The organism is Azospirillum formosense (assembly GCF_040500525.1).
Taxonomy (GTDB): domain Bacteria; phylum Pseudomonadota; class Alphaproteobacteria; order Azospirillales; family Azospirillaceae; genus Azospirillum; species Azospirillum formosense_A.
Genome location: NZ_CP159404.1, coordinates 728,221 through 785,891, shown reverse-complemented (window position 1 = coordinate 785,891; position 57,671 = coordinate 728,221). Strand labels below are relative to the sequence as shown.

Sequence of the window (57,671 nt, the reverse complement as noted above, 5' to 3'; positions counted from 1 at the left end):
TCGCGTTCGACCGCGTGTCGCAGATCTACGCGGCCCGCGACGGGTCGCCGGTCTGGGCGCTGCGCGACGTGTCGCTGACGGTGGAGGCCGGCGAGTTCGTCTGCCTGATCGGCCCCTCCGGCTGCGGCAAGTCCACGCTGATCCACCTGCTCGCCGGCTTCCTGACGCCGACCTCGGGGGATGTGCGCTTCCGCGGCCGGCCGCTGGCCGGGCCGGGACCGGAGCGCGGCGTGGTGTTCCAGGAATACGCCCTGTTCGCCTGGATGACCGCGCGGCAGAACGTCGAGTTCGGCCTGCGCATGCAGCGCGTCTCCGCCCCCATCCGGCGCCGCCGGGCGCTGGAGGCGCTGGACCGGGTCGGGCTGCGCCACGCCGCCGACCGCTACCCGCACGAACTGTCGGGCGGCATGCGCCAGCGCGTCGCCGTCGCCCGCGCCCTGGTGGTGGAGCCGGAGGTGGTGCTGATGGACGAGCCCTTCGCCGCCGTCGACGCCATGACCCGCACCACCCTGCAGGAGGACCTGCTGCGGCTGTGGCGGGAAACCGGGGTGTCGGTCCTGTTCGTCACCCACAACATCGACGAGGCGGTCTTCCTCGCCCAGCGGGTGGTGGTGATGGGGGCCGGGCCGGGTGTCATCCGCGAGGATCTGACGGTGGATCTGCCCTATCCGCGCGACCGCGGGTCGGCGGACTTCGGCCGGGAATACGCCCGCATCGCCGCGGCGCTGGCCCGCGGCAGCCAGATGGCCGGCGGGACCGATGATGAACGGAGGGCCGCGTGACCGCGACGACGGAAAGCCTGGCCGGCAATCGCCGCGCCACCCCCCGGCGCCCGGCGGCGGACGCGGCGACCGAAGGCGCCGCCTTCGCCGAGGAATTCCGCCGCGCCCACCGCCGCGGCCGGCGGCGGGCGGCGTGGCTGCGCGCCCTGCTGAACGTGACGGGCATCCTGCTGTTCCTGGCGGTCTGGGAGGCGGTGCCGCGGCTCGGCACCTGGGTCAACCCGGTGCTGCTGCCGCCGCCGTCGGCGGTGTTCGACACCTTCGTCCCGATGCTGCTGTCCGGCGAGATTCCGGCCAACATCCTGGTCAGCCTGCGCCGGTCGGCGCTCGGCTTCGCCATCGCGACGGCGACCGGCGTGACCGCCGGGCTGCTGACCGCGCGCATCGGCCTGCTGCACCATGTCAGCGAGCCCATCCTGCACGGCTTCCGCTCCGTCCCCTCCATCGCGCTGGTGCCGCTGTCGGTTCTGTGGTTCGGCATCGGCGAGGGGTCGAAGGTGGCGCTCGTCGCCTGGGGCAGCTTCTTCCCCATCTGGATCACCACCTTCATCGGCGTGCGCGACGTGCCGGCGGCCTATCTGCGCTCCGCCGCCTGCCTGGGGGCGGGGCGGCTGGCGACGCTGCTGCTGGTGGTTCTGCCGGCGGCGCTGCCGATGATCCTGGCCGGCCTGCGGCAGGGCATCGCCGTCTCGCTGATCCTGCTGGTCGCCGCGGAGCTGTCCGGCGCGCGGGAGGGCATCGCCTACATGATGTCCACCGGCCACCAGATGTTCCGGGTCGACATCATGCTGATCGGGCTGGTGCTGCTCGGCACCTTCGGCTTCATCGCCGACCGCCTGTTCGTGGCGCTGATCCGCCGCCTGTTCCCCTGGTACACCACCGCCTCCTGAGGCCGACGATGAGCGAACCGACCCTGATCCTGCGCAACGCGCGCGCCATCACCTTCGATCCGGCCGCGCCGCGCGCCAGCGCGGTGGCGCTCGCCGGCGACCGCATCCTCGCCGTCGGCGGGGAGGAGGTGGCCGGACTCGCCACCCCATCGACCGAAGTGATCGACCTCGGCGGGGCGACTCTGATCCCCGGCTTCAACGACGCCCACGCCCATATGGAGCGCGAGGGGCTGAAGCGCCTGCGCCCCTCGCTGGCCGGCGCGCGCAGCGTCGGCGACATCCTGGAGCGGGTGCGGGCGGCGGCGGCGGAAACGCCGCCCGGCCGGTGGATCGTCACCATGCCGATCGGCACGCCGCCCTTCTTCTTCGATGGCGCCGCCACCCTGGCCGAGGGGCGGCCGCCGGACCGGCACGAGCTGGACCGCGCCGCGCCGGACCACCCCGTCTACATCCCCGGCCTGTTCGGCAACTGGGGCAAGCCGCCGGGGCACAGCGTGCTGAACAGTCGGGCGCTGGCGCTGAACGGCATCACGGCGGCGACCGTGCCGACCTGTTCCGGCGTCGAGATCCTGAAGGACGCCGACGGTGAGCCGACCGGCGTCATCGTCGAGCGCAACAGCCGCCCGACCGTCGAGTTCGACCTGCTGCCGGCGGTTCCCCGCTTTGGCTTCGCGGAACGGCTGGAGGGCGTGCGGCTGTCCCAGCGGCTCTACAACGCCCAGGGCACCACCAGCGTCTACGAGGGGCACGGCTCGGCGCCGCAGACCATCTCGGTCTACCGCCGCCTGTGGGAGCTGGGGGAGCTGACGGTGCGGGTCGGGCTCGTGGTCAGCCCGAGCTGGGCCGACATCGCCGAGGCGCGCCGCGCCATGCGCGACTGGCTGGCCCACGCCCGGGGCGCCGGGCTGGGCGACCCCTGGCTGAAGCTGTCGGGGGTGCACATCGCCTATGGCGGCGATCCGGCGGTGGCCTGCTGCGCCCGCGCGAACCTGCCCGACACCGGCTGGTCGGGCTTCGTCGAACAGGCGCTGACCCCCGCCGACTTCCGCGAGGCCTGCTTTCTGGCCGCCGAGCACGATCTGCGCCTGCACACCATCGTCAGCGACAAGCTGCACGAGGTGGTGCCGGTGCTGGAGGCGGTCAACGAACGCCACGGGCTGGCCGGGCGGCGCTGGGTGATCGAGCACATCGGCCGCGCCCGGCTGGCCGATCTGGAGGCGCTGAAGCGGCTCGACGTGCTGGTGACGACGATCCCGACCTACTTTCTGTGGAAGGGCGGGGCCGCCTATCTGGACGAGCCGGATGGCGGCGATCTGGTGGTGCCGCACGCCCATCTGCTGCGGCTGGGCATCCCGACCGCCATCGCCACCGACAACATCCCTTACGACCCCTTCTTCACCCTGTGGACGGTCTGCAACCGGCGCGAACGGACCAGCGGCCGGGTGATCGGTCCCGACCAGCGGCTGGACGCCGAGACGGCTCTGCGCCTGTTCACCGTGGCCGGCGCCGCCCTGACCTTCGACGAGGGCTGGAAGGGGCCGCTGCGTCCCGGCTTTGCCGCCGACCTCGCCGTGCTGTCGGAGGACCCCACCGCCATCGCCCCGGACCGGCTGCGCGACCTGCGCTGCCGCCTGACCGTGGCCGGCGGGCGGATCGTCCATCGCGAGGGGGTATGAGCGCGCCGGCCCCCCTGCGGATCGTCATCGTCGGCGCCGGCGTGTCGGGCAGCGGCGTGGCGGCTGGGCTGGTGCGCGCCGGCGCCGCGGACGGCTTTTCCGCCCGGGTGGATCTCGTGGACCCGCGGCCGTCGCTCGGCGCCGGCCTGACCTACGCCCCGGGCGGCGATCCCCGCCATCGGGTCAACGTGCCCTCCATCCGCATGGCGGCGGCGATCGGCCGGACGGGGGAGGAGGGCGCGGAGGAGGATTTCCATCGCTGGTGCCTGGAGCGCGGCGTGCTGGAGGCCGATCCGGCGGGCTGGTCGGAGGGGCTTCACTACCCCGCGCGGTCGGAATTCGGGCGCTACCTCGACGAACGGCTGCGGCCGCTGTTCGCCGCGCCCGGACCGGTGCGGGTGACCCACCGCCGCGACCGGGCGGTCGCCGCCCATCGCCGCGGGACGGCCCACGGAACGAGGTTCGTGGTGGAGATGGCCGGCGGCACGGCGGTGGAGGCGGACGCGCTCGTCCTGTGCACCGGAAACCCGCCCCCCGAACCGCCGGCCGTGCTGGCGTCGCTGGGCGGGCACCCGCGGGTGGTCGCCGATCCCTGGGCGCCGGGTGCCCTCGACGGTGTTGCGCGGAGCGACCGCGTTCTCATCGTCGGCACCGGCCTGACCATGGGGGACGTGGTGGCGACGCTGCTCGGCCGCGGCCATCGTGGACCGCTGACCGCCCTGTCGCGCCACGGGCTGGTGCCGCGCCCGCGCCCGGCCTCGGCCACGTCCTGGACCGACTTCACCGCCGATCCGCCCACCCGTGTCGGCGATCTGCTGCGCCGCGTGCGCGCCGCGGTCGCCGCCGCCCGGCGGGCGGGACGGCCCTGGACCGACGTGCTGGAAAGCCTGCGCCTTCAGAACGGTGCGCTGTGGTCCGCCCTGCCGCTCGACGAGCGGCGGCGGTTCCAGCGCCATCTGCGGGTCTGGTGGGACGTCCACCGCTTCCAGGCGGCCCCCCAGATCGCCCGTCTGGTGGAGGCCGCCCAGGCGGACGGGCGCCTCGCCGTGCTGGTCGGCCGGCTGGTCGCGGCGAGCGCCGGAGAGTGCGCCTCGGGCGGTGACGGGCTGTGGGTCGTCCACCGGCCGCGCGGCGGCGATGGCTTGATCGGGCGGAGCTACGACGCCCTGGTGAACTGCACCGGCGCCGGGCACGGCACCGCCTTCGGCCGCAGCGCGCTGCTGGCCGGTTTGGCCGCCCAAGGGCTGATCCGGCCGGACCGGCTCGGCTTGGGTGTCGAGGTCGACGGGCGGGGCCGGGCGCTCGACGCCGCCGGGCTGCCGGTTCCCGGCCTGTTCGTCGTCGGGCCGCCGACCCGCGGCAGCCTGGGAGAGGTGGTCGGCGCGTCGGAAATCGTTCCTCATGCGCTGGGTGTCGCCGATTCCCTGGTCGCCGCATTGATCCCGACCGGCGCCCGTGGCCCGGGATCGGCGAAAAACCGCGCCCGGAACGAAGCGCGCTTGACGCCGCGCTTAAATCCTATTTTCCTATATGAAAGAAGGAAAATAACACGCTAAGAGAGTGTGAATACGGCGCGGTCATGGCATCGGACATGGCTCCCCGTCGTGCCCCAGTCAAACAGGAGACCCGGCATGAAGGCTTCGGATAACTTCCACTGGATGCTGATCGCGTCGCTCGGCCCATCCTGCGCCTTGCCTCTGCCGCCGGACCCTTCGGGCGGCGCGTCGGACCGGACGCGTTCCCCCGACCGGGCGCGTGCGGAAGCGCCGCCGCCCAGCCATCGGCTGGCCCTGGCGGCCGGCGTCGCCCTGGCCGTCCTTCCGGTGCTGGTGGCCACGCTGGCCTGACCCGCCGCCACGCGCGGCTCCGGCCGCATCCCAACTTGCCGGATGGACGGATGCCATGACCGATCCCACCCTTCCCAACCTGTCCCGCCTGCGCGGTTTCATCGGCGACCTCACCCGTCTGGTGGACCGGCGGGGCGACGACGAGGCCGCCATCCTTGACTCGGGACGCGCCCTGCTGGCCGGGCTCGTCGCCGTGGACGACTGGCTGCCCGACGCCTACGCGCAGCCCGATCCGGTCCATTACCGGCAGTATCTGCTGCATTGCGATCCCCATGAGCGCTTTTCGGTCGTCAGCTTCGTCTGGGGGCCGGGGCAGCGCACGCCGATCCACGACCACACCGTCTGGGGCCTCGTCGGCGTGCTGCGCGGAGCGGAGCATTCCCAACGCTACGAGCTGCGGGACGGCCCGCCCGTTCCCACCGCCGCCGACCTTCTGCCGGTCGGATCGGTGGAGGCCGTGTCGCCGCGCATCGGCGACGTCCACGCCATTTCCAACGCGCTGACCGACCGTCCCTCGATCAGCATCCACGTCTATGGCGGCAACATCGGCGCCATCCGGCGCTCGGTCTTCGATCCGCTGACCGGCGAGCGCAAGCCCTTCGTCTCCGGCTACGCCAACAGCGCCCTGCCCAACCTGTGGGACCGCTCGAAACCCGTTCCGCAAGCCGCATAACAGGTCCCGGAAAGCACACCATGCCCGAAACCGCCCCGCCCGACATCGCAACGCTGGCCACCCGCACCGCCGCGGACATCCGCCGCGACTGGATCGACCGCAGGGAGGTCGCCCTTCTCGACGCGCGGGAGGAGGGCCCCTATTCGCTGGCCCACCCGCTGTTCGCCGTGTCGGTGCCGCTCAGCCGGGTGGAATTGCTGGCCTACGACCTGCTGCCGCGGCGCGACGTGCCGATCACCGTCTACGACAACGGCGAGGGCTACGCCGAACCGGCGGCGCGGCGGCTGTTGGCGCTGGGCTATCGCGAGGTGACGCTGCTGGAAGGCGGGCTGGCCGGCTGGACCGCCGCCGGGTTCGAGCTTTACCGGGACGTCAACGTGCCGAGCAAGGCGTTCGGCGAGTGGGTGGAGCATCACCGCCACACCCCGTCGCTGTCCGCCGACGAGGTGAAGACGCTGATCGATTCCGGGACCGATCTGGTCGTCCTCGACGCCCGCCGCTACGAGGAGTTCCAGACCATGGCGATTCCCGGCGGCATCAGCGTGCCGGGGGCCGAGCTGGTCAAGCGCGTCCACGACATCGCGCCCGACCCGCGGACCCTGGTCATCGTCAACTGCGCCGGGCGGACCCGCTCGATCATCGGCACGCAGTCGCTGGTGAACGCCGGCATCCCCAACCGCGTGGCGGCGCTGCGCAACGGCACCATCGGCTGGACCCTGACCGGGCTGGAACTGGACCGCGGGCGTGCGGAGCGCTTTCCGGCGGTGTCGCCGGAGGGCGACGCCAGGGGGCGCGAGGCGGCCCGCGCGGTGGCCGACCGGGCCGGCGTCGGGCGCATCGGCGTCGCCGCGCTGGACGCCTTCCGTGGCGACGGGCGTCGCACCCTGCACCTGTTCGACGTGCGCACGCCGGAGGAGTACGAGGCCGGCCATCTGCCGGGCTTCCGCCACGCGGCGGGCGGGCAGCTCGTCCAGGCGACGGACGAGCATGTCGCGGTGCGCGGCGCCCGCATCGTGCTGGCCGACGACCCGGCGGGCGGCGGCGGGCCGCGCGCCGACATGACCGCCTCCTGGCTGGCGCAGCTCGGCTGGGAGGTGCATGTGCTGGAGGGCGACGTGGCCTCCCTGGGCCGCGAGAGCGGCCCCGACCGCCGCCGTCTGCCGCCCGTCCCGGACGCCGGGGCGGACACCGTGGCGCCGCGCGACCTGCTGGCGCTGCTGGACAACGGCGAGGCGGCGGTGATCGACATCGCCCGCAGCCCGCGCTACCGCGCCGGCCACATTCCGGGAGCGTATTTCGCGACCCGCGCGCGTCTGGGCGGCGCCATCGCCCGCCTGCCGAAGGGCGTGCGGCCGGTGCTGACCTGCTGGGACGGCACGCTGGCCCGTTACGCCGCCGCCGATTTCCCGTCGGGAGCGGTCCCGCTGCTGCTGGAAGGCGGCACGCAGGGCTGGGTGGCGGCCGGGCTGCCGCTCGGCACCGGGCTGGAGCGCCTGGGGCCGGAGCCGGACGACGTCTACAAGCGCCCCTACGAGGGCACCGACAACAGCGCCGCCGCCATGCAGGGCTACATCGACTGGGAGCTTGAGCTGGTCGACCAGCTGAAGCGCGACGGCGCCCACAATTTCCGCGTCATCTGACGAGCCTCACCACGGGACACGCCATGACCCTTTCCATGCGCTTCTCCGCTTCCACGCGCTTCTCCGGGGTGGGCCGCCGGGCGCTGCTCGGCACCGCGCTGCTGCTCGCCGCCGGCTTCGCCGGCCTGTCGCCGGCTCCCGCGCAGGCCGAGGCGACGCAGGTCCGCTTCGCCCGCAACCTCGGCCTCGGCTACCTGCCGCTCTACGTCATGGAGGACAAGGGGCTGGTGGAGAAGCACGCCCGCGCCGCCGGGCTGGGGGAGGTGACGGTCCACTACACCCCGCTCGGCAACCCGACAACGATCACCGAGGCCACCCTGTCCGGCAACGCCGACTTCGGGGCGGCGGGCGTGCCGGCCTTCATCATCGCCTGGGACAAGACGAAGTGGAACGCCAACCTGCGCGGGCTGGCCGCGCTGAACGCCCAGCCGGCCTACCTCAACACCAACCGGCCCGAGGTGAGGGGCCTGACGGACTTCACCGAGAAGGACCGCATCGTCGTGCCGTCGGTCCGCGCCTCCTATCAGGCCATCGTGCTCCAGATCGCCGCCGAGCAGGTCTTCGGCCCCGGCCAGCACGCGCGGCTGGACCCGCTGACCGTGTCGCTGGCCCATCCCGACGGCACCGCCGCCCTGCTGTCCGGCCGGACGGAGATCACCGCCCACTTCACCAGCCCGCCCTTCCAGGACCAGCAGCTCCGCGACCCGAAGATCCACAAGGTGCTGAGCAGCTACGACGTGCTGGGCGGGCCGGCCTCCTTCAGCGCGCTGTGGACCTCCGCCGCCTTCCGCGACGCCAACCCGGGGCTGACCAAGGCGGTGCTGGCGGCGCTGGAGGACGCGGTGGCCCTCATCAAGGCCGATCCCAGGGAGGCCGCCCGCTCCTACATCCGGATCGAAAAGTCCAAGCTGGGCGAGGAGGAGGTGGCGGCGATGATCGCCCATCCGGAGGTGTCCTACGACCTCGCCCCGCGCGGCATCGGCATCTTCACCGACTTCATGGCGCGCATCGGGTCGATCCGCAACCGGCCCGCCGACTGGCGCGACCTGTTCTTCGCCGACATCCACGACCGCGCCGGAAGCTGAGGGCGTTCCCATGAACCACCCCGCCTTCACCGCCCATCCGGTCTCCGCCACGCTGGGGGCCGAGATCCGTGGCATCGACCTGTCGCGGCCGCTGGACGGCGCCACCGCCGCCGCGCTGGCCGCGGCGCTGGATCGCCATCTGGTGCTGGTGTTCCGCGACCAGACGCTCTCCGACGCCGACCTCGTCCGGGTGTCCGGCCATTTCGGGCCGCTCGACAAGGCGCCGATCACCGAGCATGGCCGGCTGCACGCGCCGGGCTTCGAGGAGGTCTACGTCATCTCCAACGTCACGGAGCAGGGCCGTCCCATCGGCGCGCTGGGGGCGGGGGAGTCGGTCTGGCACGCCGACATGACCTATCTGGAGACCCCGCCCTACGCCAGCAGCCTCTACGCGCTGGAGGTGCCGGAGGAGGGCGGGGACACCGGATTCATCAGCATGTTCGCCGCCCACGACGCGCTGCCGGAGGAGCTGAAGCGGCGGATCGACGGGCTGTCGATCAAACACGACAGCACCACCAACAGCGGCGGCTATCTGCGGCGGGGCTTCGCACCCCCGACCGACCTCGCCACCTCGCCGGGCACGGTGCACCCGCTGGTCATCGCCCATCCGGCAACCGGGCGCAGGGCGTTGCTGCTGGGGCGCCGCCCGCACGCCTGCATTCCCGGCCTGCCGCCGGCCGAGAGCGAGGCGCTGCTCGATGCGGTCTGGGCGGCGGCGGTGCGTCCGGAACTGTCCTGGCACCACCAATGGCGGGTCGGCGACCTCGTGATGTGGGACAACCGCTGGACCATGCACCGCCGCGATCCCTTTCCCGAGCACCAGCGTCGGCGGATGCATCGGACCCAGATCGCCACTCCCGCCTGAGCACGGCGTCCTGAAGCGGCGGTGAGGAGTCCGTCGCCGCCCCGCGCCGTTGGCGCGGAAACCTTTCCCAGGTCCGGTGCGTCGGCCTAGACCCGGTGGTGAAAGGTTCTGCGGACGACCGCAACGCTGCGGTCGTCCGGCATTCGTTCAAGGTCACGGCAGCGGATCAGACCCCGGAGAGGCTGGCGCACCGCCCACGGGGATCGCCGCCGTAGGCGTCGTCTTCTGAACCGCCTTTTCCCATTGCCCATCGCCGTATTTCCCCTGCCGCCGAAGGGGCCGGGTGCCACGCCGCCACCGGCCGCCGGCAAACCTCGCGGCAGGGCCGAAGACCGTGCGTCGCCATGGGGCGCGCGCGCCCGGCACCCCACGCCAAGTTGCGGCTCCCCGTTCCGGAAGCACTCGTGACAGGGATGTGAATGTTACAAATTCCGACAAACTAAGGCTAACACCCACTCCGAAATCGCATGGTAGAAATGGCTACCTCCGATGGAGATCCGACGGGGTCTTCGTTAATAAAAAGTTAGCAACGACCATCGCGCGAAGGTATCGGCCCCATGAACGTGTCCACCAAAGCCGCCTCTTCAATCCTTGTCCGCAGTAAAGATATGGATAAGAAAAAAGCGTCTCGGTGGGCATGTGTTGCGGCAAGCGCCATTATCGCTGGACTTGCGGTTCCGGTATCCGCTCAACAGTTGCCGGCGCAACTCCCTTCGGGCGCGGAGCCTCGGCCGGAGGCGCCCCGCCCCGTGATGCCGCTGCCTTCCGTGCCGGGCGGCGCGGTGACCGTCCCGAAGGCGCCGGCGGCGGAAGCCCCGGCGGGTGCCGAGAACTACCGCCTGACGTTGCGGGACGTCACCATCGAGGGCGCCACCGCCTACAGCCAGGACAGCCTGAAGTCCGCCTATCAGGATCTGCTCGGCCGTGAGGTGTCGGTGGCGGACCTGTTCAAGATCGCCAACGACATCGAGTTCCGCTACCGCAACGACGGCTTCGTCACCAGCCGGGTCATCGTTCCGGCCCAGACGATCGAGGACGGCACCTTCCGCCTCCAGGTGGTCGAGGGCTTCGTCTCCGACATCACCTATCCCGACGACATCGGCCCCGCGCTGGCCGCGGTGAAGCGGCTGGTGGAGCCGCTGCGCGGCGTCAAGCCGATCAACGTCGCCGAGGTCGAGCGCCGCCTTCTCCTGGCGAACGACCTCGCCGGCCTGTCCGTGCGCGCAAGCCTGGAGCCGTCGCCGGACACGCTCGGCGCGTCGGTGGTGGTGGTGAAGACGGACCGCAAGGCGGTGGACGCCCTGGTGTCGGTCAGCAACCGCAACACCCCCTATCTCGGCACCGCCCAGACGACCGCGACGGCGGCGCTGAACTCCTTCGGGCCGAACGCCGACACGGTGAACATCAGCGGGCGCGTGTCCTCTCCGGCGTCGCGGGCCTGGTCGGTCGGCGCCGGCTACCAGGCGCTGGTGACCGGCGACGGGCTGACCTTCTCGGCCACCGGCTCCTACTCCAAGTCGCGGCCCGGCCTGACGCTGGACCCCCTGGACGTGGAAAGCTGGGTGGCGGCGGGCGTGGGCACGCTCAGCTATCCGGTGATCCGCTCGCGCCTGGAGAATCTCCGCGCCGTGGGCGAGTTCGAATACCGCGACGTGAACACCGACATTTCCGGCGACCGCTTCAACCGCGACCGCCTGCGCATCCTGCGCGGCGGCTTCAGCTACGACCGGACCGACAATTGGGACGGCATCACCGCGGTGCGCGGCCTCGTGCACCAGGGGCTGGACATCCTCGACGCGACGAAGCTGGGCTCCGCCTACGCGTCGCGCGAGCGCGGGCGCAGCGACTTCACCAAGCTCACCGCCGACATCACCCGCGTTCAGCAGCTGCCCGCCAACTTCAGCATCCTGGCGACGGCCACCATGCAGGCCGCCGGCACGCCGCTGCTGGCCAGCGAGCAGATCGCGCTGGGCGGACCGAGCTACGGCCGCGCCTTCGACGAGGGCGAGATCTCCGGCGACAGCGGCTGGGCCGGGTCGCTGGAACTGCGCTACACGCCGGTGGTGCCGGACAACGCCTTCGCGCAGGCCGTCCAGATCTACGGCTTCGTCGATGGCGGCGAGGTGTGGAACCGCTCCAGCCTGGAGCAGAACAGCCGCAATTCCCTGGTCTCCGTGGGCGGCGGCGTGCGCGCGAGCCTCGTCGAGAGGCTGTTCGCGACGCTTGAGATCGACAAGCCTCTGACCCGCCGCGTCGCGACCGAGGGCGACAAGGACATGCGGGTCTTCTTCAACATCACTGCGCAATACTGATAGGGCCGGGGGATACAGGACATGGGCAAGGGCAACGTCACCACCACCTCCGGCATCACCGAGATTCCCGGCGCGCGGCGCCACCGCCAGACGCTGCGCCAGCGGCTGCTGCTGTCGTCCGCGACGGAGGCGCCCCAGCGCGGCGTCGGCACCCGGCGCCAGCGCCGCGCGGCGAAGGCCAAGGGGGGCATCGACTTCGCGCGGCTGGCGCTGCGCAGCGTGATCGGCGTGGCGCTGTCCACCCTGTTCGCCGGTGCGGCCTACGCCAACCCGCTGGAGGGCACCGTCACCGCGGGCGCGGCGACCATCCAGTCGACGACCCCGAAGTCGATGGAGATCCTGCAGTCCACCGACAAGGCCATCATCAACTGGAAGTCCTTCAGCATCGACGCCGGTGAGAAGGTCACCTTCCAGCAGCCCTCGGCCTCCAGCGTCACGCTGAACCGGGTCACCGGCAACGACCCGTCCAAGATCATGGGCAGCCTGTCGGCCAACGGCACGGTCATGCTGGTCAACCCCAACGGCGTGGTGATCGGCGCCGGGGCGAAGGTGGACGTCGGCGGGCTGGTGGCGACCACCGCCAACATCTCCGACGCCAACTTCATGGCGGGCAAGTACCAGTTCGACCAGGCCTCCACCAAGCCCAACGCCATGGTGGTGAACGAGGGCGACATCACCGTCAAGGACAGCGGCCTGGCCGCCCTGGTGGCCCCGCACGTCCGCAACTCCGGCGTCATCCGGGCCAAGCTCGGCAAGGTCGCGCTGGGCGGTGCCGAGACCTTCACGCTCGACTTCCACGGCGACGGGCTGATCAGTTTCGACGCCAGCTCCGCCGTCAAGACGGTGGCGAAGGACGCGGACGGCAAGCCGGTCGCGGCGCTGGTCGTCAATTCCGGCGAGATCGCCGCCGAGGGCGGCAGCGTCACCCTGTCGGCGCGCGCCGTGAAGGGCGTGATCGACAACGTCATCAACACCGACGGCGTCATCAAGGCCACCTCGGTCGGCAGCGCCAACGGCAAGATCGTCCTGTCGGGCGGCGACACCGGCAAGGTCAACATCGGCGGCACCGTCGACGCCAGCGGGCGCGGAGAGGGGCAGACCGGCGGCACCGTCGTCGCCACCGGCGCCGAGATCGCCGTGAAGAAGAACGCCCGCGTCGACGCCTCCGGCAGCAAGGGCGGCGGCGAGGTCGCCATCGGCAGCAAGACGGGCCGCTCCGGCACCTGGTCGGACAAGGTGACGGTCGAGGCCGGCGCCACCCTGTCCGCCGACGCCGTGAAGTCCGGCAAGGGCGGCAGCGTGACGGTGCTGTCGCAGAAAAGCACAAAACACGCTGGTAAAATCTCGGCCCGCGGCGGCGCGGAGGGCGGCGACGGCGGCTTCGCCGAGGTCTCCAGCCACAAGGACATCTCGCTGACCGGCAGCGTCGACCTGACCGCGCCCAAGGGCGCGGCCGGCACCTTCCTGCTCGACCCGGAAAGCCTGCGCATCGTCAGCTCCGCCGGCGGCAGCCAGGACGGCGCCGCGGCGGACGGCACGATCGGCGTCAACGATCCCAACCTGGGCAGCGGCAACGCCGTCAACACGGTGTCGAAGCAGGTGCTGGAGAGCATCGCCGGCAACGCGAACATCGTGCTGGAGGCGTCGGGCCTCATCACGGTGGAGACCAGCCTCGACCTCCAGACCACGACGGGCCACAGCTTCACCCTGCGGTCGCTGACCAGCAGCGGCATCGCCTTCACCGACGCCAGCTACGAGATCCGCACCAACGGCGGCGACATCGTGCTGGAAGCCAACGGCATGGCCAGCAGCCTGACCAACATCGGCAAGCTGACCACCCGTGGCGGCGCGGTGCGGCTGACGGCCACCAACAACGTCCAGCTCGCCAACCTGATCGACACCACGCCGGCCTCGGGGAGCGCCGGGGTGGTCTCGGTCAGCGCCCAGAGCGGGTCGCTGAGCGCGCTGGACGCCGGCCGCATCGTTGGCGGCCCGATCACCCTGACCGCCGGCAGCGACATCGGCGCCGCGGGCGCGGCGGTGTCGACCAGCAGCACCCAGCTCTCCCTGGTCACCGGCGGCAACCTGTTCGTCACCAACGACCGGACGCTGACCGACCTCTCCGTCACCAGCACGCACCGGGCGGCCGGGGTCAACAGCCAGTTCTTCGTGGCCTCCACGGGCCTGACCTTCACCGTCACCGACTCGGCCGGGGGCACCGCGCTCGACACGATCGGCCAGACCGGCGGGCTGAACAGCTTCGCCTTCCGCAGCGACCGTGACATCCAGGTCGGCACGGTCAGCGCCGGAGCGGGGTCCGTCGCGCTGACCAGCACCGCCGGCAACATCACCGGCACCGGGGCGAGCCTGCTGACCGGCGGCGCGCTGACGCTGACGGCCCACGGCTCCGCGGGCAACAACGGCGCCATCGGCACGTCGCTTCAGGCGCTGAACACCGCCGGCGGCAGCCTCACCGCGACGACCGGCAGCGGCGGACTCCATCTGTCGAACACCGGCGCGCTGACGCTGGCCAGCGTGACCAGCGGCGGCGCCACCACCGTCGCGGCCACCGGCAACCTGACGGTCGGCGCGGTGTCCAGCGGCGGCAACACGCTGACCCTGACCAGCAGCGGCGGCAGCATCCTGAACGATGCCGACGCCTCGACCACCATCAGTTCCTACAGCCTCGTCCTGAACGCCGCCGGCAGCATCGGCACCAGCGGCACGGCACTGACCGCCGGTTCCTACAACATCGACGCCACCTCCGGCGCGGGGGGCGTCTTCCTGGCCACGTCGGGCTCGGCGGTGCTGGGCTCCATCGTCTCGACCAACGGCGACGTCGCGATCACCACCGGCGGCACCACCACCATCGGGACGATCACCAGCGCCAACGGGACCAGCAGCATCGCCGTCACGGCGAACGGCACGGCGTCCGACATCACCGCGACCACGGTCAATGCCGGGGCCAACGGCAACGTCACCCTGACGACCGCCAACGGCAGCATCACCGCCCTGTCCGGCACGATCACCGGCGACAACGTCACCCTCGCCGCCGGGGGCAGCACCTCCACCGTGATGGTGAACACCGCGGCGAAGCGGCTGACGGTCACCAACGACGCGGGCAACGTCACGGTCATGCAGACCGGCGCCGTGACCGTGGACAGCATCACCTCCACCGGCACGTCGGTCTCGCTCACCGTCACCGGCGGCGGCGCCACGCTGGGAACGATCAAGGCGTCGAACTCCGGCGCGATCTCCGTGACGGCGGCCGGCGGCGCCATCCTGGGCAAGGACGCCAGCAACCGGCTGTCGGCCGGCGCCATCAGCCTGAGCACGGACGGCGCCATCGGGAGCCTCGGCACCCATCTGCGCACCTCGACGGGGTCGCTGACGTTGAGCAACGTCGGGGATCTGTACCTCGACAACAGCGGCGTGATCCTGACCGGCCTGGCGATCACCAACCGTCATGTCAACGGGAACGGCAACGCGCTCCAACTCACCTCCGAGTATTTCAATTTCGAGGTCAACGACAACGGCACCTCGACCATCCTGGAGGCGATCGGCAGCCCGAAGCTGAAAACCCTCAGCTTCAACAGCGACGCCAATCTGATCGTCGGCGATCTGGCCACGGTCGGGGTGGGCGGCACGGTCACGCTGACCTCCACCGCCGGCCACATCCGCGACGACGGCAGCCTGAACACGCGGATCAACGCCGACGCCGTGACGCTGAGCGCCGTGGCGGGCAGCCTGGGCGACGCTAACGCCCCGCTGGCGCTCAACGCCACGAAGCTGACGCTGACCACCGGCGGCGACCTGCACGTCACCAACCTGTCCGACATGGCGGAACTGACCGTCACCAGCACCCATGCGGACACGACGGTGGTGAACAGCTACTCGATCACCGCGCCGAACTTCGCCTTCGACCTGACCGATGACGCCACCAACGGCTATCTGCTGCGCACGCTGGTCGACACCACCGGCCAGATCTTCTCCTTCAAGGGCGACCGCGACATCCGGCTGGGCCGGGTCGATCTGACCTACAAGAACGGCGTCCTTCCCGACAACGGCACGCCTTCGCCCAGCGAAATCTACAGCATCTTCAACGCCGAGACGACGAACGGGTCGATCCTGGACGACGGGTCGAAGACCACGGTGGTGCTGGCCGGGTCGGTCAACCTGAAGGCCAGCAAGGCGATCGGCAGCGCCACGGGCACGGAATATCTGGACATCGTCACCCCGGTCCTGAACGCCAGCGCGTCGGACGGCGGCATCTACGTCACCCTGCCGACCTCGACGGGCGTCGACAACCATAAGAATCTCATCACGCTGGGCAGCCGCTTCTTCAGCGCCGCCAACAACCCCATCGTGGTGACGGCGACCTGGGGCGACATCGCCTTCGGCTCCAACTTCTCGTCCAGCGCCAGCAGCGACATCACGGTGACGGCGACCCACGGGTCGATCCTGAACCCGAACAGCGGCGGCCTGCGCGCCAGCGACACCGGAACGGTGACCCTCACCGCCGGCAAGAACATCGGATCGTCGGACAAGGCGGTGAGCGCGCAGGCCGGTACGGTCGTGGCCACCGCCGGGGGATCGATCTGGCTGGGCTTGGGCACCGGCCCGACCGCGCTGGGCAGCCTGACGGCCGGCGGCGACATCACCGTCACGAAGTCCAACAGCGTCATGACCGTCGGGTCGGTCAACGCCAACAACGGCACCGGAACGGTCTCGCTGACGAACAGCAGCGGCAGCATCCAGGACGATTCCGACAACACGACCGTCATCGCCGCCGGCAAGGTGATCCTGAACGCCGGCGGGAGCGTCGGCGGCACCAACGCGCTGAATCTGTCGACGGCGAACCTGTCGATCACGACGGGCGGGTCCATCGGCGTCACCAACACGATGGCGCTGACCGACCTGACGCTGACGCGCGGCTCCTACTCCGGCGGCACCATCGGGATCAGCACGATCACCGGGCAGGTCTTCACCCTGTCGGACAGCTCGTCGCAGTCCACGATCCAGACCGTCACCAGCACCACGCCGCTGAACTTCGCCTTCAACTCGTCGCGCTCGGTCAAGGTCGGCACCGTCAACGTCGGAGCAGGCGGCAGCGTCGCCATCGTCTCGTCCAACGGCGTCACCAACACCGGCAACGGCAGCAAGATCACCGCCGGCAAGGTCTCGCTGGAGGCGGGGACCGGCTCCTCCATCGGCGATTCGACGCTCTATGGAGCCATCAACCTCGACACCGGCGACCTGTCGGTGACCGCCGGGCGCAACATCCACGTCGACAACAACGGGCGTGCCTTCAACAGACTGGCCATCACCAGCACGAACGCCACCACGACCGAGAGCACCTTCTCCATCGGCAGCACCGGTGCCCAGATCTATACGCTGGTCGACAACGGCACAAAGTTCGGCATCGACATCGCTAGTGCCCAAAACAGCAACTTCAGCTTCACCGGCATGAAGAAAATCGAGGTTAACAACATCTCCGCCGCCGGCGGGTCGGTCAGCCTGACCACCGCGGGCGGCGGAGAGAACTCGACGATCACTATGGTGGGAGCAGGAACCATCACGGCGTCCGCCGTCACGCTGTCGGCCAACGGCACAGGGACCAACGGCGGTTCCATCGGCACCAGCACGCGGGCGGTGAAGACCGCCGCCTCGTCGCTGACCCTGGTGAGCAACGGCAACCTCTACATCAACAACAGCAATACCGCTCTGACCGCGCTGGACGTGACGGTCACCAACAAGTCGACCACCAGCACCGGCACCTACCAGTTCGACAATCTCGGCACCGGCCGCAGCTTCACGGTCATTGACGCGACCGGCTATCAAATGCTGACGCTCTCCACGCCGAACGGCCAAAGCATGGATCTGCGCTACAGCGTGGACCGCAGCATCATGGTCAACGGCATTACGGCCGGAAGCAACTCGACCGGGTCGGTGACGCTGATTTCCACCGGTTCGGCGACCGGGGCCACCGCTGGGCCTTCCATCAATGGCGTCGGGACGATCACGGCGGGTTCGGTGTCGCTGACCGCCACAGGGTACAACGGAAACGTCGGCGGTTACGGCACGGTGATGACCAACACGAAGAAGCTGGCCGTCGCGTCGGCTGGCAACGTGCTGGTCAGCAACAGCACAACCCTGACCGATCTGACGCTGGACCTCCGGCACAACAAGGCCGGTGGCGGCGCCAACTCCTACGTCATCAGCTCGACCGGCCTGACCGCCACCTTCAGCGACGCGACGACGCAGGAAGGCCTGACGGTGACGAACGTCACCCAGAGCGGACTGAAGCTGAACATCAGCAATGACAAGGCCCTGCAGATCGTCAAGATCGACGTCGGGAACAGCGGCACCGTCGATCTGACGGCCAACGCCGGCACGTCCGCCATCAACGCCTCGAACAGCAGCGGCGCCGCGATCACCGCGGGCAGCCTGGCGCTGAAGGCGACCAGCGTCGGCCACGCCAACGGCAGCGGCTCCTACTTCACCACCCAGGTCGGCACCCTGTCGGCCGATCTGACGGGGTCGCTGACGCTCAGCAACTCCGGCTCCCTGACGCTGAAGGATGTGAAGGCCGGCTATTCGGCGGACATCAAGGTGACCAACAACGGGTCGCTCCTCCAGTCCGGAACCAAGCCGCTGAGCGCGGACAAGGTGAAGCTGACGGTGGAAGGCGGCTCCATCGGGGCGTCCGGCACGCCCCTGCTGACCGAGACGCGGACCCTGGAGGTGATCGCCGGGCGCAACGTCTATCTGACGAACAGCGCCGACCTGCACACCCTCAACCTGGATGTCCGGCACGCGTCCTCCGGCACGCAGAACGCCTACGACATCCGGTCGGAGGGGCTGACCTTCGCGCTGACCGACACCAACACCGGCAGCCAGTACACGCTCGGCAGCGTCGTCGACGCCAGCGGCCTCGACTTCTCCTTCAAGAGCGACAACAGCGTCACCCTGGGGACGATCAACGGCGGCCTCGCCCGCAGCGTGGCCATCGAGACCACCGGTACCGGCAAGAACATCCTCAGCAACGGCAGCTCGATGGTGACCGCCGGCACGGTCGCCCTCACCGCGACCGGCGGCATCGGTCAGGCGGGATCGTCCTCCAACCACATCGCGACGATGGCCGACACGCTGGCGCTGACCACGGCGACCGACGCCTTCGTGGACAACGGCAAGGACCTGACCGCGCTGTCGCTGACCAGCTCGCGGACGACCGGCGCCGGCACCTACCAGATCACCGCGCCGCAGCTCGTCTTCACCTTGACGGACGACGGCACCACCACGACGCTGAGCCAGCTGACCGACACCACCGGTCTCGCCTTCACGCTGGACACCCAGCACGCGCTGTCCATCGGCACGCTCAACGTGCAGAACTGGGGCACCGTCAATCTGACCAGCGCAGGCGCCATCACCGGCGCCGCCTCGGCGACCGCGGGCAACCCGGCCAACCGTATCACCGCGGGCACCGCGACCCTGAGCAGCGCCGCCGCCGTCGGCTCCGCCAGCAACAACATCCATCTGTCGGCGTCGTCCGCGACCTTCAACGTGAAGGGCGATCTCTACGTCGAATCCGACACCCGGATCGGCACGCTCAAGATCAACAGCACCTCGTCCAGCATCAACAACCGCACCTACAGCCTGAACTCGGTCGGCACGTCGGGCTCGGCCATTGCTCTGAACGGCGCCGAAAACGCCCTCCAGACCGTTCTGTCCACGCTGAACGATGCCAGTGGCGTGCGCTTCACGTTCAACACCCACCGCCAGTTGGTCATCGGCGGCCTGGACGTCGGCAAGACCGGCACGATCGCCCTGGTCGCCGCCCCCGGCATCATCGGGGTCGGCCACTCGGTCCTCAAGATCAACGCCGCCGTCACGGAGCTGAGCGCCAGTTCCGGTGCGGTCGGCAGCACCGGCGGCCAGTTCATCGGGATCACCACCGGCAACCTGATGGTGTCCGCCAACAACGGCGCCGTGATCAGACTGCACGGCCCGACGGTCATCGACTCCATGATGATGGGCGGCGCGCTGGACCTGACCAACTCCACCGGCGACATCGCGCTCGGCACGATCTCCATGAACGGCGCCAACGCGTACATCGACAACCAGGGCGGCTCGATCCTCAGCGGTACGATCAGCGGCAGCAATCTGGTGAACCTGACGGCGACCGGATCCATCGGCAACGTCAGCGCCATTTCGACGCAGGCCTATTCCACCAGCACCACGCTGACCGCCAGCGCCGCCGGCAGCATCGCTGTGTCCGAAGGCAAGAGCCTGATCGCCCAATCGGTGGTGAGCACCGGTGGCGGCGCCATCACGCTGTCCACCGGCTCCTCGGGAACCAACCTTCTGACCGCCGGCACGATCACCACGACCGGCAAGGTGTCGCTGACCAGCCACGACGGCAACATCCGCGCCAACAGCGGCAATCTGGTGTCCGGCGGCAGCGTTGAGCTGTCCGCGATCAAGGGTGCCATCGCCGACACGGGCTCCACGCTCAACGTCGCGACGACCGACCTGACGATCAAGACGCCCGGCACCTTCAAAATTGCCGACACGCTCGACCTCGCCAAGCTGACCATCGACCGCACGCCGTCCACCGGCACCACCACCTCCGGCACGATGAGCCTGACGGCGACCAATCTGAACTGGAACGTCACGGACAGCAGCGGCACCACCACCTTCACCACGCTGACCGACAGCACCGGCCTGGACTTCACCTTCAAGGCGCCGGGGGCCATCGCCATCGGCACGGTGGACACGGGCACCTCCAGCACGGTCAGCCTGACCGCCACGGGCAACAGCGCGACCGCCGGCAACATCACGGCGGTGAACAACAGCTCCACCATCACCGCGGGCTCCCTGAAGCTCGACGCCCACCCGAAGGTCAACGAGCAGGGCAACAGCAGCGCCATCGGCAGCGCCGCCACGGCGCTGGGCATGAACGTGTCCAGCCTGACCGCCAGCAGCGGCTCCGGCGGCCTGTTCGTGAAGAACGCGGCGGGGCTGAACCTCAGCTCGATCACCACGGGCGGCGCCCTGACGGTGATCGCGGCGACCGGCGACCTGACCGTCTCGAACCTCTCCTACGACAGCAGCAAGGCGCTGACCCTGACGGCGACGGCCGGCCGGATCCTCAGCGGCGGCTCCAGCCTGAGCCTCGGCAGCGGCAGCGCCACGCTGACGGCGGGGGCCGGCATCGGCACGGCGGACTCGGCGTTCAAGGTCTCGACGTCCAGCACCGGGGCGCTGACCACCAACGTCACGGGCGCGGGCGGTGTCTATCTCGACATCGCCGGTTCGCTGACCGGCGGGTTGAGCGCCGCCGTCAACAACGGCCCGGTGGTGGTGACGGGCAGCGGCAACATCACGCTGACCAACGTCGCCATCGCCACCGACGCGGCGGGCAACAGCATCGCCGTGACCTCGACCAACGGTTCCATCACCGCCGGCACGGTGACGGCGGGCGCCAACAACGGCTCGGTCACGCTGAGCGCCACCGGCAACGGCGGCAAGATCCTGGCCGCCAACGGCGGCTCCGCGGTCACCGGCAAGACCGTCGCGCTGAACGGCGCCGGCGGCATCGGCACCTCTTCCGCCCGCGTCGGCGTGGGCGGAGCCCAGGTGCAGGTGAACGGCGGCTCGGGCGACATCTACCTGAGCACGACCGGCGCCACCGCGCTCGCCTACGCGGCGACGACCGGCGGCAAGATCGACGTGCTGGCCGGCGACCGCCTCCAGGTGGTCAGCGCCAGCACCGGCGGCGGGGCGGTCACGATCTCCTCCACCGCTTTGGACGCCGACATCATCGCCGGCAGCATCAACGCCGGCAGCGGGGCGGTCACGCTCAGCTCCGCCGGGGGCGGGGTGTATGACGACGGCCTCGCCGAGACGCGGATCGTCGGCGGCTCGGTCTCGCTGACCGGCGGCAAGGGCGTCGGCACCTCCAGCCGTTCGGTCCAGACCACCACCCCCAGCCTGACCCTGGCGAGCGCCAACGGCAGCGTCTATGTGACCGACGACACCGTCGCCGGCGTCGCCGTCGCCTCGGCCACCGCCTCCAACGGCTCGGTCACCATCGCGTCGGCCGGCACGATGACGGTCCAGACGGTGTCGGCGAACACCACCAGCGGAGCGGTCGCGCTGACCGCCGCCGGCTCCATCCTGGGCAGCGGCAGCGGCACCCATGTGACCGGCCACTCGGCCAGCCTGACCGCCACCGGCGGCAGCATCGGCGTGGTCACCGACAACGCCACCGGCGCCGGCACGCCGATCAAGATGAACGTGTCGAGCCTGACCGGCCTGACCGCCACCGGCACCACGCCGGTCATCTCGATCGACAACATCAACAGCGCCGCGCTGACGCTGACCAACAACCTCGTCACCCTCGGGGCGGGCGGCTCCGCCTACATCCGCACGGCGGGGAACCTGAACGCCAGCGCCGGCCTGTCGATGACCAGCGGCAACCTGCTGCTGCAGTCCGGCGGGGTGCTGACCCTGCCGACGACGGCGATCAACCTCGGCACGGGCGCGCTGACGCTCAAGGGCGCCACCGACGTGGTGGCCGCGGGTGCGTCGCCGCGGACGCTGTCGATCACCGCCGGCTCGCTGATCTTCGTCAGCGGCTCCAACGGCGGCAACACCACCCTCAACACCACCGTCGGCACCATCGACGCCAGCCTGACCGGTTCCGGCAAGAGCCTGACCGTCAACAACACCGGCACGCTGACGGCGGCGACCCTCGGCGCCAATGGCACCGTCACCGCCACCAGCACCACCGGCATGACCGCGACGTCGGTCACCGGCGTCGGCACGGTCGGCCTGATTGTGACGTCGGGCGATCTGACGGTCGGCACGGTCAACGCGGGACCGACCGGGACCATTACCCTGTCGGCGGCGGCCGGCAGCCTGCTGACCGGCAACGGCACGAGTCTGACGGGCGGCGCGCTGAACCTGATCTCCGGAACCGGGATCGGGACCAGCACCACCGCCTTCAACAGCACCATCGCCAACGTCTCGGCGATGGTGGGAGGGACGGGCGGAATCTATCTGTCCGGCGCCAGCTTCACCCTGGGCAATCTGTCCACCTTCAACGGCGACATCTCCGTCACCGCCACCGGCGCCATCAGCGACGGCAACGCCACCACCGGCATCGTCGCCGGAGGCAGCGGCGCCATCTCCCTGGTGTCCACGGGGGGCGCGATTTCCCTGACCAAGACGGTGAGCAGCACCGGTCCGGACGCCACCCGGGCAAGCGTGACGATGCAGGCCGCCAGCATCGGCCTGGGCACTGTCGTCAGCACGGGGGCACAGACCTACACCGGCGACACCACGCTGGGCGGCACGCTGACCGGCAAGTCGGTGACCGTCACGGGGAACCTGACCCTGTCGGGCGCCAACCGCTCGGTGACCGCGACCGGCGGCGACCTGTCGGTGACCGGCACGCTCAACGGCGGCGGCTACGGGGCCTCGCTCAACGCGGCGCAGGGCGGTGTGACGCTGGGTGGAGCGGCGAGCAACCTGGCCTATCTGTCGGCCACTGCGGGGACCATCGGCCTGCGCGCCGTGACGACGGCGGGCGCGCAGACCTACACCGGCGCGACCAGCCTTCAGGGCGCCTACGCCACCGGAAACGGCGCCTTCACGGTGACCGGCGCGACGACGCTGGCGGGCGGCACCACGGTGAACTCGGGCAGCGGAAACGTCTTGTTCAGCGGCGCGGTGAACGGGGCCAACTCACTCGTGATCACCAGCAGTGGCGCGACCCAGTTCAGCAGCGCCGTGGGTGGCACGACGGCGCTGACGAGCCTGACCATCGACGCCGGCGGGACGGCCAGCGTGAAGTCGGTTTCGACCACCGGCGGGCAGACCTACAGCGGCACGGTGACCTTGGATGGTACCTACACCACCGGCGCGGTCTTCTCGGCCATCGGCGCGGTGACGCTGGCCGGAAACACGACGGTGGATGGCACGTCGAGCGTTGTCTTCATGAACACGGTGGACGGCGCCTATGCCCTGGCGGTCAACAACCAGGGCATGGCGCAGTTCAACGGCGCTGTGGGCGGCACGACGGCGCTCGCCAGCCTGACCACCGACGCCGGCGGCACCAGCAGCGTGAAATCGGTGACGACCACCGGCGCGCAGACCTACAACGACGCGGTGACGCTCAACGGCACCTACAACACCGGCAGCGGGGCCTTTACCGCCAACGCGGCGACCACGCTGGCCGGCGCGACGACGGTGAACGGCGGGGCGGTGCTGTTCGCCGGTGCGGTGGACGGCGCCTACGCCCTGGCGGTCAACAGCAAGGCCGCCACGCAGTTCTCCGGCACGGTGGGCGGCACGACGGCGCTCGCCAGCCTGACCACCGACGCCGGCGGCACGACCAGCCTGAAGTCGGTGACGACGACGGGGGCGCAGACCTACAACGACGCGGTCACGCTGAACGGCACCTACGCCACCACCAACGGTGCCTTCACTGCCAACGGTGCGGCGACGCTGGCCGGCGGCACAACGGTCAACGGCGGGTCGAGCGTGCTGTTCGCCGGCACGGTGGACGGCCCCTACGCTCTGGCGGTCAACAGCAAGAGCACGACGACGTTCACCGGCACGGTGGGCGGCACGACGGCGCTCGCCAGCCTGACCACGGATGCCGGCGGCACGACCAGCCTGAAGTCGGTGACGACGACGGGTGCCCAGACCTACAACGACGCGGTCACGCTCGACGGCACCTACACCGGTGGCACGGTCACCGCCAACGCGGCAGCGACGCTGGGCGGCGCGACGACGGTGAACGCCGGGACGGCCACCTTCAACGGCACGGTGAACGGCGCGCAGGCGCTGACCATCGCCGGGACGGGGACGACGCAGTTCAACGCGGCGGTGGGCGGCACGACGGCGCTCGCCAGCCTGACCACCGACGCCGGCGCCACCACCAGCTTCCTGAACGTCACCACCACGGGCGCCCAGACCCACAACGCCGCCACGACGCTCAACGGCACCTACAGCGCCGGCGGCGCCTTCACCGCCAATGGCGCGGTGACGCTGGCCGGCGACACGACGGTCAACGGCGGGTCGAGCGTGCTGTTCACCGGCACGGTGGACGGCGCCTACGCCCTGGCGGTCAACAACAAGAGCACGACGACGTTCACCGGCACGGTGGGCGGCACGACGGCGCTCGCCAGCCTGACCACCGACGCCGGCGGCACCAGCAGCCTGAAGTCGGTGACGACGACGGGTGCCCAGACCTACAACGATGCGGTCACGCTGAACGGCACCTACGCCACCACCAACGGTGCCTTCACCGTCAACGGTGCGGCGACGCTGGCTGGCGACACGACGGTCAACGGCGGTTCGAGCGTGCTGTTCGCCGGCACGGTGGACGGCGCCCAGGCGCTGGTCATCAACAGCAAGGCCGCCACGCAGTTCTCCGGCACGGTGGGCGGCACGACGGCTCTCGCCAGCCTGACCACGGATGCCGGCGGCACGACCAGCCTGAAGTCGGTGACGACGACGGGTGGCCAGACCTACAGCGACGCGGTGACGCTCGACGGCACCTACACCGGCGGCAGCTTCACTGCCAACGGTGCGGCGACGCTGGCCGGCGACACGACGGTCAACGGCGGGTCGAGCGTGCTGTTCGCCGGCACGGTGGACGGTGCTCACGCCCTGGCGGTCAACAGCAAGGCCGCCACGCAGTTCTCCGGCACGGTGGGCGGCACGACGGCTCTGGCGAGCCTGACCACCGACGCCGGCGGCACGACCAGCCTGCGCAACGTGATCACCACGGGCGTGCAGACCTACAACGACGCGGTGACGCTGAACGGGCTCTACAGCGCCGGCAACACCTTCACCGTCAACGGTGCGGCGACGCTGGGCGGGGCGACGACGGTGTATGGCGGGTCGAGCGTGCTGTTCGCCGGCACGGTGGACGGCGCCCAGGCCCTGGCCATCAACAACAAGGGCACGACGACGTTCACCGGCACGGTGGGCGGCACGGTGGGCGGCACGACGGCTCTGGCCAGCCTCACCACCGACAGCACCAGCACCAGCTTGAAGTCGGTGACGACGACGGGGGCGCAGACCTACAACAACGTGGTCACGCTGGACGGCACTTACACGGGCGGCACCTTCACCACCAACGCGGCGGCGACGCTGGGCGGGGCGACGACGGTGAACGCCGGTACGGCGACCTTCAACGGGACGGTGAACGGCGCCCAGGCGCTGACCATCGCCGGGACGGGCACGGCGCAGTTCAACGCGGCGGTGGGCGGCTCCACGGCCCTGGCGAGCCTGACCACCAACGCCGGCGCCACGGTCAGCCTCCTGAACGTCACCACCACGGGCGCCCAGACCCACAACGCCACCACGACGCTCAACGGCACCTACAGCTCGGCCAACAGCCCGATCACCTTCAACGGTGCGACGACGCTGGCCGGGACCACGACGGTGGACGCGGGCTACGGCACGATCACCTTCAACGGAACGGTCAACGGCGCCCAGGCGCTGACGGCGACCTCGACCGGGGCGATGGTGTTCAACGCGGCGGTGGGCGGCACGACGGCGCTGGCCAGCCTGACCACCGGCACGGGCTACACCAGCCTCGTCAACGTGACCACGGCGGGCGGCCAGAGCTACGGCGGGGAAACCAGCCTGATGGGCACCTACGCCACCGGCAACGGCGCCTTCACCGTCGCCGGCCCGGCGACGCTGGCGGGGGCCACCACGGTCGACGCCGGCAGCGGCGCGGTGACCTTCAACGGAACGGTGAACGGCGCCCAGGCGCTGGCCATCAACGGCAGCGGCGCCACCCGGTTCAACGCGGCGGTCGGCGACACGACGGCGCTCGCCAGCCTGATCACCGACGCCGACGGCTCCACCAGCCTGACGTCGGTGACGACCAGCGGCGCCCAGACCTACAACGACGCGACGACGCTCAACGGCACCTACAGCTCGGCCAACAGCCCGATCACCTTCAACGGTGCGACGACGCTGGCCGGGACCACGACGGTGGACGCGGGCTACGGCACGATCACCTTCAACGGAACGGTCAACGGCGCCCAGGCGCTGACGGCGACCTCGACCGGGGCGATGGTGTTCAACGCGGCGGTGGGCGGCACGACGGCGCTGGCCAGCCTGACCACCGGCACGGGCTACACCAGCCTCGTCAACGTGACCACGGCGGGCGGCCAGAGCTACGGCGGGGAAACCAGCCTGATGGGCACCTACGCCACCGGCAACGGCGCGTTCACCGTCGCCGGCCCGGCGACGCTGGCGGGGGCCACCACGGTCGACGCCGGCAGCGGCGCGGTGACCTTCAACGGAACGGTGAACGGCGCCCAGGCGCTGGCCATCAACGGCAGCGGCGCCACCCGGTTCAACGCGGCGGTCGGCGACACGACGGCGCTCGCCAGCCTGATCACCGACGCCGACGGCTCCACCAGCCTGACGTCGGTGACGACCAGCGGCGCCCAGACCTACAACGACGCGGTGACCCTGAACGGCGCCTACCGGGCCGGCACGGTCTTCACGGCCGCCAAGGCGGTGACGCTGGGCGGCGATAGCCGGATCACCGGCACCGGCGGCATCGTCCTCGCCTCCACCCTCGACGGCGGGCGGGCGCTGACGCTGACCAGCGGTGCTGGCGACATCCTGCTCGGCGGTGCCGTCGGCGGCACCAGCCGTCTTGGGGCGCTGACGGTCAACGGCGGCGGCACCACCACCATCGCCGGCGCGGTCAAGGCGGCCTCGGTGGCCACCGACGCCACCGGGATCACCATCCTGAACGGCGGCAGCGTCGACACCACCGGGACGCAGAGCTACGCCGACGCGGTGACGCTGGGCGCCGACACGGTCCTGACCGGCACCCAGCTGTCGCTGTCCGGCGGTCTCGACGCGGCGGCGGCGGGCCGTCAGGGCCTGGTCATCGCCGGCAACGCCGCGATCACCGGCACCCTCGGCACCCGGCAGGCGTTGGCCGCGCTGACGGTCAACGGCGATACGCTGCTGACCGGCGCCACGGCGGTCACCAGCGGGGCGCAGACCTACGGCGGCGCGGTCCGTCTGGCCGGCGCTCCCTCGGTCCTGACCGGCACCGGCATCACCTTCGCCGGGACTCTGGACGGCGGGCAGACCCTGACCGTCAACAGCGGGTCCGCCGACGCCGTCTTCGCCGGCGTGGTCGGCGGGACCGAGCGGCTGGGCGCCCTGGCGGTGAACAGCGCCGGCCAGACCCGCTTCGCCCAGTCGGTCCGCGCGGCCTCCGTCGTCACCGACGCGGCGGGCACGCTGGCCCTCAACGGCGGCAGCGTCGACACCACCGGCACCCAGACCTACGGCGAACGCGCCGTGCTGGGCAGCGACACCCGCCTGACCGGCCGCACCATCGTGCTGGCCGGCGGGTTGGACGCGGCCACCCGCGGCGGGCAGGGGCTGACCATCGCCGGCGACGCCGTCGTCAACGGCGCCGTCGGCGGTACCCAGGCGCTGAGCCGCCTGTCGGTGACCGGCACCGCCGCCCTGAACGGCGGCGCGGTGACCACCCTGGCGGAGCAGAGCTACAACGGGGCGGTGACGCTGGGCACCGACACCGTCCTGACCGGCGGGACCGTCTCCCTGCGGAACGGCGGCAACGCCGCCAACGGCGGCGCTCAGGCGCTGACGGTCGAGGGCGACGCCGTCCTGGCCGGGGTCTTCGGCGAAACCGGCGCCCTGCGGCAGATCGCCGTCAATGGCGGCACCCGGCTGGACGGCGCCGCCGTCACCACCGCCGGGGCGCAGCGCTTTGGCGGCGCCCTGACGGTGGCCGGCGCCAGCGCGCTGACCAGCACCGGCGGCGACCTCGTCTTCGGCGGGACCGTCGACAGCGCCAACCGTTCCGCGCTGTCGCTGAACGGCGCGTCCATCCGGGCGGCGGGCGACATCGGCGCGTCCGGCCTGATGGGCGACGTTACGGTCCGCACCTCGGGCGGCGTCTTCTACGACGGCGCGGTGACCGTGCGCTCGCTGACTCAGACGACGGGCGGCGAGAGCCGCTTCGCCAAGGCGTTGACCGCGACCGGGACGGACGGCCTCCGCCTGACCGGTGCCGGCTTCACCTTCGGCGCGGCGGTGAACAGCGCGGGCTCGCTGGCCCTGGTCACGACGGACGCGGCGGGAGCGGTGACCTTTGGTCGTGACGCCACGGTTGTCACGGAGGGGGGCTTTACCCAATCCGGTGGATCGGGCATTGTTCTGCCCGCCAGCATTACGGCCAAGACCGGTCCGATCACGCTGGGCGCCGTGGCGTCCCTGCCGGACGGACGGGCGTCCATCGCGGCGGGCGGCCCCATCACCATGGCGGGGCTCCAGGGCAAGGCCACCATGCTGACCATGGCGTCCGACGGCGGGGCGCTGCTCATCGGACAGGAGACCGGGACCGCCTTGCAGAAGATCGACGTGCTGAGCCTGACCGTCCCCAAGGCCGGGTCCGCTCTGATGTTCGGCACCGTGGCCGGCAAGACGGATGCGTTGGCCGCCAGCGCGATCGACAGCCCGCTGCGGGCCACCCCGTACTTCATCAACAACACCCCCTGGGGTCCGACGGAGCAGGTCAGCCGGGTCGCCGCCACCGTGGTGGTGGTGGTCCCGGTTCCCAGCACCCCCGGCGTCACCAGCCTGTTCACCGGCACGGTGGGCAGCGCCGGCCTCACGCCGAACGCCCTGGCCGCCTACGCCGCGCCGCAGGTTCTCACCCTGGCCGGCACGACCCCGACCCTGACCGGTGCGGGGACCCAGCCGGAAGTCCTGACCGGTTCCGGGGTGGGCGGCTCGGCCGGCGCCGGAACCGCTCCGGGCACCACCCGCGCCGGCGCGCAGCCGGAGGTCCTGACCAACGGCAACCAGCAAACGGAGAAGGAGGAGGCGCGCTGACGCGTGCCTTTCTCCGCGGCTTTACCCTTTGGATAGCGAACGATGACCAACCCGACCCTGCCCCTGTTCTACAAGAGCCCCCGCCCGCTGGTGGCCGCCCGTGACGCCGATCTGTCGCTGCGCACCGAGCCGAACTTCGCTTTCGCGGCCGCCACCAACTCGGTGCCGCTGATGGCGGCGGAGTTCCCCGCGGCCTGCAAGCAGTTCCCGATCCTGTTCTCGGAGGGTCCGACGGCCCAGCCGGTGGCGCTGCTCGGCCTGCGCAGCGGGGAGAATCTGTTCGTCGACGCGAACGGCGCGTGGGAGGAGGGGGCCTACATTCCCGCCTATGTCCGCCGCTATCCGTTCATCTTCCTGGAGAGCGAGGACAAGTCCCAGCTCACCCTGTGCATCGACGAGGCGGCGGACTCCGTCATCCCCGGCCGCGACAACCCCTTCTTCGTCGATGGGCAGCCGTCCGCCCTGACCAACAACGCCTTGGAGTTCGTCAAGGAAGTCCAGGCCCAGAACGCCTACACCACGCAGTTCGTCGAGGCGGTGGTCGCCGCCGGCCTGATGTCGGAGAAGCGCGCCGACATCACCCTGAACAACGGCGAGCGGCTGAGCCTCGCCGGCTTCAACGTGATCGACGAGGCGGCCTTCAACCAGCTTCCCGCCGAGACGCTGGTGGAATGGCGCGACCGCGGCTGGCTGGGTCTGGTCTACGCCCACCTGATTTCGGTCAGCAGCTGGTCGGGTCTCGTCGACCGCCTCGCCCTTCGCGGCTGATCCGGTCCGCCGGAAACGGAAAGGGCGGCGCCACCGTGGCGCCGCCCTTTTTCGTTGCGGAGCGGCTTTCGTTGCGGACCGGCGGAGGCCGGCGATCAGAAGCCCTTTTCGATCTTGAAGACGTCCGGCTCGTTCGGCTTCTCGATGTAGGAGAGCTGGAGCGACGGCGGCAGGGCGGGGGTGTCGTCCGACGGCTTCGGCGGGACCGCGAGGGTCAGCAGGCTCATGCGCCCCTGGCTGTCGGTGCCGCGGAAGACCACCACCTGCGACCCGTCGCCGACCGGCGCGTTGAGCAGCATACCCTCCTGCCGGTAGCCCTGCGCCACGAAATAGTTGCGCAGCGCGTTGGCCGCGCCGACCAGGGCGTTGGGGTCGACCTTCGGATTCACCGCGCCGCCCCACAGGATGTTCACCTGGAACAGCTTCTGCGTCGAATGGCCGAGGATGTAGGCGACGACCGCCGGGCCGGCGCCGGTCTGCAGGTCGTCGACCTTCACGATCAGGCTGGTGGTCCGCTCCGTCGCGTTGGTCTCGCGGCGGATGTCCTTGCCCTCGATCTTGAAATCCTTGGTGATGGCCTTCGCGACCTCGTCCCCCGTCATGCCGAAGCGCGCGGAGCGGAAGCCCGTGACCTTCGCGGCGGGGGCCGTCTCGGCGGCGCCGGTGGGCGCGGCGGCCGGGGCGGTGCCAGGAGCGGTGCCGGTCGCGGTCTGGGCTGCGGGAGCGGGGTTGCGGTCCGTGGTGGCGGCCTGGGCCGGGCCCGTCAGGGTTCCGGCCAGGGCAAGGGCGGCAAGGGACAGCCCCAGGGCCGGTCGCCCAAAGGCCGGTCGGTGAAACGGCATAATGGAAACTCCACAGGACATCGAAGCCATTCGGTCGGCGGCTCAAGGCAGTCGCAGCCGCCCGCCCCCTTCCGGATGGGGCGACGGGGCAATTGCCGTTGATTCGAGCGGGAGTTTAGCAAAATCCGGCCCGGATCCGGGGCGAATTATGGCCGATTCCTCATGTCCTTTTTCCGACGCGGAACGCGTCGGCGAAATTCTGGACCTTGTCCGACGACACGGAGAGCAGCGCCTTGGTGACCGCCGCCGGACGCCGCGCCTGCGCGGAGGCGATCTCTTCGACAAGACGCTCCAGGTCCGGCGTCGCGCTGCGGTAGCGGATGGGATGGCTACCATCCGCATCGATCAGACCGGCCTGATGAAGATTCGCCAAGACTTCCTGGAGGATGAGCGTGCTGCTGCGCGATTCGCGAATGATTTCCTCCGAACTCCATGTCCGGTTTTGATCACGCCGCAAAATCAGAAGGATTTCCAGAGTCCATACCGTCTTGATCGAATGCTGAAGAAAGATAAGGGCATCGTCCGAAAGCACGCCGCCAGTCCATTGTCTGTTCCAGTTCCCCGCGGGTCCCGTTCATCCGGGAAGGCTCGACGATTTGAGCCGTACGTCGGGACGGAGTGTGCACAGGATGTCTCCCGCCGTCCAGCCCCACGCCCCTCTTTGCGGGTGCGCATCCGGCCCGATTCCAGACATCTTTCGGATTATTGCGGTGCTCACTGGGCGAATTGTCCGGCCCGGCCCGGCTCAATCCGGCTCTTTGGGGTAACCCGAAGGAAAAATCGCCGGGCGGCTCGGTTCGGGAATGCCGAACCGGCGCAATCATGACAAGTTGGGCCGCAATTCCGATCGGCTATGGCCTGTGCATGACTGGTTTCGACACCCGCCCCGTCTTCTTCATCATCGGCGCGCTTCTCAGCGTCCTCGCCGTCGCCATGCTGCTTCCGATGACCGTCGATCTGGCGGCCGGCAACCCGGACTGGATGGTCTTCGCCATCGCATGCGCGCTGACGTTGTTCTTCGGCGTCCAGTTCATGCTGGCCAACCGCATGGACCGGATCGCGCTGAACGTCCGGCAGGCCTTCCTGCTGACCGCCCTGTCCTGGGTGGTCATCTGCGCCTTCGCCGCCGTGCCCTTCATGGTGTCGCAGATCGACCTGTCGGCGGCCGACGCCTATTTCGAGGCGATGTCGTCGCTGACCGCCACCGGGGCCACGGTGATCTCCGGTCTGGACGGGTTGGCGCCGGGGCTGCTGCTGTGGCGGTCGCTGCTGCAATGGCTGGGCGGCATCGGCATCATCGGCATGGCCATCGCCATTCTGCCCTTCCTGCAGGTCGGCGGCATGCAGCTCTTCCGCTCGGAGTCCTCCGACCGGTCGGACAAGGTGACGCCGCGGGCCAGCGACCTCGCCATCGCGGTCGGCTGGATCTACCTGTGCCTGACCGCGGTGTGCACGGCGATGCTCGCCTATGCCGGGATGTCCTGGTTCGACGCCGTCAACCACGCGATGACCGCGGTGTCCACCGGCGGCTTCTCCACCCGCGACGCGTCCATCGCCAGTTGGAACAGCCCGGCCATCGAGTGGGTCCTGGTGGTCTTCATGGTGCTGGGCGGCATGCCCTTCGTGCGTTTCATCAGCCTTGCCCAGGGGCGGGCGGCCAGCTTCTGGGCGGACACGCAGATCCGCTGGTATCTCGGCTTCCTCGCGGCGGTGTCCTTCGGCATGTCGGTCTGGCTGACGCTGACGCGGGGCATGCCGTGGGACGACGCCATCCGGGTGACCACCTTCAACGTCGTCTCGGTGGTCACCACCACGGGTTATGCCTCCATCGACTATGAGCGGTGGGGGCCGTTGGCGTCGGTGGTCTTCTTCATCCTGACCTTCGTCGGCGGCTGCACCGGATCGACCTCGGGCGGGCTGAAGATCTTCCGGTTCGAGATCCTGTTCATCGTGCTGCGCGCGCTGCAGCGCCGCCTCTACAGCCCCAACCTGGTGATCCCGCTCAACTACAACGGCAAGCCGGTCAGCGCCGACGTGATGATCTCGGTGATGGGCTTCGGCTTCGTCTACCTGATGTCGGTGTTCGTGCTGGCCTTCGTCCTGGCCTTCCTCGGGGTGGACGTGGTGTCCGCGCTGTCGGGGGCGGCAACGGCGGTCAGCAACGTCGGGCCCGGCCTCGGCCCCACCATCGGACCCTCCGGGAATTTCGCCACGCTGCCGGACGGGGCGAAATGGGCGCTGGCCGCCGGCATGCTGCTGGGGCGGCTGGAGTTCTTCACCATCCTTGTGGTGCTCAGTCCGTCCTTCTGGCGGCGGTGAGGGGGCCGGGGGGCTTCTCCTCCCGCTCCTGCGGGTCGCGGCTGGCCGCCGACACCAGATGGACCAGGGCGGCGCCGAGCGCGATCACCCCGACCGCCACCGACGCCCGCAGGAAGCGGGAGGCGTCGCCGTGCAGCGTGAAGTGCCACCACAACTCGTCGCTGAAGGCGATGTGCTTGTAGGAGAACAGGCCGAGCCAGAAGGCGCTGGCCAGCGCCACGCCGGTCGCGATGAACCAGCTCGGCGTCAGGGGGTTGCGCAGGATGTTGCCGCGGCGGTGGAACTCCTTGCGGGCCGGCAGCAGGGCCAGGAAGATCAGCCCCGGCACGATGGCCTCCGGCCAGTCGCCGCCCTTCAGCAGGGCCGAAGCGCAGCCGGTGGCCAGCAACACCAGCGACAGCACCCAGGCGGCGTGCAGCCGCCGCTGCACCGCGTGGGCGAGCAGGATCAGCAGCACCCCGGCGACGCTGCCGGTGAAGTGCGACATCTCCACCAGCGGCAGCGCCGTGGCGTCGAAGGGGGCGGGCAGCGTCTCCTCCGGCGTGGCGCGGGAGAACAGCAGGAAGGCTCCGGTGATGAAGATGCAGGCGGCCAGCACCAGCGGCACCGCCGGGCTGACGGCGGCGGAGATGCCCCGCGACAGGCCGCCGATGCGGCGCCGGGCCTGGAAGGCCTCCAACCCGCCGAACATCAGCCCGGCGATGACCAGCGGCGCCAGGTAATAGATCAGCCGGAAGACCAGCAGACCCGCCATCACGTCGTTGCCGGGCATGGCCGGGGTCAGGCTGACCAGGACGATGGCGTCGAACACGCCCAGCCCGCCCGGCACATGGCTGATGATGCCGGCGACCAGCGCCAGCCCGAAGGCCACCAGCACGTCGGCGTAGCTCACCGCGTCGCTCGGCGGCAGGCAGAGATAGAGCACCAGGGCGGCCAGCGACAGGTCGCACAGCCCGAGCAGGAGTTGCCGCAGCGCGATGGACGGGCGGGGGAAGGCGATGGCGTGCCCGAAGACCCGCAGCGGCCGGCGCAGCCAGAAGCCGCCCACCGCGTAGGCCGCCAGGATCGCCAGAGCCGCCAGCCCGAGCAGGACGGCGCTTCCCGGCGGGACGTGCAGGGCCTTCAGCGCCGTTGGGTCGATCAGCATGACCACCGGCATCACCGTGGCCAGCCCGAGCATGAAGGTGGTGACGACGAACAGCGTCACCTGCGCCACCTCCACCCCGCCCAGCCCGTGCGGCGCGTAGAGGCGGTAGCGCACGGTCGCTCCGATGATGCTGGCGAAGCCCAGGCTGTGGCTGAAGGCGTAGCTGGTGAAGGCGGTGAAGGCCACCCAGCGGTAGGGCAGGGGCCGCCGCAGATGGCGCAGGGCCAGCAGGTCGTAGAGCGTCAGCAACCAGTAGCTGACCGCCGCCGCCGCCGAGGCGGCGAGAAGCTGCGCACCCGTGATGCGGTCCAGCGCCTGCCGGATGTCGGCGACGCTGTACTGCTCCAGCCAGCGGTTCAGGATGACCAGCGCCCCGGCCAGCAGGGCCAGGATGAGCACCCCCGTGCCGTAGCGCAGGAGCCGCTGGGTCCGGGTCGGAGGGCTTTCGGTGTGGGCCATGGCTGACAGGATCGCTCCGGGCGCCTAGGATGACGGGGCTTCGGACAAGAACAACACCGCGCAACGAAAAAGCGCATGGCCAGGCAAGGCCCTTCGGGAGGCAACGGATGCATCTTGTGCTTTATCTCGCCACCGGCCTGTCGGGGACCAACACGCTGATCCTGCTGCTCGCCTATCTCTGGGACAGCTCGGTGACGCTGCTCGGCGGGGCCACGGGCTACGGCCTGCGGCCGGACGGCGTGTCCTTCACCCTGTCGCTGTTCACCACGGTGCTGCTGGCCTGGTACGCGCTGGTCCTGCGGCGGCGCCTGCGGTTGGAACGCGAGGCCAGGGGCCGTCCGGAATAGCCGGACGCGGCCGCCGGTCGGCGGAAGCATGAGCGCGGCGCTTTTTTTGGAAACTCCGGCCGGGTTGATCCGTTGTGTGGGCCAAGACGCCGCGCCTCGGATTCGGGTGCGCCGCCCCGAACCGGAGAAGAACCATGAACGGCATCAACAAAACCGTCTCCTTCACCGCAGGGGGGCTGATTCTCCTGTTCGTCCTTCTCGCCAGCGTCTTCACCGAACCTTTCGGCGAGCGCATTTCAGCCCTTCAGTCGGCCATCGTCGGCAACTTCGGCTGGTTCTACATTCTGTCCGTCGCTGGTTTCCTCTTGTTCGCTTTTTGGTTGTTCTTCAGCCCCTACGGTTCGATCAAGCTCGGCAAGGACGACGACGAGCCGGAGTTCAGCTACCTGACCTGGTTCGCCATGCTGTTCAGCGCCGGCATGGGCATCGGCCTGCTGTTCTACGGCGTGGCGGAGCCGGTGCTGCACTTCGCCAACCCGCGGACCGGCGAGGCGGGAACCCCCGACGCGGCGCGGGAGGCGATGAATCTGGCCTTCCTGCATTGGGGGCTGCACGCCTGGGGCATCTACATCACGGTCGGCCTGTCGCTGGGCTATTTCGCCTACCGGCACGACCTGCCCCTGACCATCCGGTCGGCGCTCTATCCGCTGCTGGGCGACCGGCTGCGCGGCTGGCCCGGCCATCTGGTGGACATCGTGGCGATCGTCGGCACGCTGTTCGGCATCGCCACCTCGCTGGGGCTGGGGGTCATGCAGATCAACGCCGGGCTCGATTACCTCGGGCTGGTCGGCGTGGGCACGGTGCAGCAGATGGTGCTGATCGCCGTCATCACCGCGGTGGCCACCGTCTCGGCGGTCAGCGGCGTCGGGAAGGGCATCCGCCGGCTCAGCGAGCTGAACATGCTGGCGGGGCTTCTGCTCCTGCTGTTCGTCTTCCTGCTCGGCCCCTCGGTGTTCCTGCTGTCCACGCTGGTGGAGAGCATCGGGCGCTATCTGTGGACGCTGCCCTACACCAGCTTCCGCACGCTGCCCTACACCGGGGCGGAGTGGCAGGCGAGCTGGACGATGTTCTACTGGGGCTGGTGGATCTCCTGGGCGCCCTTCGTCGGCATGTTCATCGCGCGGGTGTCGCGCGGGCGCACGATCCGCGAGTTCATCGGCGGCGTGCTGTTCGCGCCGGTGGCCCTGACCTTCGTCTGGTTCACCGTGTTCGGCGAGACGGCGATCCACATCGACATGTTTGAAGGCGGCGGCATGGCGGCGGCGGTCCAGGAGAGCGTGCCGACAGCCCTGTTCGTCATGCTGGACCGCCTGCCGCTCAGCGTGATCACCTCGGCCATCGCCACGCTGATGGTCATCACCTTCTTCGTCACCTCAGCCGATTCCGGCGCCCTGGTGATCGACATCATCGGGTCCGGCGGCAACCAGGACCCGCCCATCGCCACGCGCATCTTCTGGGCGGTGCTGTCCGGCGTGGTGGCGGCGGTTCTGCTCCTGGTCGGCGGGCTGCAGGCGCTCCAGACGGCGGCGGTGACGACGGCGCTGCCCTTCGCGGTGGTCATGGTGTTCATGTGCGTCGGGCTGGTGACCAGTCTGCGGGCGGAGCGCCGGGCGGGACCGGACCGGCGGGTGGCGCGCGTGCCCACCGCGTCGGAGGGCGGCACCCCGGTGCAGCCGGTGGGCGACGGCGACTGGCGCCAGCAGCTGGCCGCCGTGGTCGGGCGCAAGGCGGCCATCGCGGCGGCGGCCCCGCCCGGCGCCGCCAGCGCGCGGCGCGAGGTTGCCCGCTTCATCGCCGACACGGTCGAACCGGCCTTCCGCGACATCGCGGCGGAGCTGGAACGGCTGGGTCGCCGGGCGGTCATCGAGGTCGGCCCCTTCAACGCCGGTCTGGCCGTGCTGCGCGACGGGGAGGAGGAGTTCAGCTACGACATCCGCGCGCGGGCCTACCATCCGTTGACTTTCGCCTTTCCCGACCTGAAGGAGGCTGACGAGCGGTGGCAGATGCGCGTGGAGGTGATCCTGCGCGGCGGTCTGCACAAACAATTGTTGCCGGCGCTCGCCGGGCGGGAAGCAATCGTCCGCGACTTCGTCCAGGAGTATGGAAAGTGGAGGGGGTGGTGAAAGAGCGCGGCCTCTTGCGGTAGCAGGAGAAGCTTGCCTCGAATTATGCTAGAAAGCCGTCCGGTGCATCCTTCGTGCCGAGGCGGCGACCACCATGCGTCATCAGGCAGATCCGAACCAGCCCGGGGATGGCGCCCTCGGCGGGGAGTCGCGCGCGTCGGCGGACCGACCGGTGACGGCTGCGGCGGCGGCCCCACCGATGGCTTCCACGACGACCCAAATGACGCTTGCCGATCTCCCCCGGCTCGACGGGCTGTGGGCGCCCATCTGGCTGCATGATGGCGGCCGGATGGTCTGGGGCAACCGCGCCGCGTTGGAGCTGTGGAACGCCGCGTCGCTCACCGACTTCCAGACGCGCGACTTCGGCAGCCGGCCGGAGGGGGCGCCGCGAGCCGAAGGGGAAACGGCGACGGGCCGCTGGACCTTCTACCCCAAGGGGCGTCCGGTGACCGCCTGGGTGCGCCGCAGCGGCATGGCGCTGCCGGACGGGCGCCTGGGCATCCTTCACGAGGCGCAACTCACCGCTCCCCTGGCCGATCCGGACCACGGCGCCACCGACACCGAGGCGCTCGACCGCGAGCGCGCCATGCTGCAAAGCCTGATCGACTCGATGCCGGACATCGTCTTCTTCAAGGACGTGAACGGCACCTACCTCAAGGTCAACCGGGCGATGCTCGATTATGCGGGGCGCCCGCCGCTGGGGCTGACCGACCACCGGCTGTTCGACGCCGAGACGGCGGTGCGGCGGCGGCGGACCGACCAGATCGCCATGCAGAAGGGCTTCTCCCGCAGCGAGGAGTGGTTCGTCCACCCGGACGGGCGCCGCGTGCTGATGGAGACCGCCAAGGCCGTCTGCCTCGACCGCAGCGGCAAGATGCTGGGCGTCGTCGGGATCGCCCGCGACATCACCGAGCGGCGGCAGACGGAGAAGCAGCTTCTGCGGCAGCACGCCCTCTTGCAGGGGATCATCGACACCATCCCCGACGCCGTCTTCTTCAAGGACCGGGACGGGGTTCTGCGCAAGGCCAACCGCGCCTTCGCCTCCTGGACCGGGCGTCCCCTGGAGCAGCTCATCGGGCTGGACAGCCACGAGATCTGGCCCCCCGAGAAGGCCGACGGCATCCGCAGGAGCGACGCCCTGGTCTATGCGGAGGACGAGCCGCGCCGCAGCGAGGAGAGCATCCCGCTGCCCGATGGCGGGGCGATCTGGGTCGAGGTCCTGAAGGCGCCGATTCGCGACGCCGGCAACGAGCTTCTCGGGCTGGTCGGCGTCGGGCGGGACATCACGCTGCGCAAGGCGGCCGAGGAGGATCTGCGGCGGAGCGAGGCGGAGAAGGACCATCTCGCCAACCACGACGCCCTGACCGGCCTGCCCAACCGCCGGCTTCTCTTCGACCGTCTGGACGTGGCGCTGGCCCGGTCGCGGCGGTCCGGTCGCATGCTGGCCCTGCTGTTCATCGACCTCGACGGCTTCAAGGCGGTCAACGACCGGATGGGCCATGATTGCGGCGACGAGGTGCTGCGCATCGCCGCGGCGCGGATCGCCGCCTGCCTGCGCCGCAGCGACACGGTGGCCCGCGTCGGCGGCGACGAGTTCACCATCATCCTGGAGGATGTGACCTTCGCCGACGACGCCGGGGGGGTGGCCGCCAAGATCGTCGAGGCGGTGGCGTTGCCCATCCCGGTGCAGGGCTGGACCGCCGCCATCGGCGCCAGCGTCGGCATCGCCCTGTTCCCCGCCGACGGGACGGACGCCCGCAGCCTGCTGGTGGCGGCGGACGGCGCGATGTACCGCGCCAAGCAGGCGGGCCGCGGCACCCATGTCTTCTACAGGGACGTTCCCCGCCGGAATCCGGACTGACCGGGTGCGGAATCCGCTTGCGGAGTCGGAACAAAAGAAGAACAATACCCGCCTGACCGGTTCTTGACGGGAGAGGATGGGATCATGTTCGTCTGCGTCGATGGTGACCGCACCACCCGCCTGCGCCAGTGGGCTTGGCTCGATATCGGTGCCGGGACGGGTCCCGGCGAACGCCGCCTCGTCGGCTGGAGCGTCACGGACGAGGCGTGGCTCGTTTCCGAACCGATCGGCGTGGTCGCTACCAGCCCGCTCGGCCGTCCGCCGGGCTGGGCGGTGACCGACAACCAACGGCGGTATCTGCTCGAACAGCCCGGGCTGCCCCATGGCGACGAGCCGCTGGCCGCCATCGACTGCCTGCGGGCGAACGGCAGCCTCGACCCCACGGCCCCCATCAGCATCGTGCCCTGGCGTCCGGGCAAATCCACCGCCGAACGCATTTTCGAGCGCCGGACGGCCTGACCGCGGAAATGGGCGCCGCCGCGTGACGGAACGGCCGTTTTCCCGTTGAAAGCCTTGGTTGAGGCGGGAAGGGGTCGTTCACCATGCAGCAGCGCTGGCCGCAGAGGTTGTGGATCGTCCGTCACGGGGAAAGCGCCGGCAACGTCGCGCGCGACGCCGCCTACGCCGCCGGGCTGGGGCGGATCGACATCGCGGAGCGCGACGTCGACGTGCCGCTGAGCCGTCAGGGGGAGCAGCAGTCCGAGGCGCTGGCGCGCTGGTTCGCCGCGCTGCCGCCGGGCGAGCGGCCCGACGTGGTGCTGACCTCTCCCTACCGGCGCGCCCGCCGCACGGCGGAGATCATCCAGGCCGGGGGCGGCCTGCCGGTCGAGCCCACGGAATTCGTGGTGGACGAACGGCTGCGCGAGAAGGAGTTCGGCATCCTCGACCGGCTGACCGCGTTGGGGATCGCTCAGGAGCATCCCGAGCAGGCGGAGTTCCGCCGTCTGCTCGGCAAATTCTACTTCCGCCCGCCCGCCGGGGAGAGCTGGTGCGACGTGATTCTGCGGCTGCGCAGCGCGCTCGATACCATCAGCCTGCACCATGGCGGGCAGCGCGTGCTGGTGGTCAGCCATCAGGTCGTCGTTCTGTGCCTGCGCTACCTGCTGGAGGGCATGACGGAGGAGCAGATCCTCGCCATCGACCGCGAGGGCGACGTGGCGAATTGCGGGGTCACCGAATACGCCTTCGATCCCGCCCAAGGGCACAGCGGGCGGATGCAGCTTCGCCGTTACAACTTCGTCGCCCCGCTGGAGGTGGCCGGGGCGCCGTTGACCGCCGAGCCCGACGCCAACGCGGCTGTCCGATGAGTGTTTTCCGATGAGCGATTTTTCGATGAACGACTCGATCCCGGTCACCCGCGACCTGCTGCGGTCCATGCCGCTGCCCCATCCCGGCGACGGCGCCGACAAGGACGGGCGGGGGCGGGTTCTGGTCATCGGCGGCAGCGTCGAGGTGCCGGGCGCCGTGCTGCTGGCCGGAACGGCGGCGCTGCGCGCCGGGGCGGGCAAGCTCCAGATGGCGACCTGCCGCAGCGTGGCCCCGCATCTCGGGCTCGCCGTGCCGGAAGCGCTAGTGCTCGGCCTGCACGAGACGGCCGAGGGCGGCATCGCCCCCGATTGCGTGGGCATGCTGGGCGAGCGGGCGGCACGCTGCACCGCGGTGCTGATCGGTCCCGGCATGATGGACAAGCGCGCGGTCGCCGACCTGACCAATGCGCTGATCACCGGGCTGGACGGGGAGGGCGGCCCGGTTCTGGTCATCGACGCGGAGGCGTTGATGGGGCTGGACAATGCCAACGACGCGCTGTGCCGCCGCAACGGGCGGACGATCATCACGCCGCACGCCGGCGAAATGGCCGGGCTCTCTGGTGTCAGCCGGGAGGAGGTGGAGGCCGACCCGCCCGCCGCCGCCCGCCGCGTCGCGGATCTTCACAAGGTGATCGTCGTGCTGAAGGGGGCCTGCACCCACATCGCCACGCCGGACGGGAGGATGTGGACCTATGACGGCGGCAACGTCGGCCTTGCCACCTCGGGGTCGGGCGACACGCTGGCCGGCGTCATCGCCGGGCTGGCCGCAAGGGGCGCCGACCCGGCCCAGGCCGCCATCTGGGGTGTCCATCTGCATGGCGAGGCGGGCAACCGCCTGGCCCGCCGCGGCCCGCTGGGCTTCCTGGCCCGCGAACTGCTGGCCCAGGTGCCGGAGATCATGGCCGAGCTGTCGGCCTAAGATCGCCGGTTTCAGAACACCAGCTTGGCGGCCTGATAGAGGATGACCCAGGGAGCGGTGATCAGTCCGCCCCACAGGGCGACCAGCGGCAGGCCGCGCAGCTTCTTCGCCGGAGCCGGAGCGGTGAGGGGGAGCGGGAAGGAAACGGTCTCGGTGGTGCCGACAGCGGGATTGTACTGGGACATGATGACCTGCCGATCTGTGTGTGAAGGCAGGATGCACGCCGATCTCTTAACGACGATTAAAGTCGGGGGTAGCCACCGCGCGGGATTCCGGCGTACCGCCGCCGGGTACCGAAGCGCGTTCGAGTGGGCAATTTCGGGGATCGCGCTGCCGGCTTGATGAAAGGCACCCGGGCGCCTGCACCGGCCTGCGCGCTTTTCCACTGGACCACGCTGCCGACCGGCGCCTTCTGCATGAAGAAATGGAACCGGATCGGCCGCACCCCGCAAGGGTGAGGCCGATCCGGTTCCCGACGCCCGCTCAGATCACTTGGCCAGCGTCTTGTTGAGCCACAGGGCCAGCAACGTGCAGACCGCGCCCGACAGCAGATAGGCGCCGGCCGAGAACAGGCCGAAGTTGGCGGACAGCACCAGCGCCACCAGCGGCGCGAAGCCCGCCCCGAACAGCCAGGCGAGGTCCGAGGTGATGGCCGCGCCGGTGTAGCGGTAGCGCTGGGTGAAGCCCGACGCGACCACGCCCGACGACTGGCCGAAGGACAGGCCCAGGATCACGAAGCCGACGATCATGAAGACCAGCTCGCCCAGCGGCCCGCCGTTCAGCAGCAGGGGCGCCACGCCGCTGAACACGGCGATGGCCGCGGCGCAGCTTCCCAGCAGGGTGCGGCGGCCGATGCGGTCGGCGATCCAGCCGGAGGCGATGATGGCCCCCAGGCCGAAGAAGGCCCCGACCACCTCGATCAGCAGGAAGTCCGCCGGCGTGTCCTGCGTGTAGAGGAAGATCCAGGACAGCGGGAAGACGGTCACCATGTGGAACAGCGCGAAGCTGGCCAGCGGGGCGAAGGCGCCCAGCACGACGCGCATGCCCTCGTTGCGCAGCATCTCGGTCACCGGGACCGGCTGAAGCTCGCGGCTTTCGAACAGGCGGGTGTATTCCGGCGTCACCACGATGCGCAGCCGCGCGAACAGCGCCACCACGTTGATGGCGAAGGCCACGAAGAACGGGTAGCGCCAGCCCCAGCTGAAGAAATCCTCCGCCGACAGGTTGCCGGCGAAATAGGCGAAGAGGGCGCTCGCCACGATCAGCCCGATGGGGGCGCCGAGCTGCGGAATCATCGCGTACCAGCCGCGGCGGTTCTCCGGCGCGTTCAGCGCCAGCAGCGAGGCGAGGCCGTCCCAGGCGCCGCCCAGCGCCAGGCCCTGGCCGATGCGGGCCGCCGCCAGCAGCCAGATCGCCGCCGCGCCGATCTGCTCGTAGCTCGGCAGGAAGGCGATGGCGACCGTCGAGGTCCCCAGCAGGAACAGGGAAAGTGTGAGCTTTGCGCCGCGCCCGTGGGCGCGGTCGATGGCCATGAACAGCATGCTGCCCACCGGGCGGGCGACAAAGGCCAGCGCGAAGATCGCGAAGGACCACAGCGTTCCGGTCAGCGGGTCAAGATAGGGAAAGACCAGCTTCGGGAAGACGATCACCGAAGCGATGGCATAAACGAAAAAATCGAAGAATTCGGACGTCCGTCCGATGATGACGCCAATCGCGATTTCACCGGGATTCACCCGGTGGTCGCGGGCATTGACCAGCCTTGCGTCCCGTTCGGTCGCCGTGGTCGATGATCCCATGGTCCCCCCACCGTCTGGCAATTGCGTCAGAGGGAATTAAATAGGCACCGCAACGGCATTCTGCCACGCCCATGGGCGCATTGCTTTGATGTGCGTCAATGGCGGCGCGGAATCGCGGCGCATTGGACAAATTGTCCAATGTCCTACCCGGCCCGTGGGGGTTAGCTCTTCGCCCAAATCCAAAGCGAACCCCTGCTGACAGGTCCTGCCTTGACCCGTTTCCGCGCCTTGGCCCTCCTGCCGCTGATGGCGGTTTTGAGTGGCTGCAACCTTGTGGTGATGAGCCCGTCCGGCGATGTGGCGAGCCAACAGGCCAACCTCATCACCATTTCCACCCTCCTGATGCTTCTCATCATCATTCCGGTGATGGTGCTGACGGTGCTGTTCGCGTGGCGCTACCGCCAGTCGAATAGCACGGCCCAGTACGACCCGGATTGGGACCATTCGACGCAGCTCGAGCTGGTGATCTGGGCGGCCCCGCTGCTCATCATCATCTGCCTGGGCGCCCTCACCTGGATGGCGACCCACCTGCTCGATCCCTACCGCCCGCTCGACCGCATCGCCGCGGGGCGCCCGGTTCCGGCCGACACCAAGATGCTCGACGTCAACGTCGTGGCGCTCGACTGGAAGTGGCTGTTCATCTACCCGGAGTACGGCATCGCCACGGTGAACGAGGTGGCCGCCCCGGTGGATCGGCCGATCCGCTTCAACATCACCTCCTCGACTGTGATGAACTCCTTCTACATCCCGGCGCTGGCCGGGCAGATCTACGCCATGGCCGGCATGGAGACGAAGCTGCACGCCGTCATCAACGAGCCGGGCAGCTACAAGGGCTTCTCCGCCAACTACAGCGGCGCCGGCTTCTCGCACATGCGCTTCACCTTCCACGGTCTGGCCGCCGACGGCTTCGACAAGTGGGTGGCGGACATCAAGGCGGGCGGCGGCAAGCTCGACCGCGACGGCTATCTCCAGCTTGAGCGTCCCAGCGAGAACGAGCCGGTGCGTCGCTACGGCGCCGTCGACTCGGGCCTGTTCAAGGCCATCGTCGGGATGTGCGTCGAGCCGGGCAAGATGTGCATGCACGACATGATGGCCATCGACGCCAAGGGCGGCCTCGGGCTGGCCGGCATCGACAACGTGATGCCGCTGATGCACGACAAGATGTCCCGCCGCGGCACCGCCGTTCTCGGCCCGGCGCCGGTCTATGTGGCGGGCATCTGCTCGACCGAGGAACTGACCGGCCGCGCCGTCGAGTCGTCGCTGGGCGTGCTGAACGCTCCCGCCGACGAGTCTCCGATTTCCGGCGCGGGTCTGCCGCGCTCCTCCATCACGCCGATCTCCGCGCCCGCCCCTGCGTTCGGGCCGCGGCTGACGGCCAATCCTTGAGCGGCCTACCGCCATGATCGACACATCGACCGTCGCCACCCACCCGCTCTTCGGGCGTCTGACCCTGGAGTCCTTCCCCTATCACGAGCCCATCGTGGTCGCGACCTTCGTCGCGGTCGTGCTGGGCGGCATCGCGCTCGTCGCGGCGCTGAGCTATTTCCGGTTGTGGGGCTATCTCTGGAAGGAGTGGTTCACCACCGTCGACCACAAGCGCATCGGCATCATGTACATGGTGCTGGGCCTGATCATGCTTCTGCGCGGCTTCGCCGACGCCATCATGATGCGCCTCCAGCAGGCCATCGCCTTCGGCGGCAGCGAGGGCTACCTCAACGCGCACCATTACGACCAGATCTTCACCGCCCACGGCGTCATCATGATCTTCTTCGTGGCGATGCCCTTCGTCACGGGCCTGATGAACTACGTGGTGCCGCTGCAGATCGGCGCCCGCGACGTGTCCTTCCCGTTCCTGAACAACTTCAGCTTCTGGATGACGGTGGGCGGTGCTGTGCTGATCATGGTCTCGCTGTTCGTCGGCGAGTTCGCGCGCACCGGCTGGCTGGCCTATCCGCCGCTGTCCAACATCGCCTACAGCCCTGAGACGGGTGTCGACTATTACATCTGGGCGTTGCAGATCGCCGGCGTCGGAACAACATTGTCCGGCATCAACCTGATCTGCACGATCGTCAAGATGCGCGCCCCCGGCATGACCATGATGAAGATGCCGGTCTTCACCTGGACGTCGCTCTGCACCAACGTGCTGATCGTCGCCTCCTTCCCGATCCTGACCGCCACGCTGGTCCTGCTGTCGCTGGACCGCTACGTCGGCACGAACTTCTTCACGAACGATCTCGGCGGCAGCCCGATGATGTACGTGAACCTGATCTGGATCTGGGGCCACCCGGAAGTCTACATCCTGATCCTGCCGGTCTTCGGCATCTTCTCGGAAGTCACCTCGACCTTCTCGGGCAAGAAGCTGTTCGGCTACACCTCCATGGTCTACGCGACGGTGGTCATCACGATCCTGTCCTACCTGGTGTGGCTGCACCACTTCTTCACCATGGGGTCGGGCGCCAGCGTGAACTCGTTCTTCGGCATCACGACGATGATCATCTCGATCCCGACGGGTGCGAAGATCTTCAACTGGCTGTTCACCATGTACCGCGGCCGCATCCGGTTCGAGCTGCCGATGATGTGGACCGTCGCCTTCATGCTGACCTTCGTGGTCGGCGGCATGACGGGCGTGCTGCTGGCCGTTCCGCCGGCGGACTTCGTCCTGCACAACAGCCTGTTCCTGATCGCCCACTTCCACAACGTCATCATCGGCGGCGTGCTGTTCGGCCTGTTCGCCGGCATCTACTACTGGTGGCCCAAGGCCTTCGGCTTCCGCCTCGATCCCTTCTGGGGCAAGGTGTCCTTCTGGTGCTGGGTGATCGGCTTCTGGGTCGCCTTCATGCCGCTCTACGTCCTGGGCCTGATGGGCGTCACCCGCCGCCTGCGCGTGTTCGAGGACCCGTCGCTGCAGATCTGGTTCCAGATCGCCGCCGTGGGCGCCGTCCTGATCGCCGCGGGCATCGGTTCCTTCCTCGTCCAGATCGCTGTCAGCGTCTGGAAGCGCCGTGAACTGGTCGACCGCACGGGCGACCCGTGGGACGGCCGCACGCTGGAATGGGCGACCTCCTCGCCGCCGCCGGACTACAACTTCGCCTTCACGCCGATGATCCACGACAACGACGCGTGGTGGGACATGAAGAAGCGCGGCTACAAGCGTCCGCTTGGCGGCTTCAAGGCGATCCACATGCCCAGCAACAGCGGCACCGGCGTGATCCTGGCCGGGATCAGCGTGGTCCTCGGCTTCGCCCTGGTCTGGTACATCTGGTGGCTTGCCGCGGTGAGCTTCGTCGCCCTGCTGGCGGCCGCCATCCACCACACCTTCAACTATCACCGCGACTTCCACATCCCGGCGGACGTGGTGGTGCGGACCGAGAACGAGCGGACCCGTCTCCTCTCCGGGCAGGTGTAAAGCATGAGCACGACCCTGACAGCCGAGCGGAGCCGCAGCCAGGCTCCGGCCTTCCACGTCGTGGATGAGCACGCGCACCCCGAAGGCTCCAGCACCATGCTGGGCTTCTGGATTTATCTGATGAGCGACTGCCTCATCTTCGCGGTGCTGTTCGCGACCTACGGCGTTCTCGGCGCCAACTACGCCGCCGGGCCCGCGCCCAAGGACCTGTTCGACCTGCCGCTGGTGGCGCTGAACACCGCCATGCTGCTGTTCTCCTCCATCACCTATGGCTTCGCCATGCTGGCGATGGAGAAGGGGCGGGTGTCGCAGACCCAGCTGTGGCTGGCGGTGACCGGCCTGTTCGGCGCCGCCTTCCTGGCGATCGAACTCTACGAGTTCGCCCACCTGATCCACATCGGGGCGACCCCGCAGCGCAGCGCCTTCCTGTCGTCCTTCTTCACGCTGGTCGGCACCCACGGCCTGCACGTCACCTTCGGCCTGGTCTGGCTGGTGACGCTGATGGTGCAGGTCAACAAGCGCGGCCTGATCCCGGCCAACCGCCGGCGCCTGATGTGCCTCAGCCTGTTCTGGCACTTCCTGGACGTCATCTGGATCGGCGTCTTCACCTTCGTCTATCTGATGGGAATGCTGCGATGAGTTCTCACGCCGAACATCAGGCCGGCCACCATGGGGCCGGCCATCACGACCACGGCCACGGGGACGACGGGCACGCCCACGGGACGCTCGGCAGCTACGTGATCGGCTTCGTCCTGTCGGTGATCCTGACGGTCATTCCCTTCTGGCTGGTCATGGACGGGACGATTCTGGACAAGAACATGACCGCGATGGCGATCATGGCCCTGGCCGCCGTCCAGGTCGTCGTCCACATGATCTTCTTCCTGCACATGAACGGGCGGGCGGAAGGCGGGTGGACCATGCTGTCGCTGATCTTCACGCTCATCGTCGTGGTTATCATGCTGGCCGGTTCGCTGTGGGTGATGTACCACCTGAACACCAACATGATGCCGATCCACGACCCGAGCCAGTTGCCGTGACCGGCACGGCGACCCACCGCCCGCGCCGGGGGCTGATCCTTCTCGGCGTCCTGGCGCTGGCGGGAGTCGCCGTCCTCACGTCGCTCGGCGTCTGGCAGGTCGAGCGGCTGTTCTGGAAGCTGGACCTGATCCAGCGGGTGGAGGAGCGGGCGCAGGCCGCGCCCGTTCCCGCCCCCGGCCCGGAGGACTGGCCCGCCGTCACGGCGGCCAGCCAGGAATACCGGCGGGTCGGCGTCACCGGGCGTTTCCTCAACGACCGGGAGACGCTGGTCCAGGCGGTGACCGAACGGGGCGGCGGCTTCTGGGTGCTCACCCCCTTCCGTACCGACCGGGGCTTCACCGTCCTGGTCAACCGGGGCTTCGTGCCGCCCGAGCGGCGCAGCACCGACAGCCGCCCCGACGGGCTGATCGATGCGGACACCACCGTCACCGGCCTGCTGCGGGTGACGGAGCCGGGGGGCGGTTTCCTGCGCTCCAACGATCCGGCGCAGGACCGCTGGTACTCCCGCGACGTGGCGGCCATCGCCGCCGCCCGCGGCCTGACGGAGACGGCCCCCTACTTCATCGACGCCGAGGCCAGCCCGCAGGGCGGCTACCCGGTCGGCGGGCTGACCGTCCTGAAGTTCCCGAACAACCACCTCGTCTATGCGCTGACTTGGTTTGCCCTGGATCTCATGCTGATCGCCGCGGCCTTCTATGTCGCGCGCAATGAATGGCGTCGCCGCGGTTGAAGAAATAATCTCTTGTTCTTTGTGGCTTTTTTGCCGGACGGGAAGAGGCTCCTTGCGGACTCTTTCGTCCGGCTTTTTTTGTGCTATCAAGGCCATCCGGAGTCCGGGACAAGGCTGCCAAGCCGGGCCGTCGTGCCCATATGAGTCGTGCCCCTATGAAGGGGGACCGAAGGAATCCGGCGAAGGGCCAGACGTTTTCCGTGCGCGACACCACCGACAAGAAGAACCTGTTCCTGCTGGTGCAATTGCGCTGGCTCGCCGTCGCCGGGCAGGTGGTGACGATCCTCATCGTGCACTACCAGATGGGCATCACCCTGCCGCTCGACCAAATGGGCGCGGTGATCCTGTTCCTGGTCGCGCTGAACATCGCCAGCGTCCTGCATCTGCGCCGCCAGACCTCGGTGTCGAACACCCAGCTGTTCCTGGAGCTGCTGATCGACGTGTCGGCGCTCACGGTCCAGCTCTACCTCAGCGGCGGCGCCTCCAACCCCTTCATCTCGCTCTACCTGCTCCAGATCACGCTGGGGGCGGTTCTGCTGGAGGCGTGGTCGGCCTGGGCGCTGGTGCTGGTCGCCACGGCCTGCTTCACCTTCCTGATCGGCGCCTACCGCCCGCTGGCCCTGCCGCCGGGGCTGGAGGGGCTTCTGCTCGGCCTGCACATCCAGGGCATGTTCCTGTGCTTCGTGCTGACGGCCAGCCTGATCGTCCCCTTCATCACCCAGATCACCCGCAACCTGCGGGCGCGCGACGCCCATCTGGCCGACCTGCGCCAGCGCTCCATGGAGGAGGACCACATCGTGCGCCTCGGCCTGCTGGCCTCCGGCGCCGCGCACGAGCTTGGGACGCCGCTCGCCACCCTGTCGGTGATCGTGAACGATTGGCGGCGGATGCCCGTGGTCAAGGGCGACCCCGACATGGCCGAGGACATCGCGGAGATGCAGAACCAGATCGACCGCTGCAAGGCCATCGTGTCGGGCATCCTGCTGTCCTCCGGCGAGGCGCGGGGGGAGGGGACTTTGCGCACCACGGTCACCGCCTTCCTGGACGATCTGGTGGAGGAGTGGAAGGCCAGCCGGTCCCCGGCCTGCGTCGATTACGACAACAGCGTCCGCTCGCGGGAGGGGATCATCTCCGACCTCGCGCTGAAGCAGGTGATCTTCAACGTCCTGGACAACGCGCTGGAGGTGTCCCCCGGCTGGGTCGGCATCGCCGCCGGGCGGCAGGGGGACAGCCTCGTCCTCACCGTCAACGACGCCGGCCCCGGCTTCGAGGAGCGGATGCTGGCGGAATTCGGCAAACCCTACCGGTCGAGCAAGGGGCGGCCCGGCGGCGGGCTGGGCCTCTTCCTGGTGGTCAACGTGGTGCGCAAGCTGGGCGGCACGGTCGCCGCGCGCAACCGCCCCGGCGGCGGCGCGTCCGTCACCATGACCCTGCCGCTCGCCGCCCTGTCCGCGGGAGAGAACCATGGAGACTGACCGTTCCCTCGTGCTGGTGGAGGACGACGCCGCCTTCGCCAAGGTCCTGCGCCGCTCCTTCGAGCGCCGGGGCTACCAGGTCTACTGGTGCGACAGCCTGGACGGGCTGCGGGCGCTGCTGGACACGGTGCCCTTCGCCTACGCGGTCGTCGACCTCAAGCTGGGCAACGGCTCCGGCCTGGAATGCGTGCGGGAGCTGCACGCCAGCGACCCGGAGACGCGCATCGTCGTCCTGACCGGTTTCGCCAGCATCGCCACGGCGGTCGAGGCGATCAAGCTGGGCGCCTGCCACTACCTCGCCAAGCCGTCCAACACCGACGACATCGAGGCGGCCTTCGAGCGGACGGAGGGCGATCCCTCCATCGCGCTGGGCGCGCGGGCGACCTCGCTGAAGACGCTGGAGTGGGAGCGCATCCACGAAACCCTCGCGGAAACCGGCTTCAACATCTCCGAAACCGCCCGCCGCCTGGGGATGCACCGGCGCACCCTGGCCCGCAAGCTGGAGAAGAAGCAGGTGCCCTGACCCGGCTTTCCCCTGTCCAGTCGGTCAAAGAACGCGCAAGGCCGCTGGACAATGGCGGCCACTCCGCCCATTTTTCACGGCCTGTTACAGTCGTGTGTCATACGCAGCAGCAAGGAGCAGTGTGAAGTGTCTCTTTCCACGTCGAGCAGCAGCCCCGCCGATCCGCGGACCGAGGCCCGCCGTCTTCTGACGGACGCCATCTCCACGTATCTTCAGTCGTGCAAGGACCTGGCGGCTGCGACCGAACGCGCGACCGAGACGAGCGGCAGCATCGACACCCAGGCCCGCCGCAAGGCTTACCAGACGCTGACCGAACTGGGCGACCAGGTCCGGCTGGCGCAGCGCCGCCTCGTCACCGCGGCCAAGCAGGCCCGCCGGGTCATGCCGGTGGCCGAGATTGAGGAGGTCGCCAAGAAGCTGGACAAGCGCGACACCACGGAAAGCGCCGCCGTGCTGGTCAAGGCCGCCCTGGTCAATTGACTTGGTCCCCTGACCTCGGTCTGGGGAAGGACTCGCCTGTTCGGCATAGACGAATCCGCCGGATCGGCGGGAATCGCCGACTTTTTGCGGGTCACAGCGTCGCGCTCGGTCGATTCCGATCGGGAGCATCTTGCGCGCCGCCGTCCGTCAGGGTAGGTCAGAGGCGCCTGGAGCCCTGGAGGATGCTGGGGTTCCGCCACGAACAAGGGGAATTTGGGAATGACGAAGGCCGATCTCATCGACGCGATCGCCGGCAAGCTGGGCGGCACGAAGGCCGACGCCGGCAAGGCGCTGGACGCGGTTCTGGAGAGCCTGCAGGACGCGCTGGTCAAGGGGGAGACGGTCAAGCTGCCGGGCTTCGGCCAGTTCGAGATCGCCGAGCGCGGCGAGCGCACGGGCCGCAACCCGCAGACCGGTGCGGAGATCAAGATCGCCGCCTCCAAGGCGCCGAAGTTCTCCGCCGGCAAGGCCCTCAAGGACGCCGTCAACGGCAAGGCCGAGTAAACCGATACGTTCTACCCCTCTCCCGTTGAGGGAGAGGGCGTCAGCGCTGAAGGTCGAGTGAGGGAAGGCCGAGGATCAACGCATTGATCCCTGGCCGCACCCTCACCCTCCCGACCCTCCCTCTCCCGGGACGGGAGAGGGATTTCATCCCCCGCTCAATGCGGGTTCGCCGGCCCCGGGGTGGCGTCGGCCAGCCAGCGGCCGATCGGGTCGTCGGTGTCGTTGCCCGTACCGGTAGACGCCTCGCTCCAGCCCGGCGGGACGCCGTCCATGTTCGGCAGGCGGTGGGCGATGCCCTTGTGGCAGTCGATGCAGGTGCGCTGGCCGCTGAACAGGTACTGTTGGTGGATGCGCGCCGCCCGTGCCCCCTGCTTGGTGATGTCCATGGACTCCGCGCTGTGGCAGTTGCGGCATTCCAGGGAATTGTTGGCCTTCAGCCGCGCCCATTCATGCTCGGCCAGCTCCCGCCGCTTCTCCACGAACTTGTCGCGGGTGTCGATGGTGCCGAAGATCTTGCCCCAGACCTCCTTCGACGCCTGCATCTTGCGGGCGATCTTGTCGGTCCAGTTGTGCGGGACGTGGCAGTCCGGGCAGGTCGCCCGCACGCCGGAGCGGTTGGTGAAGTGGATGGTGGTCTTCAGCTCCTCGAACACGTTGTCCCGCATCTCGTGGCAGCTCGTGCAGAACTTCTCGGTGTTGGTGACCTCCAGGGCGGTGTTGAAGCCGCCCCAGAACATCACGCCGGCCAGGAAGCCGCCCAGCGTCAGGAAGCCGAGGCTGAGGTAGCGGCTCGGCCCCGCGATGATCCGCCAGGGCCGCAGCAGGAAATCGGGCAGCTTCATCGCCGGTCACCCCCGTCCGACGGGCGGCTGATGAGGCTGTCCATGTCCTTGAAGGTGTTCGGGACGATGGGCTGGGCCATGGTCTGGGGAACGTGGCACTGCGTGCAGAAATAGCGGCGTGGGCTGACCGCGCCCAGTGTCTGGCCCTCGCGGTCCACGTAATGGGTGATGCTGATCATCGGCGCCTGGGTGGCGCCGGTGAACTGGCGGCTGTGGCAGGTCAGGCACTGGTTGTTGTTCAGGCTGATCTGGTAATCGCGGATGTTGTGGGGGATGACCGGCGGCTGCTCCGGGTAGTTGCGGGCGACCCGCCGGTCGTCGGTGACGTCGGCGGGGATCGGCGGGGCCGGGTCCTCGTCGGTGAACTGGATCGGCGGGCGGAAGGGCTCCCGGACCTGTCCGGTTCCCTGGGCGGCGAGCAGTGCCGGCACGAGGCAGGGCAAAGCCGCGGCCAGCGCGAGCATGAGATGGCGGCGCATGGTTGCGGTCCTCCCTCAGACGGCCACGATCTTGACGGCGCACTTCTTGAAGTCCGTCTGCTTGCTGATCGGGTCGGTGGCGTCGAGCGTGCATTTGTTGATCAGGCGCGCCGAATCGAACCAGGGCACGAAGACGACCCCGCGCGGCGGCCGGTTGCGCCCGCGCGTCTCGACCCGCGTGCGCATCTCGCCGCGCCGCGACATCACCTTGACCTCCGAGCCGCGGCGCAGGCCCCGGTCCTTCGCGTCGTCCGGGTGCATGTAGACCAGCGCCATCGGCATGGCCTTGTAGAGTTCCGGCACCCGCATGGTCATGGAGCCGGAGTGCCAGTGCTCCAGCACGCGGCCCGTGACCAGCCACAGGTCGAAGTCCTTGTCCGGGGATTCCGCCGGGGGTTCGTAGGGGAAGGCGAACAGGTTGGCCTTGCCGTCCGGGTTTCCGTAGAAGCGCACCCCCTCGCCCTTCGGGACGTAAGGGTCGAGCCCCTCCCGGTAGCGCCACTTCGTCTCCTTGCCCTCGACCACCGGCCAGCGCAGCCCGCGCACCTCGTGATAGGTGTCGAAGGGCGCCAGATCGTGGCCGTGGCCGCGCCCGAAGGCGGCGTACTCCTCGAACAGGCCCTTCTGCACGTAGAAGCCGAACTCCTTCGACTCCCGGTTCTCGTAGGCGGGGTCCAGTTCCGACACGGGAAAACGGTCGACGTTGCCGTTGCGGAACAGCACGTCGAACAGGGTCTTGCCGCGGAAGTCCGGGTTGGCATCGAGGATCTCCTTCGGCCACACCTCGTCGGTGGTGAAGCGCTTGGAGAATTCCATGAGCTGCCAGAGGTCCGAGCGCGCCTCGCCCGGCGCGTTGACGAGCTGGTGCCAGAAATGGGTCCGCCGCTCGGCGTTGCCGTAGGCACCCTCCTTCTCGACCCACATGGCCGCGGGCAGGATCAGGTCGGCGGCGGCGGCGGTCACCGTCGGGTAGGCGTCCGACACCACGATGAAATTGTCCGGGTTGCGGTAGCCGGGATAGGTCTCCTGGTCGGTGTTGGGCGCCGCCTGGAGGTTGTTGTTGACCATGATCCAGTAGGCGTTGAGCTTCCCGTCCTTGAGCATCCGGTCCATCAGCACCGCGTGGTAGCCGATCTTGCCGGGCAGCAGGCCCTTGGGGATCTTCCAGCCATCCTCGACGTGGGAGCGGTGGGTGGGGTTGGTCACCTGCATGTCGGCGGGCAGCCGGTGGGCGAAGGTGCCGACCTCGCGCGCCGTTCCACAGGCCGAGGGCTGGCCGGTCAGCGAGAAGGGGCTGTTCCCCGGCTCCGAGATTTTGCCGGTCAGAAGATGGATGTTGTAGACCATGTGGTTCACCCACACGCCGCGGACGTGCTGGTTGAACCCCATGGTCCACAGCGACATCACCTTGACCTTCGGGTCGGCGTACATCTCGGCGAGCGCCAGCAGCCGCTCCTTCGGCACCTTGCTCAGCTCCGCCACCTTATCCAGCGTGTAGTCGCTGACGAAGGTGGCGAACTCGTCGAAGCTCATGGGCTTGGAATCGGTCGGGTCCTTGGCGTTGGCCGCGCGCACCTCCAGCACGCTTTCGGGGCGCAGGCCGTAGCCGATGTCCTTCTGTCCCAGGCGGAAGCTGCAATGCTTCTCGACGAACTCCTTGTTCACCCGCCCGGTCTGGATGATGTGGTTGGCGATGAAGTTCAGGATGGCCAGATCGGTTCCCGGCTCGAAGATCATCGGGATGTCGGCCAGCTCGAAGCTGCGATGCTCGAAGGTCGAGAGGACCGCCACCTTCACGTGGCTGTGGGCGAGCCGCCGGTCGGTGATGCGCGTCCACAGGATGGGATGCATCTCCGCCATGTTGGAGCCCCAGAGGACGAAGGCGTCGGCGTGCTCGAAATCGTCGTAGCAGCCCATCGGCTCGTCCATGCCGAAGGTGCGGATGAAGGCCACGGCGGCCGACGCCATGCAGTGGCGGGCGTTGGGGTCCAGGTTGTTGGTCCGGAAGCCGGCGCGCATCAGCTTGGACGCGGCGTAGCCCTCCCAGATCGTCCATTGGCCGGACCCGAACATGCCGACGGCGTCCGGACCCTTCTCCTTCAGCACCCGCTTCCATTGGCGGGCCATCTCGTCGAAGGCCTCGTCCCAGGAGACCGGGCGGAATTCCCCGTCCTTGTGGTACTTGCCGTCGCGCATGCGCAGCAGCGGCTGGGTCAGCCGGTCCTGCCCGTACATGATCTTGGACAGGAAATAGCCCTTCACGCAGTTCAGGCCGCGGTTGACCTCCGCCTGCATGTCGCCGTGGGTGGCGACGACGCGGTTGTCCTTGGTGGCGACCATGACGCTGCATCCGGTGCCGCAGAAGCGGCAGGGCGCCTTCGACCAGGTGAGCTGAGCGTCTTCGCCCGCCACCATGGATTGCTGGGCCATGGCGGGCAGGCTGATGCCCCCCGCCGTCGCGGCGGCCGCGACCGCCTGCGCCTTGATGAAATCCCGCCGGTCAAGCATGGGTTCCTCCCCTTTTTCTTGACGAATGTGAACTCTGGACGCGTCAGTTCCGCGCCCCAGCGACCTCCTCCGCGGCCCGGGCCGCCATCGGCTCGGCGTGGTGGAAGACCATGACCGCCGACATCACGCCGGGCATCAGATGGATCGCGGTCATGCGGTCGGCGATGCGGCCCTCGTGAGGGCCTTCCACGGTGACCACCATCCGGCCCCGCTCCTCCGCATGGACCTCGGCGTCGCCCAGCGCGGCGACGGCGGCCCTCACGTCGGGGCTGCGCTCGGGGCGCAGATGCACGAGGATGGAAGCGATGTGCCATTCCGTCGGCGCTTCGGCCGGACGGTCCGGGGCGTCAGGATGCGCTGGATGCGCTGGGTGCATGGGCGATCTCCGGTCCGGGTTGCAACATGACGGCGTCGGCGGGGCAGGCGGCCAGGCAGGCGCCGCAGCCGGAGCAGGCGTCGTCCTCGACCACGGGGACCGCCACGCCGCCGGGCGCCAGGGCGAAGCGGATGGCCGATTCCGGGCAGGCGTCGCGGCAGCTTCGGCAGACGACGCGGTTCATGGCGAGGCAGGACGGGGCGATCCGCGCCGTCAGGGTCCAGGGGCGGCTGGTACGGTCGAAGACCGGTTCGGGGCAGGAATCGGCACAGGCCGCGCAGAAGCTGCATTCCCCTTGCCGGAAGTCGACCTCGGGAAAGCCGCCGTCGCCCCGGCGGATGATCTTCTCCGGGCAGGCGTCGGCGCAGGCGCCGCAGCGCGTGCACAGGTCGGTGAAGCGCTCCGTACGGGACCAGGGCGGGCGCAGCGCTGCCGGTTCGGCGCGCCGCCGTCCGCGAAGAAAACCTCGTCGCCCCAAGTCGACCGGGTCATCGGCCATGGCGCCGTACCCCTCAGACCGGGGGCGGACCGGGCGGACCCATGATGATTTGCGACATCCAGACCAGGAAGCCGTAGCCCCCCACGACGGCGACCGACAGGATCGGCCAGATCACCACCGCCAGTATCAGGAACATGGCGATCTCCCGCCGCTTGGCGCCGGGATCGGGCAGGGGCGGGTTGGCGGTGGCGCTGGATGGGAAGCGGACCGGATCCGGTGACGGGTCCGGAGAAGGGCGGCGGCTCATGGCGGCTCCCGTTTTTGGCGGGCGGTGGCGTTGCCGACAGCCGGGGAGGCGGTCGGACATCCCAACAACAGGTTGAGCGTCGCTTCTGTTCCATGCGGCCGGGCGTGCGATGGACGCCGCCCCGGTGCGCCGCAGCCACGGCCCGGCGGTGGCGTTGAGGGCGGATAATTCGGCTCACGAACTTTTTTTGAGGGCCCCCGGGATTAAGCGGGCTGTGGGATCGTAAACTGAGTGATGAGGGGATAAGGAGGTCGGACGGCCTTGGTGTGATTTGGCTTTCCGGATTGTTTATTTCCGATTCGCACGGAACATACAGATTAGATCGACTATGAGGTTGCTGATGATCTGAAGTTCTGTAAGATTGGAACAGCCGTTCTTGGTGTAACGGCTTCTCCACTGTTGTGATCGTAAGTGAAGCGAACTCATTCAGAGGCCGCGCCTGCTTTGGCGCGGCCTTTTTTTTGTTTCTTCAAAGTCATAGTACGAAAGTTCGGCTGGGGGTTGCTTACTTTTCGTAGGGCATACCTTCAACGATAGTTGCGAATGAGGGGATTATTTGTGCTGTGATTCCTGAAACGGATGTTGTGTTCCGCTGATTGTGTGGTATACCAAGTACGAAATGCGGAACACCAAGCCTCTCCCAACGGTGGCGGTGGTGCTCCCGCCAAGACATGAAGGGCACGCAAGCCCCGAAGAAAGGCAATGCGACAACAACCATCGGCCCCGCCCGGCTGAGTTGAGTGTTCGATCACCGCATTGGGGAGGAAGAGTAATGAGTCAGTCCATCGCTGCACCGCCTGGCGGCTCGCAGGCGCCCGTTTCCGAAGGCGCGCGCTGGATGCAGATCGTCGTCGGCATCGTCTGCATGGTGGCCGCGGCCAACATCCAGTATGCCTGGACGCTCTTCGTGCCGGAAATCCAGGCCACCCATGGCTGGACCCGCGCTTCGATCCAGACCGCCTTCACCGTCTTCGTCGTCGT

The 57,671-nt window shown here is 69.3% G+C and carries 40 protein-coding genes (2 of these 40 only partly in view); 29 read left to right on the top strand and 11 right to left on the bottom strand.

Annotated elements, in window-relative coordinates:
* The 12 genes from ABVN73_RS24125 to ABVN73_RS24070 form a co-directional block, all read left to right on the top strand.
* Window positions 1-782, top strand: partial view of an ABC transporter ATP-binding protein gene (locus ABVN73_RS24125; protein WP_353861113.1) — the 3' portion only. 16 nt of this gene lie to the left of the window's left edge; only the last 782 of its 798 coding nucleotides appear in the window; the start codon falls outside the window, past its left edge; the stop codon is at window positions 780-782.
* Window positions 779-1,672, top strand: coding sequence for an ABC transporter permease (locus ABVN73_RS24120; protein WP_353861112.1), 894 nt, complete (start codon window positions 779-781; stop codon window positions 1,670-1,672). The genes ABVN73_RS24125 and ABVN73_RS24120 overlap by 4 nt, the downstream gene beginning before the upstream one ends.
* 8 nt (window positions 1,673-1,680) lie before the next feature.
* Window positions 1,681-3,348 (top strand): amidohydrolase, encoded by a 1,668-nt coding sequence (locus ABVN73_RS24115; protein ID WP_353861111.1) that lies wholly within the window; start codon window positions 1,681-1,683, stop codon window positions 3,346-3,348.
* The gene (locus ABVN73_RS24110; RefSeq protein ID WP_353861110.1) at window positions 3,345-4,904 is read left to right on the top strand and encodes an FAD/NAD(P)-binding protein; all 1,560 of its coding nucleotides are present in this window, start codon (window positions 3,345-3,347) and stop codon (window positions 4,902-4,904) included. Before ABVN73_RS24115 ends, ABVN73_RS24110 begins: the two co-directional genes overlap by 4 nt.
* 75 nt (window positions 4,905-4,979) lie before the next feature.
* Window positions 4,980-5,195: a hypothetical protein gene (locus ABVN73_RS24105; RefSeq protein WP_353861109.1), complete on the top strand. Its 216-nt coding sequence runs from the start codon at window positions 4,980-4,982 to the stop codon at window positions 5,193-5,195.
* A 55-nt stretch (window positions 5,196-5,250) separates the two neighbouring features.
* Complete coding sequence (locus tag ABVN73_RS24100; RefSeq protein WP_353861108.1) at window positions 5,251-5,868, top strand: cysteine dioxygenase; 618 nt, start codon at window positions 5,251-5,253, stop codon at window positions 5,866-5,868.
* Between the two features lie 20 nt (window positions 5,869-5,888).
* Window positions 5,889-7,508: a rhodanese-like domain-containing protein gene (locus ABVN73_RS24095; RefSeq protein ID WP_353861107.1), complete on the top strand. Its 1,620-nt coding sequence runs from the start codon at window positions 5,889-5,891 to the stop codon at window positions 7,506-7,508.
* 23 nt (window positions 7,509-7,531) lie between these two features.
* Window positions 7,532-8,593, top strand: coding sequence for an ABC transporter substrate-binding protein (locus ABVN73_RS24090; protein WP_353861106.1), 1,062 nt, complete (start codon window positions 7,532-7,534; stop codon window positions 8,591-8,593).
* 10 nt (window positions 8,594-8,603) lie between these two features.
* Complete coding sequence (locus tag ABVN73_RS24085; protein ID WP_353861105.1) at window positions 8,604-9,458, top strand: TauD/TfdA family dioxygenase; 855 nt, start codon at window positions 8,604-8,606, stop codon at window positions 9,456-9,458.
* A 752-nt stretch (window positions 9,459-10,210) separates the two neighbouring features.
* On the top strand, window positions 10,211-11,770 hold the full coding sequence (locus ABVN73_RS24080; RefSeq protein WP_353861104.1) for a ShlB/FhaC/HecB family hemolysin secretion/activation protein: 1,560 nt from the start codon (window positions 10,211-10,213) through the stop codon (window positions 11,768-11,770).
* A 21-nt stretch (window positions 11,771-11,791) separates the two neighbouring features.
* Window positions 11,792-29,695, top strand: coding sequence for a filamentous hemagglutinin N-terminal domain-containing protein (locus ABVN73_RS24075; protein ID WP_353861103.1), 17,904 nt, complete (start codon window positions 11,792-11,794; stop codon window positions 29,693-29,695).
* 42 nt (window positions 29,696-29,737) lie between these two features.
* On the top strand, window positions 29,738-30,463 hold the full coding sequence (locus ABVN73_RS24070) for a SapC family protein (protein WP_353861102.1): 726 nt from the start codon (window positions 29,738-29,740) through the stop codon (window positions 30,461-30,463).
* A 95-nt stretch (window positions 30,464-30,558) separates the two neighbouring features.
* Here the strand turns inward: ABVN73_RS24070 and ABVN73_RS24065 are convergent, their stop codons facing one another.
* The gene (locus ABVN73_RS24065; RefSeq protein ID WP_353861101.1) at window positions 30,559-31,305 is read right to left on the bottom strand and encodes a hypothetical protein; all 747 of its coding nucleotides are present in this window, start codon (window positions 31,303-31,305) and stop codon (window positions 30,559-30,561) included.
* 160 nt (window positions 31,306-31,465) lie between these two features.
* Complete coding sequence (locus ABVN73_RS24060; RefSeq protein ID WP_353861100.1) at window positions 31,466-31,837, bottom strand: hypothetical protein; 372 nt, start codon at window positions 31,835-31,837, stop codon at window positions 31,466-31,468.
* A gap of 332 nt (window positions 31,838-32,169) precedes the next feature.
* On the opposite strand from ABVN73_RS24060, the gene ABVN73_RS24055 reads away from it, so the two are divergent.
* Window positions 32,170-33,624: a TrkH family potassium uptake protein gene (locus ABVN73_RS24055; protein WP_353861099.1), complete on the top strand. Its 1,455-nt coding sequence runs from the start codon at window positions 32,170-32,172 to the stop codon at window positions 33,622-33,624.
* Here ABVN73_RS24055 and ABVN73_RS24050 read toward each other — a convergent pair.
* The gene (locus tag ABVN73_RS24050) at window positions 33,599-35,230 is read right to left on the bottom strand and encodes a lysylphosphatidylglycerol synthase domain-containing protein (RefSeq protein ID WP_353861098.1); all 1,632 of its coding nucleotides are present in this window, start codon (window positions 35,228-35,230) and stop codon (window positions 33,599-33,601) included. The genes ABVN73_RS24055 and ABVN73_RS24050 overlap by 26 nt on opposite strands.
* A gap of 107 nt (window positions 35,231-35,337) precedes the next feature.
* Here ABVN73_RS24050 and ABVN73_RS24045 point away from each other — a divergent pair, with 107 nt between their 5' ends.
* The 6 genes from ABVN73_RS24045 (at window position 35,338) to ABVN73_RS24020 (ending at window position 41,787) form a co-directional block, all read left to right on the top strand.
* Window positions 35,338-35,577 carry a hypothetical protein gene (locus tag ABVN73_RS24045; RefSeq protein ID WP_353861097.1) on the top strand — a complete coding sequence of 80 codons (240 nt, stop codon included), beginning with the start codon at window positions 35,338-35,340 and terminating at the stop codon, window positions 35,575-35,577.
* Between the two features lie 134 nt (window positions 35,578-35,711).
* Window positions 35,712-37,700, top strand: a complete 1,989-nt coding sequence (locus ABVN73_RS24040; protein ID WP_353861096.1) for a BCCT family transporter — start codon at window positions 35,712-35,714, stop codon at window positions 37,698-37,700.
* Window positions 37,701-37,899: 199 nt separating this feature from the next.
* Window positions 37,900-39,561, top strand: a complete 1,662-nt coding sequence (locus tag ABVN73_RS24035; protein WP_353861095.1) for a diguanylate cyclase — start codon at window positions 37,900-37,902, stop codon at window positions 39,559-39,561.
* A gap of 63 nt (window positions 39,562-39,624) precedes the next feature.
* Window positions 39,625-40,020, top strand: coding sequence for a hypothetical protein (locus tag ABVN73_RS24030; protein WP_353861094.1), 396 nt, complete (start codon window positions 39,625-39,627; stop codon window positions 40,018-40,020).
* An 83-nt stretch (window positions 40,021-40,103) separates the two neighbouring features.
* Entirely contained in the window at window positions 40,104-40,868 is a 765-nt protein-coding gene (locus ABVN73_RS24025; RefSeq protein WP_353861093.1) for a histidine phosphatase family protein, read from the top strand.
* Between the two features lie 10 nt (window positions 40,869-40,878).
* The gene (locus tag ABVN73_RS24020; RefSeq protein ID WP_353861092.1) at window positions 40,879-41,787 is read left to right on the top strand and encodes an NAD(P)H-hydrate dehydratase; all 909 of its coding nucleotides are present in this window, start codon (window positions 40,879-40,881) and stop codon (window positions 41,785-41,787) included.
* An 11-nt stretch (window positions 41,788-41,798) separates the two neighbouring features.
* Here the strand turns inward: ABVN73_RS24020 and ABVN73_RS24015 are convergent, their stop codons facing one another.
* Together ABVN73_RS24015 and ABVN73_RS24010 are read right to left on the bottom strand one after the other, a co-directional pair.
* The gene (locus ABVN73_RS24015) at window positions 41,799-41,972 is read right to left on the bottom strand and encodes a hypothetical protein (protein ID WP_353861091.1); all 174 of its coding nucleotides are present in this window, start codon (window positions 41,970-41,972) and stop codon (window positions 41,799-41,801) included.
* 303 nt (window positions 41,973-42,275) lie between these two features.
* Window positions 42,276-43,583: an MFS transporter gene (locus ABVN73_RS24010; protein WP_353861090.1), complete on the bottom strand. Its 1,308-nt coding sequence runs from the start codon at window positions 43,581-43,583 to the stop codon at window positions 42,276-42,278.
* Between the two features lie 210 nt (window positions 43,584-43,793).
* Here ABVN73_RS24010 and cyoA point away from each other — a divergent pair, with 210 nt between their 5' ends.
* The 9 genes from cyoA to ABVN73_RS23965 all read left to right on the top strand — a co-directional run bounded on the left by cyoA (window position 43,794) and on the right by ABVN73_RS23965 (window position 51,739).
* The gene (gene cyoA, locus ABVN73_RS24005; RefSeq protein ID WP_353861089.1) at window positions 43,794-44,969 is read left to right on the top strand and encodes a ubiquinol oxidase subunit II; all 1,176 of its coding nucleotides are present in this window, start codon (window positions 43,794-43,796) and stop codon (window positions 44,967-44,969) included.
* 13 nt (window positions 44,970-44,982) lie between these two features.
* Window positions 44,983-46,989 carry a cytochrome o ubiquinol oxidase subunit I gene (gene cyoB, locus ABVN73_RS24000; protein WP_353861088.1) on the top strand — a complete coding sequence of 669 codons (2,007 nt, stop codon included), beginning with the start codon at window positions 44,983-44,985 and terminating at the stop codon, window positions 46,987-46,989.
* Window positions 46,990-46,992: 3 nt separating this feature from the next.
* Window positions 46,993-47,628 (top strand): cytochrome o ubiquinol oxidase subunit III, encoded by a 636-nt coding sequence (gene cyoC / locus ABVN73_RS23995; RefSeq protein WP_353861087.1) that lies wholly within the window; start codon window positions 46,993-46,995, stop codon window positions 47,626-47,628.
* Window positions 47,625-48,026, top strand: a complete 402-nt coding sequence (cyoD, locus tag ABVN73_RS23990) for a cytochrome o ubiquinol oxidase subunit IV (protein ID WP_349596858.1) — start codon at window positions 47,625-47,627, stop codon at window positions 48,024-48,026. Before cyoC ends, cyoD begins: the two co-directional genes overlap by 4 nt.
* Window positions 48,023-48,757 (top strand): SURF1 family protein, encoded by a 735-nt coding sequence (locus tag ABVN73_RS23985; RefSeq protein ID WP_353861086.1) that lies wholly within the window; start codon window positions 48,023-48,025, stop codon window positions 48,755-48,757. Before cyoD ends, ABVN73_RS23985 begins: the two co-directional genes overlap by 4 nt.
* Window positions 48,758-48,912: 155 nt before the next feature.
* On the top strand, window positions 48,913-50,232 hold the full coding sequence (locus ABVN73_RS23980; RefSeq protein WP_353861085.1) for an ATP-binding protein: 1,320 nt from the start codon (window positions 48,913-48,915) through the stop codon (window positions 50,230-50,232).
* Window positions 50,222-50,755, top strand: a complete 534-nt coding sequence (locus ABVN73_RS23975; protein ID WP_183178959.1) for a response regulator transcription factor — start codon at window positions 50,222-50,224, stop codon at window positions 50,753-50,755. Before ABVN73_RS23980 ends, ABVN73_RS23975 begins: the two co-directional genes overlap by 11 nt.
* 126 nt (window positions 50,756-50,881) lie before the next feature.
* Window positions 50,882-51,235, top strand: coding sequence for a hypothetical protein (locus tag ABVN73_RS23970; RefSeq protein WP_094307207.1), 354 nt, complete (start codon window positions 50,882-50,884; stop codon window positions 51,233-51,235).
* 219 nt (window positions 51,236-51,454) lie between these two features.
* Complete coding sequence (locus ABVN73_RS23965) at window positions 51,455-51,739, top strand: HU family DNA-binding protein (protein WP_014241890.1); 285 nt, start codon at window positions 51,455-51,457, stop codon at window positions 51,737-51,739.
* A gap of 155 nt (window positions 51,740-51,894) precedes the next feature.
* Here the strand turns inward: ABVN73_RS23965 and ABVN73_RS23960 are convergent, their stop codons facing one another.
* The 6 genes from ABVN73_RS23960 to napE are packed head-to-tail and all read right to left on the bottom strand — an operon-like array spanning window position 51,895 to window position 56,690.
* The gene (locus ABVN73_RS23960; protein WP_353861084.1) at window positions 51,895-52,581 is read right to left on the bottom strand and encodes a cytochrome c3 family protein; all 687 of its coding nucleotides are present in this window, start codon (window positions 52,579-52,581) and stop codon (window positions 51,895-51,897) included.
* Complete coding sequence (locus ABVN73_RS23955) at window positions 52,578-53,060, bottom strand: nitrate reductase cytochrome c-type subunit (RefSeq protein WP_137142122.1); 483 nt, start codon at window positions 53,058-53,060, stop codon at window positions 52,578-52,580. Before ABVN73_RS23955 ends, ABVN73_RS23960 begins: the two co-directional genes overlap by 4 nt.
* 15 nt (window positions 53,061-53,075) lie before the next feature.
* Window positions 53,076-55,568, bottom strand: coding sequence for a periplasmic nitrate reductase subunit alpha (napA, locus tag ABVN73_RS23950; protein ID WP_353861083.1), 2,493 nt, complete (start codon window positions 55,566-55,568; stop codon window positions 53,076-53,078).
* Window positions 55,569-55,611: 43 nt separating this feature from the next.
* Window positions 55,612-55,944 carry a chaperone NapD gene (locus ABVN73_RS23945; RefSeq protein WP_353861082.1) on the bottom strand — a complete coding sequence of 111 codons (333 nt, stop codon included), beginning with the start codon at window positions 55,942-55,944 and terminating at the stop codon, window positions 55,612-55,614.
* On the bottom strand, window positions 55,916-56,443 hold the full coding sequence (gene napF / locus ABVN73_RS23940; RefSeq protein WP_353861081.1) for a ferredoxin-type protein NapF: 528 nt from the start codon (window positions 56,441-56,443) through the stop codon (window positions 55,916-55,918). The genes ABVN73_RS23945 and napF overlap by 29 nt, the downstream gene beginning before the upstream one ends.
* Before the next feature lie 13 nt (window positions 56,444-56,456).
* The gene (napE, locus tag ABVN73_RS23935; RefSeq protein ID WP_353861080.1) at window positions 56,457-56,690 is read right to left on the bottom strand and encodes a periplasmic nitrate reductase, NapE protein; all 234 of its coding nucleotides are present in this window, start codon (window positions 56,688-56,690) and stop codon (window positions 56,457-56,459) included.
* A gap of 772 nt (window positions 56,691-57,462) precedes the next feature.
* Here napE and oxlT point away from each other — a divergent pair.
* On the top strand, window positions 57,463-57,671 hold the 5' portion of the coding sequence (oxlT, locus tag ABVN73_RS23930; protein ID WP_353861079.1) for an oxalate/formate MFS antiporter. The gene runs 1,120 nt beyond the window's last position; the window shows 209 of its 1,329 coding nt (coding positions 1-209); the start codon lies at window positions 57,463-57,465; the stop codon falls past the right edge of the window.

Coding starts and splice junctions, on each gene's coding strand:
- ABVN73_RS24115 (WP_353861111.1), top strand. CDS start 1,681: ATGAGCGAACCGACCCTGATCCTGCGCAACGCGCGCGCCATCACCTTC.
- ABVN73_RS24110 (WP_353861110.1), top strand. CDS start 3,345: ATGAGCGCGCCGGCCCCCCTGCGGATCGTCATCGTCGGCGCCGGCGTG.
- ABVN73_RS24105 (WP_353861109.1), top strand. CDS start 4,980: ATGAAGGCTTCGGATAACTTCCACTGGATGCTGATCGCGTCGCTCGGC.
- ABVN73_RS24100 (WP_353861108.1), top strand. CDS start 5,251: ATGACCGATCCCACCCTTCCCAACCTGTCCCGCCTGCGCGGTTTCATC.
- ABVN73_RS24095 (WP_353861107.1), top strand. CDS start 5,889: ATGCCCGAAACCGCCCCGCCCGACATCGCAACGCTGGCCACCCGCACC.
- ABVN73_RS24090 (WP_353861106.1), top strand. CDS start 7,532: ATGACCCTTTCCATGCGCTTCTCCGCTTCCACGCGCTTCTCCGGGGTG.
- ABVN73_RS24085 (WP_353861105.1), top strand. CDS start 8,604: ATGAACCACCCCGCCTTCACCGCCCATCCGGTCTCCGCCACGCTGGGG.
- ABVN73_RS24080 (WP_353861104.1), top strand. CDS start 10,211: ATGCCGCTGCCTTCCGTGCCGGGCGGCGCGGTGACCGTCCCGAAGGCG.
- ABVN73_RS24075 (WP_353861103.1), top strand. CDS start 11,792: ATGGGCAAGGGCAACGTCACCACCACCTCCGGCATCACCGAGATTCCC.
- ABVN73_RS24070 (WP_353861102.1), top strand. CDS start 29,738: ATGACCAACCCGACCCTGCCCCTGTTCTACAAGAGCCCCCGCCCGCTG.
- ABVN73_RS24065 (WP_353861101.1), bottom strand. CDS start 31,305: ATGCCGTTTCACCGACCGGCCTTTGGGCGACCGGCCCTGGGGCTGTCC.
- ABVN73_RS24055 (WP_353861099.1), top strand. CDS start 32,170: ATGACTGGTTTCGACACCCGCCCCGTCTTCTTCATCATCGGCGCGCTT.
- ABVN73_RS24050 (WP_353861098.1), bottom strand. CDS start 35,230: ATGGCCCACACCGAAAGCCCTCCGACCCGGACCCAGCGGCTCCTGCGC.
- ABVN73_RS24045 (WP_353861097.1), top strand. CDS start 35,338: ATGCATCTTGTGCTTTATCTCGCCACCGGCCTGTCGGGGACCAACACG.
- ABVN73_RS24040 (WP_353861096.1), top strand. CDS start 35,712: ATGAACGGCATCAACAAAACCGTCTCCTTCACCGCAGGGGGGCTGATT.
- ABVN73_RS24035 (WP_353861095.1), top strand. CDS start 37,900: ATGGCTTCCACGACGACCCAAATGACGCTTGCCGATCTCCCCCGGCTC.
- ABVN73_RS24025 (WP_353861093.1), top strand. CDS start 40,104: ATGCAGCAGCGCTGGCCGCAGAGGTTGTGGATCGTCCGTCACGGGGAA.
- ABVN73_RS24020 (WP_353861092.1), top strand. CDS start 40,879: ATGAGCGATTTTTCGATGAACGACTCGATCCCGGTCACCCGCGACCTG.
- ABVN73_RS24015 (WP_353861091.1), bottom strand. CDS start 41,972: ATGTCCCAGTACAATCCCGCTGTCGGCACCACCGAGACCGTTTCCTTC.
- ABVN73_RS24010 (WP_353861090.1), bottom strand. CDS start 43,583: ATGGGATCATCGACCACGGCGACCGAACGGGACGCAAGGCTGGTCAAT.
- cyoB (WP_353861088.1), top strand. CDS start 44,983: ATGATCGACACATCGACCGTCGCCACCCACCCGCTCTTCGGGCGTCTG.
- cyoC (WP_353861087.1), top strand. CDS start 46,993: ATGAGCACGACCCTGACAGCCGAGCGGAGCCGCAGCCAGGCTCCGGCC.
- cyoD (WP_349596858.1), top strand. CDS start 47,625: ATGAGTTCTCACGCCGAACATCAGGCCGGCCACCATGGGGCCGGCCAT.
- ABVN73_RS23980 (WP_353861085.1), top strand. CDS start 48,913: ATGAAGGGGGACCGAAGGAATCCGGCGAAGGGCCAGACGTTTTCCGTG.
- ABVN73_RS23975 (WP_183178959.1), top strand. CDS start 50,222: ATGGAGACTGACCGTTCCCTCGTGCTGGTGGAGGACGACGCCGCCTTC.
- ABVN73_RS23965 (WP_014241890.1), top strand. CDS start 51,455: ATGACGAAGGCCGATCTCATCGACGCGATCGCCGGCAAGCTGGGCGGC.
- ABVN73_RS23960 (WP_353861084.1), bottom strand. CDS start 52,581: ATGAAGCTGCCCGATTTCCTGCTGCGGCCCTGGCGGATCATCGCGGGG.
- ABVN73_RS23955 (WP_137142122.1), bottom strand. CDS start 53,060: ATGCGCCGCCATCTCATGCTCGCGCTGGCCGCGGCTTTGCCCTGCCTC.
- napA (WP_353861083.1), bottom strand. CDS start 55,568: ATGCTTGACCGGCGGGATTTCATCAAGGCGCAGGCGGTCGCGGCCGCC.
- ABVN73_RS23945 (WP_353861082.1), bottom strand. CDS start 55,944: ATGCACCCAGCGCATCCAGCGCATCCTGACGCCCCGGACCGTCCGGCC.
- napF (WP_353861081.1), bottom strand. CDS start 56,443: ATGGCCGATGACCCGGTCGACTTGGGGCGACGAGGTTTTCTTCGCGGA.
- napE (WP_353861080.1), bottom strand. CDS start 56,690: ATGAGCCGCCGCCCTTCTCCGGACCCGTCACCGGATCCGGTCCGCTTC.